This is a genomic window from SAR324 cluster bacterium, assembly GCA_015232315.1.
GTDB lineage: Bacteria > SAR324 > SAR324 > SAR324 > NAC60-12 > JADFZZ01.
This window is the reverse complement of the sequence record JADFZZ010000029.1, coordinates 1-57,671: the sequence shown is the minus strand read 5'-3', so window position 1 is coordinate 57,671 and position 57,671 is coordinate 1. Positions and strand designations below refer to the sequence as shown.

33 protein-coding genes and 1 tRNA gene (1 of these 34 running past the window's edge) are annotated in these 57,671 nt (G+C 44.8%); 18 read left to right on the top strand and 16 right to left on the bottom strand.

Features of this window, described 5'->3' with window-relative positions; genetic code table 11:
* Together HQM11_16570 and HQM11_16565 are read right to left on the bottom strand one after the other, a co-directional pair.
* On the bottom strand, window positions 1–1,164 hold the 5' portion of the coding sequence (locus HQM11_16570) for a hypothetical protein (GenBank protein MBF0352648.1). Its footprint begins 954 nt before the window's first position; only the first 1,164 of its 2,118 coding nucleotides appear in the window; it begins with the start codon at window positions 1,162–1,164; its stop codon lies beyond the left edge, outside the window.
* Between the two features lie 73 nt (window positions 1,165–1,237).
* The gene (locus HQM11_16565) at window positions 1,238–4,477 is read right to left on the bottom strand and encodes a type 2 lantipeptide synthetase LanM family protein (GenBank protein MBF0352647.1); all 3,240 of its coding nucleotides are present in this window, start codon (window positions 4,475–4,477) and stop codon (window positions 1,238–1,240) included.
* 1,052 nt (window positions 4,478–5,529) lie between these two features.
* Between HQM11_16565 and HQM11_16560 the strand changes: the two genes are divergently transcribed.
* Complete coding sequence (locus HQM11_16560) at window positions 5,530–5,736, top strand: hypothetical protein (protein ID MBF0352646.1); 207 nt, start codon at window positions 5,530–5,532, stop codon at window positions 5,734–5,736.
* Window positions 5,737–5,911: 175 nt separating this feature from the next.
* Window positions 5,912–9,409 carry a PAS domain S-box protein gene (locus tag HQM11_16555; protein MBF0352645.1) on the top strand — a complete coding sequence of 1,166 codons (3,498 nt, stop codon included), beginning with the start codon at window positions 5,912–5,914 and terminating at the stop codon, window positions 9,407–9,409.
* A 757-nt stretch (window positions 9,410–10,166) separates the two neighbouring features.
* Here the strand turns inward: HQM11_16555 and HQM11_16550 are convergent.
* Window positions 10,167–10,415: a hypothetical protein gene (locus tag HQM11_16550; protein MBF0352644.1), complete on the bottom strand. Its 249-nt coding sequence runs from the start codon at window positions 10,413–10,415 to the stop codon at window positions 10,167–10,169.
* Window positions 10,416–10,737: 322 nt separating this feature from the next.
* Between HQM11_16550 and HQM11_16545 the strand changes: the two genes are divergently transcribed.
* The 5 genes from HQM11_16545 to HQM11_16525 all read left to right on the top strand — a co-directional run bounded on the left by HQM11_16545 (window position 10,738) and on the right by HQM11_16525 (window position 17,348).
* On the top strand, window positions 10,738–11,019 hold the full coding sequence (locus HQM11_16545; GenBank protein ID MBF0352643.1) for a hypothetical protein: 282 nt from the start codon (window positions 10,738–10,740) through the stop codon (window positions 11,017–11,019).
* A 60-nt stretch (window positions 11,020–11,079) separates the two neighbouring features.
* Entirely contained in the window at window positions 11,080–13,953 is a 2,874-nt protein-coding gene (locus HQM11_16540; GenBank protein MBF0352642.1) for a PAS domain S-box protein, read from the top strand.
* Between the two features lie 295 nt (window positions 13,954–14,248).
* On the top strand, window positions 14,249–15,127 hold the full coding sequence (locus tag HQM11_16535) for an Rpn family recombination-promoting nuclease/putative transposase (GenBank protein MBF0352641.1): 879 nt from the start codon (window positions 14,249–14,251) through the stop codon (window positions 15,125–15,127).
* A gap of 165 nt (window positions 15,128–15,292) precedes the next feature.
* Window positions 15,293–16,960: a PAS domain-containing protein gene (locus tag HQM11_16530; GenBank protein ID MBF0352640.1), complete on the top strand. Its 1,668-nt coding sequence runs from the start codon at window positions 15,293–15,295 to the stop codon at window positions 16,958–16,960.
* 1 nt (window position 16,961) lies between these two features.
* Window positions 16,962–17,348, top strand: a complete 387-nt coding sequence (locus HQM11_16525) for a response regulator (protein MBF0352639.1) — start codon at window positions 16,962–16,964, stop codon at window positions 17,346–17,348.
* A 345-nt stretch (window positions 17,349–17,693) separates the two neighbouring features.
* On the opposite strand, the gene HQM11_16520 is transcribed toward HQM11_16525, so the two are convergent.
* Window positions 17,694–18,200: a hypothetical protein gene (locus HQM11_16520; protein ID MBF0352638.1), complete on the bottom strand. Its 507-nt coding sequence runs from the start codon at window positions 18,198–18,200 to the stop codon at window positions 17,694–17,696.
* 451 nt (window positions 18,201–18,651) lie between these two features.
* Between HQM11_16520 and HQM11_16515 the strand changes: the two genes are divergently transcribed.
* The gene (locus tag HQM11_16515; GenBank protein MBF0352637.1) at window positions 18,652–18,966 is read left to right on the top strand and encodes a hypothetical protein; all 315 of its coding nucleotides are present in this window, start codon (window positions 18,652–18,654) and stop codon (window positions 18,964–18,966) included.
* Window positions 18,967–19,005: 39 nt separating this feature from the next.
* On the opposite strand, the gene HQM11_16510 is transcribed toward HQM11_16515, so the two are convergent.
* Entirely contained in the window at window positions 19,006–20,016 is a 1,011-nt protein-coding gene (locus HQM11_16510) for a response regulator (GenBank protein ID MBF0352636.1), read from the bottom strand.
* Between the two features lie 519 nt (window positions 20,017–20,535).
* On the bottom strand, window positions 20,536–21,627 hold the full coding sequence (locus tag HQM11_16505; protein ID MBF0352635.1) for a PAS domain S-box protein: 1,092 nt from the start codon (window positions 21,625–21,627) through the stop codon (window positions 20,536–20,538).
* Between the two features lie 436 nt (window positions 21,628–22,063).
* Between HQM11_16505 and HQM11_16500 the strand changes: the two genes are divergently transcribed.
* The 3 genes from HQM11_16500 (at window position 22,064) to HQM11_16490 (ending at window position 26,850) form a co-directional block, all read left to right on the top strand.
* Entirely contained in the window at window positions 22,064–22,321 is a 258-nt protein-coding gene (locus HQM11_16500) for a hypothetical protein (protein ID MBF0352634.1), read from the top strand.
* A 622-nt stretch (window positions 22,322–22,943) separates the two neighbouring features.
* Window positions 22,944–25,979: a PAS domain-containing protein gene (locus HQM11_16495; protein MBF0352633.1), complete on the top strand. Its 3,036-nt coding sequence runs from the start codon at window positions 22,944–22,946 to the stop codon at window positions 25,977–25,979.
* Window positions 25,980–26,379: 400 nt separating this feature from the next.
* On the top strand, window positions 26,380–26,850 hold the full coding sequence (locus HQM11_16490) for a hypothetical protein (protein MBF0352632.1): 471 nt from the start codon (window positions 26,380–26,382) through the stop codon (window positions 26,848–26,850).
* A gap of 322 nt (window positions 26,851–27,172) precedes the next feature.
* On the opposite strand, the gene HQM11_16485 is transcribed toward HQM11_16490, so the two are convergent.
* The 4 genes from HQM11_16485 to HQM11_16470 form a co-directional block, all read right to left on the bottom strand.
* A complete protein-coding gene (locus tag HQM11_16485; protein MBF0352631.1) occupies window positions 27,173–28,405 on the bottom strand; it encodes an NADH:flavin oxidoreductase/NADH oxidase family protein in 1,233 nt (410 codons plus the stop codon).
* Between the two features lie 521 nt (window positions 28,406–28,926).
* A tRNA-Leu gene (locus HQM11_16480) sits at window positions 28,927–29,013 on the bottom strand.
* A 746-nt stretch (window positions 29,014–29,759) separates the two neighbouring features.
* The gene (locus tag HQM11_16475; protein MBF0352630.1) at window positions 29,760–33,035 is read right to left on the bottom strand and encodes a transglycosylase domain-containing protein; all 3,276 of its coding nucleotides are present in this window, start codon (window positions 33,033–33,035) and stop codon (window positions 29,760–29,762) included.
* A gap of 12 nt (window positions 33,036–33,047) precedes the next feature.
* The gene (locus HQM11_16470) at window positions 33,048–33,704 is read right to left on the bottom strand and encodes a metallophosphoesterase (GenBank protein ID MBF0352629.1); all 657 of its coding nucleotides are present in this window, start codon (window positions 33,702–33,704) and stop codon (window positions 33,048–33,050) included.
* Between the two features lie 242 nt (window positions 33,705–33,946).
* Between HQM11_16470 and HQM11_16465 the strand changes: the two genes are divergently transcribed.
* The 5 genes from HQM11_16465 (at window position 33,947) to HQM11_16445 (ending at window position 42,608) form a co-directional block, all read left to right on the top strand.
* A complete protein-coding gene (locus HQM11_16465) occupies window positions 33,947–34,714 on the top strand; it encodes a protein phosphatase CheZ (protein ID MBF0352628.1) in 768 nt (255 codons plus the stop codon).
* Between the two features lie 138 nt (window positions 34,715–34,852).
* Window positions 34,853–36,352 carry a lysine--tRNA ligase gene (gene lysS / locus HQM11_16460; GenBank protein MBF0352627.1) on the top strand — a complete coding sequence of 500 codons (1,500 nt, stop codon included), beginning with the start codon at window positions 34,853–34,855 and terminating at the stop codon, window positions 36,350–36,352.
* Window positions 36,353–36,429: 77 nt separating this feature from the next.
* Entirely contained in the window at window positions 36,430–37,245 is an 816-nt protein-coding gene (locus tag HQM11_16455) for a response regulator (GenBank protein MBF0352626.1), read from the top strand.
* Between the two features lie 196 nt (window positions 37,246–37,441).
* A complete protein-coding gene (locus tag HQM11_16450) occupies window positions 37,442–41,188 on the top strand; it encodes a response regulator (protein MBF0352625.1) in 3,747 nt (1,248 codons plus the stop codon).
* A 169-nt stretch (window positions 41,189–41,357) separates the two neighbouring features.
* On the top strand, window positions 41,358–42,608 hold the full coding sequence (locus tag HQM11_16445; GenBank protein MBF0352624.1) for a fused response regulator/phosphatase: 1,251 nt from the start codon (window positions 41,358–41,360) through the stop codon (window positions 42,606–42,608).
* Between the two features lie 88 nt (window positions 42,609–42,696).
* Here the strand turns inward: HQM11_16445 and HQM11_16440 are convergent, their stop codons facing one another.
* The 5 genes from HQM11_16440 to HQM11_16420 form a co-directional block, all read right to left on the bottom strand.
* On the bottom strand, window positions 42,697–45,090 hold the full coding sequence (locus HQM11_16440; protein ID MBF0352623.1) for a GGDEF domain-containing protein: 2,394 nt from the start codon (window positions 45,088–45,090) through the stop codon (window positions 42,697–42,699).
* Between the two features lie 2 nt (window positions 45,091–45,092).
* Complete coding sequence (locus HQM11_16435) at window positions 45,093–48,203, bottom strand: hypothetical protein (GenBank protein MBF0352622.1); 3,111 nt, start codon at window positions 48,201–48,203, stop codon at window positions 45,093–45,095.
* 46 nt (window positions 48,204–48,249) lie between these two features.
* Window positions 48,250–50,010: a PKD domain-containing protein gene (locus tag HQM11_16430; protein ID MBF0352621.1), complete on the bottom strand. Its 1,761-nt coding sequence runs from the start codon at window positions 50,008–50,010 to the stop codon at window positions 48,250–48,252.
* A gap of 462 nt (window positions 50,011–50,472) precedes the next feature.
* Window positions 50,473–52,434 carry a hypothetical protein gene (locus HQM11_16425; protein ID MBF0352620.1) on the bottom strand — a complete coding sequence of 654 codons (1,962 nt, stop codon included), beginning with the start codon at window positions 52,432–52,434 and terminating at the stop codon, window positions 50,473–50,475.
* A gap of 18 nt (window positions 52,435–52,452) precedes the next feature.
* Complete coding sequence (locus HQM11_16420; GenBank protein ID MBF0352619.1) at window positions 52,453–52,944, bottom strand: hypothetical protein; 492 nt, start codon at window positions 52,942–52,944, stop codon at window positions 52,453–52,455.
* Between the two features lie 159 nt (window positions 52,945–53,103).
* Here HQM11_16420 and HQM11_16415 point away from each other — a divergent pair, with 159 nt between their 5' ends.
* Both HQM11_16415 and HQM11_16410 read left to right on the top strand, forming a co-directional pair.
* Window positions 53,104–54,102, top strand: coding sequence for an RsmB/NOP family class I SAM-dependent RNA methyltransferase (locus HQM11_16415; GenBank protein ID MBF0352618.1), 999 nt, complete (start codon window positions 53,104–53,106; stop codon window positions 54,100–54,102).
* A gap of 168 nt (window positions 54,103–54,270) precedes the next feature.
* Window positions 54,271–55,128 carry a universal stress protein gene (locus tag HQM11_16410; GenBank protein MBF0352617.1) on the top strand — a complete coding sequence of 286 codons (858 nt, stop codon included), beginning with the start codon at window positions 54,271–54,273 and terminating at the stop codon, window positions 55,126–55,128.
* A gap of 68 nt (window positions 55,129–55,196) precedes the next feature.
* On the opposite strand, the gene HQM11_16405 is transcribed toward HQM11_16410, so the two are convergent.
* Window positions 55,197–57,437, bottom strand: coding sequence for an AAA family ATPase (locus HQM11_16405; GenBank protein MBF0352616.1), 2,241 nt, complete (start codon window positions 57,435–57,437; stop codon window positions 55,197–55,199).
* Between the last annotated feature and the right edge of the window lie 234 nt (window positions 57,438–57,671).

The window sequence follows — 57,671 nt, the reverse complement described above, 5'->3', positions numbered from 1 at the left end:
CCGTGTTTTTGTTTGAGGATGAATCTGTTTCAATTTGTTTTTCTCATTTTGCAGGGCAATATGGAGCCGCTTCCGTTTATTTTCCAAACTTTGGTATTCGTTTTCATTGGCCGTAACCTTGCCGTTTTCAAATTGTTTCAGTTGCTGAAGAACATCTGCCAACTGTTTTTTGAGTTGCAGACATTTCTGCTCCTTCAAGTATATTTCCTTTGCCTGTTTCTCAGGATTTTTTCCCAGAACGGTTTCTTCTTTCTTGCTCAAAGTGGTTTTTTTACGGAGTCGGACATGGATCGGTAACATGTCTTTTTTGGGGTGCCATAGATTGATCAGCACAATATCAAACTGATTAAAAAACTCTCCCTCCATTAAAAACCGGTTCATGTTTAATTTTTCATAGGAAATTCCCTTGGCAAGGTTTTCCCTGAAATATTCCTGATAATGGGTATTCAAATCGTTGATTCTGATGGCGGTCAGATATTTTTTATTGAAGCCCAACGTATCCAGTCCCTCAAGGGTGCGGTTTCCCTGATCGTCAATGATGAGAATTTTCATCAGGCGTTTCATGATATCTTCCAGGGAAAGTACCCCGGTCAAACGCTCAATGCTTTCAATCAGGATGTAACTCAGCGCATGGTGATAAGGCCTGTCGATCGCGTGAATTTTCTTGTCCAGAGAGAGAATCTGCTCATTGAGATGATCAATTTTCCAATGAATCTCTCTCAAATTCTGGAACTGATGGATCAGGGTTTTCATCCTTGGATTTTTATAGCTGGCTGTCAGGATTCTGGAGAGTTCGATGACACGTTTTTCCAGATCGGTCAGCACGTTTTGATCCCGTTTGAACGGATTTCTTCTGGCAGGTTCCGGCAGTCCCTTGATGTTGAGATCAGTCTGTTGTGGATTTTTATCGGAATGAGCCAGGTCGAACTGAACATGGTATTCCAGGGTGCTGGAGGAAACAGTTTCAGGTTCTGAAGTTTGCAATTCGATTTTCGGGCTGAGTTGGAGTTTCTGAAATCTTTCCTTGAGGGGCGTCTGAAACACTTTCAGCAAATCACTGGGAAGTTTTAGAAAAATTTTGGCTTCAAGCTCAATCGCCTCCAGATTCTGTTGATAAACAGAATTATTCTGTAATTTTTCTGACAACGCGTTTTTAAAGGACATATTCCCGTATCAAGAGGATCAAGATTTATGAATCGAAGTTCATGGGTGAGCAATTATCATGCCCTTCCCCGTGTTACTTCAGCATTAGAACTCTTGAAATATTTTCAGGCATACAGGCCTGAAGCAAAGCCATGCCGACTCCTGAAATGCCTATCATCAAATCTGGAATGATCCATTTGTCAAAAAAATTCTGAAGCCGCAGATAGCCCTCTTTTTCATAGAATGCCATCATGCTGGCAAGCGTCTGTTCGCCCTGATTTTTCCAGGAATCATTCGCCAACATTTTTCCGGCTTCCATCAATAAAATGATTCTGGAGGTATCGCCACAGCAAAGGTGATCGCAAGGTTGGCGCAAATAACGAATGGTGGTTGTGACCGCTGACCGTAGCTGGTTTTGAAGGCCCTCATGAGCTGGAAAGGCCTCAAGCATCCCCAAGCGTGCCAGACCGGCTCCGGGAGCACCGGCACACCAGCCTGTCATGAAATGTAATTGTCCCGGAGGCGCCTGAAGATTTGGCCAGTCCTGATAAGACTCTGAAAAATGTTGTTGTTCATAGGCCAAGCCACGCATGATGGAATTTTTTACAGTTTCTTCATGGGTCAACGCGTAATATCTGGACAAGGCATAGGCGATGCCTGAAGCCCCATGCGCCATTCCCAGCAGAGGTCTTGTGTTGATGGGAACAATCCATCCTGCCGTGTCGCCATCCCCGGTTTGTCGGGCAAGGATGTTTTTGACAAGGGACGCCATCAACATCCGCAAAGAAGGGGCTGGATGATGGTGATAGAGGTGTATCAAAGCCAGCAAGGTCCCTGACGAACCATTCAAAACATCCGGATCCTGCGTTTTCTCAATCATGGCTTCATTGATCAATTCACTCAACCGGAATGCCTGCCGGGTAAAATCCTGTTGCCCCGATAATCTTCCAGCCTCGGTCAGGGTGTATATGACAGACCCAAGTCCATTGAAACCGGAAAGCGGAATTTGTGAGGTACCGCCATGATCAATCGTCCATTGCAGGGCATGATTTCCGTAATTCAGTGCGGAAACCGCCAAATCCCTGAAGCGGTTTTCATTGGTGGCACGATACAGATTCATGAGAAACACCGCAATGCCCGAGGTTCCTGAATACAGCCAGGGAACCAGCCGTACATATTCCACATATCCTGTTGCCTGCGAAAGTCGTTGTAAGCCCAGCCAGCAATGGCCGCCCCGACTTTCCAGCGCCTGTGCTTCCAGCGCCTTGCCAATGCGGACGGCATAATCCAGAAATCTGGATTCAAGGGCTTTGTTTTCGGCACCGGGTCCGGTCATCACCGCGGGGGGAGGCGTTTCAGCCTGCAACGCAAGGGCAAACGATCCTTTCACGAGTTGTTTCTGCCAGTTCATGTCTTCTTCGCCGGCCTGTTTCAGGCGCTGACAGATTTGAGAAAAACACCCGCGGGTCAAGGCACCGGGAAACTGACGGCCTGAACCTGAAATCAAGCGCCGTTGAGATGCCACCGCATAATAAACCGGGATGTCCTGTTTCCATAAGCTTTGTTTCTCGTCATCCATTAACGAAACCCGATTCCCGAGAACTGGCGCGGTATGAGCCATCATTTCCAGGGCAATGTCATATTTGAGTCCTGATACCAGTTGATCGGGCGCACTGGCCCAGAACAGCAGGTCATAATAAATCTGGGTATCACGGTTCAACCAGCGGCTGGTCACATTTTTAAATTTGGAAAGTGGACTGCCAGATTTCAGCAGAAATTGTTTATGCTCTAAAATAAACCGGTATGCCTGCTCAAAACCATTTAATAATTCAGGAATATGCTCCTGAACAGAATGTGATTTCCCATTGAATGACGGACGGGATTCATTGCCTGATCCCGGAGAATAATCCCAGCCAAGACGCAGAGTGTCCTTACGCAGATCATACCATTTGGGACGTTTGAGTGGAGCCAATCGGCTTCCGGAACCATCAATGCCAGAATCCAGATACAGGGCACGGTCATAATCGCCGGCACGCCAGCGCGGAAGCATGGTAGTCGCGACCAGGGAAAAATCCAGCAACTGATAGCTGGAAGGCATCCAGGAGGAATGAGGCGGCATGACATGCATCCCCGGAGCACAAAGCCCTTCGAGGTCAATGGGTACAGGAAACTCACCGTGAGCGATAAAGTTCTGATGATGAAAATCAATCCCGCACAAGAAATAAAACAAGGCCAGATGGATTCCCTGTCGGGCATAATAATTGGCGACCTGAGTTTCTGAAACGCATTCCTGAGATTTCACAAATTCACACCAGCCATAATTTTTTCGTGCCAGCAATTTCAGTGTTTTCAACGCCGGAAGTTGATTGGCTTTGTTGATCCACTCCTCCAGTTGATAAAACGCCTCATCGGTTTTCATGGAGCGGGGCTTGTACACGATTCGGTTGTGTGTGCCGAAATCAATAAAACAAACAGTTTTTCCACCATTATGAGGATCAGAAAGCCCCATGATGATGTGTTTGATGCAAGGTGTTTTCGCTGAAAATTTAAAATGTTTAAGCACTGCTGAATAATCCGCTTTCCAGCGTGTGAGCAATTCCTCAAAATGATTCAGAAACAACAGCGTACTGGTGGCAAGCAGACGGGCCAGCACAGGATATTGTTCAAAAAGTTTTTTTTGCCCCTCCAGTTTTCCCAGAACCTGAGTCATGTAGTACTCATAGCGTGCTTCCGCGGTTTCGCCCCCGACTTTGAGTTGAGACTGCTGTCGTTTGATTTCGTAGGAAAACGTGCGTGATGCCAGACCGGACAAACGGAACAAAAGATAGCGCATGATCTGGTATCGTGCTTCCTCCGAGAGCCATTGATCCCAGTCAGGATGTTTCACAGCAATCCGGTTCCCGGCAACCTGGAGCCATGGAAAGAAGCACTCCGCAAAAACAGGCCGTTTGTCAGTGCCAAGCACTTTGATTTCTTCTTCTGAGTACTGATTCAGGCGTCCGACATCAAACAAACTTTTGTCAAAGTTGTCCTGATCTAACACATCTCCCAGTAATTCAAGCCATTCTGCCAGCGGAACCTCAGGGGACAGTGTGCGTATACCGAGTCGCTTCAAGGCGGTTTCATGAGTCAAGCCAAGCTGTTCAAGCCGAGCGTCAAACGCACCCTGAGGCGCTTCACCGAGCATGACCAGTTTTTGCCAGCGTTCCAGCAGCGCCTGGGCATCCTGATCAATCACAGGTTCCGTTTTGCAGGAGTCCGGAAGGTCTGCCCATTCAGTGGTCGAGAGGGTGCGTTGATAGATTTGCTGAAGCCAGATTTTGTCTTGATGCATGGATACCCTGTTTTCTTTATAATTTTAACGAGGCAGAGAGCGACCGGCGGGTCGCCCCAAAATGTATAGCATTTTATCTGTAGTGGCTCAGGGCACAATCAGACAAGATAAGAACAAACGGAAAAGCCATTACGGATAAAATGTTGTTGAATCTGAGCCGTGTATGGAGCGTAACCCGTGGTTCTAAGACCTATGGGTATTGTATAAAATGTGGAGGTTTGGAAAGCAAGGAGAAATGTAAGCGTTCAGCCGTCAGCTATCAGTTTTCAGGAATTCTCAAGGCCTGGAAGCCAAACGATATTTTCTGCTATTGAGTCATAAGGCTTCTGAGGCGCATAAACACTGAAAGCTGAACGCTTACGGAGAAATTGAGAAGGATTGAAGCACTGAGGGTAGGAATGACATCATTTGGCGTTTCATTGACCCACCTCCGGTGGGTGCGAAGCAGAGCTTCGCCTGGTGGATAACGTGCCCCACGGGACGTAGGGCACGAGCAAACTTCGACAACTTATTCTTTTGCAGTTCCTAGGCTGGGTAGAGCGTGAGCAAAACCCAGCGTGTTTTGTTGGATTTCACTTCGTTCTACCCAACCGACCCACCATGCCAAACCGAAAATTAAACAGCCCTGCAGACAGGACTCGTGGAATCACCTGTTTTTCCCCCGAAAAAAAATCCCCCCCAAATACCCCTGAAAAATCACGTATTTTTGCGAGTAGACATTCGTCGTCCATTTTTTCTATAATTCAAACATGTCCGTCACTCCACTTGAGCCCACTGAAAAGATGGCTCTTGTTCGCAACAAACCAGCAATGAATCAGGGGAAACATTATGATCAATAAGCTCATCAGATCATTCAGAAGGAAAAAACATAAAAATGAGGCGGTAATGCTCTTCAACGGTAAATTTTATTTGGCTCCCGACAGAAATTATAAAAAAAATTACGATGCCCATTATATTTTGAGAACAACACGGTCCCTGTCATCCCATTCCTGATGCCATGAGAGACGCGATTATGCATGAGCATTTATTCACCACATAAAACAAGGAGACCTATGAAAACATCAGGCAATTGCTTCAAAAACATTGTTTCCCGAGAATTACTGCAACGGGAAATTGTCAGATATCTGGAAAATGGCGGTTCTATTCAAATTCATCAACCACAAGGCCGACCACCCATGTGGGATCTGGAGGATGATTTATTTGAATTTCTGGATTTGATTGTTGTCCTCAAACCCAGATTCATAAAACAGACTTTATGATTATTGTATTGAATCAATAACGAAATACAAAAATTCATCTTGCGATACATGAGATGCATATTGTATTAAATAATTATCTGATAAAGCAGTATGCATCAGGATTGCCCACTAATCCCCATTTACATAAGTCAAGAGCATCCTGCTGTGCAAACACTCATGTTTTCGTGAGATTTCCATGTCAAAATTCCTGCTTTTGCCACTACTTCTGTGTACTTTTTTGTCATGGGTGATGACAACTGCGGCCTTGGCCCAGGATAATCTTCCGAAACGCATTGTGGTGGGAATCCAGAAAGATAGCCAAGCCTCCAGTATAACCATGGAAAACCTTGCCGATGATTTTTCAAAGGATCTGGTGAATGCTATAGCCCAGATCATGAATTTGACCGTGGAGTTTCAGGAGGGCACCTGGGAGGAGTTGCATGTGGCCCTCAATGAAAATAAAATTGATGCTATTCCATTTGTTGACGATTCTCTTAAAAGTAGCCTTCATTTTCCATTTTCAATATCCCATACAGTGATTTTTGAGGTTTTTTTCATTCGGGAAGGCCATCCCGAGTGCAGTTCGTTGAACGATTTAAAAGATAAACAGATCCTGATCCAGACAACAGATTCGCACCACCTGAAATTGATCAACAAAGATTTAATAAAGAATATACTGTTTACCAACAGCATTGATGAATCGTTGCAACGACTCTCCAGGGGTGAAGGGGATTGTGCCTTGGTGCCGCGATGGGCCGGATTGATCGCACTGAACAAATATCAATTGAGTAATCTTACTATCACGAGTCCTCACATCACCGCATACCATAAATCTTTCAGCGTCGTGGTCGCATGCTGCAAAATCCAGTTGCTGAACCTGTTTAATGAGGGCATTCATGATCTCCATGCCTCAGGTAAATATGATGACATTCATGACAAATGGTTTGGCGATCCCCAATATAGTGTCGATTTGAAGAAATGGATCCCGCTTGGTACCGGTGTCGTGTCAATCATTGTTGCGTTGTTTAGCGGAATCTTGTTGTGGAATCGAACACTTCAACATCAGGTGAAACGTCAGACACAGGCGTTGGCTGAGGAAATGAAGCAACGCCTGTTGTCGCAGGAAAACCTGCGTAAAAGTGAACAGCGAATCAACCATTTTTTTGAGCAACCCCTCATTGGAATGGGGATCACCTCCGCGGACACCAGATGGTTGACGGTCAATGACAAACTGTGTGACATCACAGGCTATTCCCGTGAAGAACTTCTGAAACTGTCATTGCCCCAATTGACATATCTTGATGACATGTATGCCGACCTACAACAATTCAACCGCGTTCAGGCCAGAGAAATTGACGGCTTTTCCCTGGAAAACCGTTTTTTGGTTAAAGATGAAAAAATCATCCATGTTCAAATCTCGGCCCAGTGTGCCCGCGATAGCCAGGGGAACATCGATTATTTTTTTGTATTGGTGGAAGACATCAACGAACGCAAACAATATGAATCGGCATTGTTAGAAAGTCAGTCTAAGCTGGAGTCCGAAAAAAAATTCCGGGAACTGTTTCAGTCCCACGATGCCATCATGGTGCTGACCGACCCGGAAAATGACGTCTTTGTAGATGCCAATTTGTCTGCGCAAAAATTCTATGGTTATACCCTTGATGAATTACATACCATGAAAATTCAGGACATCATCATCACTTCTGATGATGAACTTCAGTCTAACCGTAGCAAAGCTCTGACTGGAGAACAGAATCATTTCATTATTAGTCACCGACTGTCTAATGGTGAAATCAGAATAGTCGAGGTGCATGCCTCACCAATCATTGCGAATGGTAAACAATTATTGTTTTCAGTGATCCATGACATCACCGAACGCAGGCAAGCTGAAGTAACATTAAAAAATCATCATGATGAACTGGACGCACTTGTCACCGCCAGAACCACTGAACTTATGCGAGAAAAAGAAGCAGCAGAAAAGGCACTGAACACCAAAACTGAGTTTCTGGCCAACATGAGCCATGAGATACGCACACCATTGAATGGGGTGATCGGTATGATCAGTTTGCTGATGGATACCCGCATGAATCAGGAGCAACAGGAATTTGCCGAGATCATACACCACAGTGCTGAACATCTGTTATCTCTCATCAATAATATTCTCGATTTTTCCAAAATCGAATCGGGCACCATGATTCTGGAAAACGCTCCGTTTCAGATTAAGGAGTTGTTAGAAAGTACCATATTGTTGTTCAAGTCTGGCAAACAGGTAAAAAATCCGGATTCTATTGAGCCCGAAATCTCGGAATGGATACCATTTCTGTCAGGCGATGTGTCGCGCTGGAAACAGATTCTGGGTAATTTTCTGGGAAATACCCTGAAACTTCCGGAAAAAAAAGAAGAGACTGTTGATTTGTACTATGAACTTTCCCCCCGGGTTCCCCTGATATTGACCGGGGACGAGATGCGCCTGAAACAGATTATGATCAATCTGCTGGGCAATGCCCTTAAATTCACTGAACAGGGCGAAGTCGTGGTTTCTGTGGAATTGAATGAATTGTCAGAGATTGACGCACAGGGGCATGCCCAGGCCACACTGCTGTTCAGTGTCAAGGACACAGGGATTGGAATCGTGCCAGAAAAAATCTCACATATCTTCCAGGCCTTTTCACAGGAAGATACCTCCACATCCCGCAAATATGGTGGCTCAGGACTGGGACTCACGATCGCTCAAAAACTGGTGAAAAGGATGGGAGGGGAAATCTGCGTGGAAAGTGTTCCCGGGGAAGGCTCCACTTTTTATTTCACGGTATGTCTGACCGCCTTGACTCAGGCCACCAGTGATAAGTTTAAACCGGAAACCAAGACGGCTCCTGACAAGCATCTTGGGAAAAAGTTCCCCTTGAGAATCATGCTGGCCGAGGATAATCCGGTCAACATGAGACTGACTCTGACAATGTTGAAAAAACTGGGGTATAAGGCTGATGCTGTGACCAATGGCCTGGAAGTTCTGGAGTTGCTCAAACAGCGCACTTATGATCTCATTTTGATGGATGTGCAGATGCCTGAAATGGATGGTATGGAAGCCACACGCCGGATTCACGCGCTGTATTCCCCTGAAGAACGTCCCTGGATCATTGCCATAACTGCCAGTGCCCTGCCGGGAGACCGGGAAATTTTCATGGAAGCCGGGATGAATGATTACATAAGCAAGCCTCTCAATCTCAACAAATTCGTCCGTGTCCTGAATCACTTTCTTGAAATCAGACACGGTGAAAAAACGGAGTCCGCCGTTTTAGATCCTCCGGTTTCAGACGCCAGTGAAACCATCGCCCTCGATGCGGTGCTGGATATCCCTTTTCTGGAAGAACGCTGGGAAACTCCAGATACCGCGTTGTTTCAGGAGATGCTGGCAATGTTTGAGAAACAACTGGCGGAGACTCTCCCTGAATTTAAAAGATTCATCAAACTCAAACGTCGTAAAAAACTCAGGGAAACCGCCCATAAACTCAAAAGCACGACCCTTGTCATGGGTGCTGTTCAAATGTCTGATCTCCTGAACCAGTTGCAATATCTGGAAGATTCTGTGACACCCGATCCACTGCCCGCTCTGTTGGCACAACTCGAACAAAGCCGAATCAACACCATGCAGGCCTTGAGAGAATTCGGTGCGACGTTTCCTGACGCAGGCTAACGCTCTTCGGCGATGGAAGGAGTTGGAACTTCCATTATAAATAAACTCATACGGTATATTTTATAGTAATGGCATTTGCCACACGTGTCTGCGTTCATTATTTTATCACAACAAATGCTACATATTGAATCCTTTTCAAGTAGACATTGTTTCTTTCCTTTTATTGATTTACAGACTGAACATATTGACATATTTCAATATAGCTAAAATGTTTTATAAATATGATACCCTCATTCAGTGTTCTGTGATTTTCAGGGTCGATCATTTTTTCGGACATGGTACACAACCGGTGCGTTGAGGTGTTTCCCGATTTTGGTTTTGTAAGTACCCGATCAAAAGTTTTTTAACATTAATCTGGTTCCTGACGTCTCGTCGGGAACGGTTCCCGGTAGAGACGGGTTTCAAACCCGTCTCTACCGATGGTGCCCTTCCAATGCGCCACGGCAAGCCTCCGGAGGGGGGATCGGGAGGATTCCCCACCAGAGGTAGGGAACCAGAAAAAATGGTTAAAGATTTATGATCGGGTACTTACTGTAGGGGTAGCCCCATGTGTCTGCCCGGGAGCAGGGCCAATGTCGTCAACTTCATGACTTACCTGTAAGAAAATCCCCCTTTTCAAAGGGGATTGGGGGATTTAACCCTCAGAATTACATCCCCCTAACCCCCTTAAACCAAGGGGGAATTGGTTCACGTCCCATTCTGGATGCTTAAGTTGACGACATTGGGAGCATGGCAAACACACAGGTTCGGCCCTGAACTAAATGAGCCTTGTCTCAATTGAGAAATAGGACTTCAATGGATGCTGGTTGTTCCGAAATATTCTTTTAGGCCAGTGTTCATAGTCTCTGACAAAACTTTCCAACCATCCTTCGCTATTATTCTGCGGCATATTGCACTTATGAAACATCACAGTGACATACCGTTCCAGATCATGAATAAAAGTTTCTAATTCATCATCACTCCTGAATATCTCACAATTCACGGTCCAAAATTTTACTTCCTTCATGAATCCTCCTAAAAAACGTTCAAAAAATAACAATGAAAGGTGTCGCGCCACAGTTTGAGTTATAATGATTTCAATTTTTAAAATCTACTCGTAAAATTACGTGTTTTTCACACATAATCGTTCAATGATTATTGCAATGGAATAGAGGTTCCAAAAACCCCGTAAGACTACGGGGTTTTCCATTCTCACATTTATACGAACAATTTAATTCAATAATCAGGTAGTTTATCGAGTATACACAGATCAGAAAAAGATTTATTATTCATGATGAGTCGGGTTGGTTCCCCTCAATGTCTAATGATGCATGATACAGGAGGTTTTTATGACATCCGCTGAATTTCGAAGCTTTGTAATTGATAAACAGTGCAATATTTTCCAGGCCATCAAACATAAGCAGAAAATGATTCATGCGATTCAACGCCAGGAAGGAAATTTTCCCTGCTACGCCACTAAAATCGCAGGCAGTTGTCAGCAATCAGGATGTTGCTGGCGTGCAGGCTGTGTGCAGGATTTTGTGATCAGTGAGGGTTTTCCCCGGGATGGTGGCCAGGCAGAGGATGTGCTTTCTGTGATTCCCGAATTTTCTTTATCGGCCACCGTCTGAATCTGGCAAAACAAAGACGATGGCCCATGAATTACTCAAAAAAACCATAACAAGGAACTTATGTCACAACTCCGGGATATCAAATTTCTGCTGATGACAATTCTGTGGTCGGGGCACATCCCCGTGTCATCCGCGGCTGAATACCCGCCTCAGGACATGGTGGGCGCTGAGTCCTTGTTTTTCGCAAATAAGTTTGGCAATTATGCAACGGAAACGCTGGATTGGGTACCGTTGTCCCAATTTGCCTTTGTGGTGTTGCTGGTCGGCTTGCTGGCCTGGGTCATGGTTCTTCGCTACAGATTGAAGCAACGAACGCGGGCACTGACCGGAGAACGTGAGCAACACCTGCGGACACATCAAAACCTGAAAAAGAGTGAGCAGAGATGCCACCATTTTTTTGAGCAACCGTTGGTGGGGATGGGAGTCCTCATTCCCGGAAACGGCTGGCTGATGGTCAATGACAAACTTTGTGATCTGTTGGGCTATTCCCGTGAAGAACTCCTGCAAAAAACATGGGCTGAACTGAGCTATTCCGAGGATCTGGAAGTGGAGCTTCAACAATTCAACCGAATTCTGGCCAAAGAAAGCGAGGGCTTCTCCCGTGAAAAATTGTTCCTGCACAAAGAGGGTCAAATCATCCATGCGCTCATAACCATTCAGTGTTCCTGGGACCTTGAGCGGAAAAATGATTTTTTTTATGTGGTGGCGCAGGATGTCACCGAACATAAACGGTATAAAACAGCCTTGTTTGAGAGTGAGGCCCTGCTGGAATCTGAAAAAATATTCCGGACCATGTTCAATTCCCATCAATCCATCATGCTGCTCATTGAACCGGAAAGCGGCCGGATTATTGACGCCAATTTGTCCGCAGAAAAATTCTATGGTTACACGATCACGATGTTACGCGCCATGAATATTAAGGATATCAATGTGATGTCTGCTGAAACCGATCACTCCGAACAATTGAAGTCACTGTTTGAGGAACAAGATCCGTTCGTTTTTTCGCACAGACTGGCTGGTGGTGACATCCGGACCGTTGAGGTGCATTCCTCCCCGATCATGGCCAGTGAACAAAAACTGCTGTTTTTTGTGATTCATGACATCACACAACGAAAACAGGCGGAACAGGAGTTGAACAATTTTCAGGAACACCTGGAAGCACTGGTAAAACTCCGAACTGAAGAACTCCAGCGGGAAAAAGAAATCGCAGAGCAGGCCTTGAGGGCCAAAGCGGAGTTTCTGGCAAACATGAGCCATGAAATTCGCACACCGATGAATGGTGTGATTGGCACGACCAGTTTGCTGATGGAAACCGCGATGAGTGAGGAACAGCAGGAATTTGCCCAGATCATACAACTCAGCGGCGAACATCTGTTGACGCTGATCAATAACATCCTTGATTTTTCAAAAATTGAATCGGGCAACATGGTTTTGGAAAACGCACCGTTCCAGATTCAGGAATTGATAGAAAGTTCCTTTCTGTTATTGAACTCCAGAGAGTCAAAACGACTGGGACCACAGGGTAAATTTTTACCCGAGACGCAACTGGTTCTGAAAGAAGAGGTGCCCCGAATGAAACAGTTTCTGGACAATCTTTTATACAACACTTTAAGACTGAACGGAAAAAAGACGGAAGAAAAACGTATTGAACTGCGTAGTCATATTTCTCCGTTGGTGCCTAATATTTTGTCAGGGGATATGACACGCCTGAGACAAATTCTGGTCAATCTTCTGAGCAATGCCCTTAAATTCACCAAACAGGGCGAAATCACTGTTTCTGTGGAATTGAACGAGTTATCCCCGCTTGAAACTCCAGGGCAAGCCCAGGCAAAACTCCTGTTCAACGTCAAGGATACAGGAATTGGAATAGATCCGGATAAAACCACACAGATTTTCCAGGCCTTTTCACAGGCTGACACAACCACCACCCGCAAATATGGTGGCACAGGACTGGGCCTGACCATTTCCAAAAAACTGGTGGAAATGATGCAGGGAAAAATCTGGGTAGACAGTGTGCCGGGAGAAGGTTCCACCTTCAGTTTTACCGTCTGTTTGCTCGCATTGACCTCTGCCTCAATTCACATGTTCACCCCCAAATCCAGCAAGCTTGTGAAAGATGTCCTGAAAGCAGAAACAGGCCCCCTGAAAATCCTGCTGGCAGAAGATAATCCCGTGAATCATAAATTGACCCTGGTGATGCTGCAAAAACTGGGGTACGAGGCTGATTCCGCCATCAACGGACGGGAAGTCCTCAAATGTCTCAAACAAAAAAACTATGACCTCATTTTGATGGATATACAGATGCCGGAAATGGATGGCCTGGAGGCCACACGCAGGATTACTGCTGCCTATGCGCCTGATGAACGCCCCTGGATCATTGCCATGACGGCCAATGCCCTCAACGGAGATAAAGAAAAATGCCTGCTCGCCGGCATGAACGATTACCTCAGCAAACCTGTCACCCTCCATAATTTTGTGACCGCCATGAATCGATATCACATAAACCGACATGCGGAATCACCAAACCCCGTGGAAAAAATTATTCCCTGTTCAGAGCCAGACACAACGCAGATTCAACAAAATTTGCTGGATATTGTTTTATTGAAAGAACTCCTGAACAATGCCGGACAACAGGCTTTTCAAAAGATGCTGATTTTATTTAAACAACAGATGACAGACGCCATCCATGAGTTTTCAGGTTTTATAAACAGCGAAAACCGTGAGGAACTCAGGACTCTTGCGCATAAACTCAAAGGCTCAACACTTTGCATAGGAACCCTTCAATTGAGCGATCTGTTTCAGCAGTTGCAATACCTGCCTGATTCTGCCAACCCTGACCCCTTGCCTGAACTGTTGCTTGAGTTGCGACAATGTTATGACAGGACACTGCACGCCTTAGAAGAATTTGAGGCAACAATGAATGCTGTTGCCTGATCCCTCCTGAAGCCCAATGTCATCAACTTAAGCATCCAGAATGGTACGGTGAACCAATTCCCCCTTGGTTTAAGGGGGTTAGGGGGATGTAATTCTGAGGGTTAAATCCCCCAACCCCCTTTGAAAAGGGGGATTTTCTCACAGGTAATTCCTTAAGTTTACGACATTGTCCTGAAGCCCCGATCGAGCATGTTTTTCTTGAAGTTCCAGCGTCATTAAGAGCTTGTTTTGTCCCTGAAAAATTGAGACAGTGAAGGACATTTTTCGTTGAGTTCACCTGAGACAGGTTCCTGTTATGAAGCACTTTATCAACCCGTTGATCGATTGTGTGTTTAAGGCTATTCTGGGAGATCCGGAACACAAGGGAATTCTTCTGCATTTTCTCAACAGCATCCTGAAACTGGAGAATCCCATCCTCGAGGTTGAAATACTGAATCCCTACAACGCCAAAGAATTTCTCAGCGATAAACTCACGGTGGTGGATGTCAAGGCTCAGGATTCGCAGGGCCGTCTCTATCAGATTGAAGTCCAATTGACACTGGATCGTTGTCTGGGTGAGAGAATGCTCTATAACTGGAGCGTCCTTTATAAAAAACAGATTGACGAAGGGGAAAATTACAATCAACTTTGTCCGGTGATCGCCATCTGGTTACTGGATGGAATATTTTTTTCTGAGTCCCCTGCCGTGCATCATCATTTTCAGGTGTATGACGCTGAACACCGATTCAAACTGAGTGAGCATTGTTCCATTCATGTGCTGGAGTTACCCAAATGGAAAAAACCGGAAGACCGTCCCCTTGATCCTGAAAACGCCTGGCTCTATTTTTTTGAGGAAGCCCAGCATTGGAAAGAACTTCCAGAAGAACTACAAACAATAAACGCATTAGAGGAAGCTATGAATGTTTTGAAACGGTTCGCTGAAAAAGACGCTGATTACTGGCTGTATGAAGCCCGACTCGAAGGTTTGCGCCTGCAACGCTACAGGGAGTCGGAAATGAAACGTATGGAACAGGAAAAAGTCCGTATGGAACAGGATCAACTCCGTATGGAACAGGAAAGAAATCAACTGTCCGTGGCCTTAGAGCAGGCACTTCAACAAAAAGAAGACGCTCAAAAAAGAGAAGAACGCCTCATGGAACTTCTCAAAAAGGCAGGCATTGATCCCGCACAATAAGGAATAGTACCTCCACCTCCGGTGGCTTGCCAAGGCGCAGTGGAAGGGCACCAGAGGTGCATTATGGAACGGTTCCCGACGAGACGTCAGGAACCAGATTAATGTTAAAAAACTTTTGATTGAGTGCTTATAGAAATGTAATTTGATCACTCAACGTTAAGGTCTATGCCGCCAAATAAAAAAATACCGATCCCACCCGGCGATAAGTCCGGATCCCGCAAAAAAAGCACAACGCCCCGGAGCAAAAAGGGTTCCGTCGCCGAATTGCGTGTGCTTGAGCTGGAAAAAGAATTAAAAATCACCCGGCAGTCCCTGCAGGAGACCATTGAGGAACTTGCGCTCCACAACGACGAACTCAGGACAACCAATGAGGAATTGATCATGCGCACTCAGGAACTGTCGCTATCACAGGATTTAATCAACTCGGTCAACACGACCCTTCAAGAGCAGATTGCCAAACTGAATCAGGCCAACAACGATCTCGACAATCAACTGAGCAGTACCAACATCGGAACCCTCTTTCTGGATTCCCAATTACGCATCCGGCGCTTCACCCCCACCTTAACCCGCATCATGCATCTCATGCCGGGCGATGTGGGCCGTCCCCTCCATGATTTTTCCAACCAGCTCATACCCGATTCATTGGTTAAAGATACCATGCATGTTTTGAGTACAGGTAAAACACTGGAACAAGAGATCTCACTCCTTGAGGGGGTCCAGCATCTCCTGAGGATCATCCCCTACCGAAATTATGCTGGTGTCTCTGATGGACTGGTGTTGACCTTTGTGGATATAACTCAAGTCAAGGAAACCGAAATCGCACTGCAAAAGAGTGAGAACCGCCAAGCCGCTCTGCTGAACGCTATTCCTGATCTGATATGCCGCATTGGTGCCAATGGTGCCCTTCAGGATTTTAAGTCCAGAATGAAGACTGTAAGAAAGATACACACCGGACAAATCATGAGCGATTGGGGAACATGGTCTGATCTTGCGGCCGATCTTTCCCGTGAGATTCTTAAACAGAGTCATGAGGCCGCGCAAATCGCCTTAAGCACCGGAGAAATTCAAGTTCTGGAATATCAGATCAAGTTGAATAACAAGACCTTCTATCGTGAATCACGAATCGCTCCGGGAATTGATGGTGAATATTTTTTAATCATCCGCGATATAACCGGGCGCAAACGATCGGAAATGCAGATCCAGGAAAGTTTACAGGAAAAAGAGGTGCTGTTGCAGGAAATCCATCATCGGGTAAAAAACAATCTGCAGATCATTTCCTCAATGCTCAACTTGCAATCCGGATTTATCCTCGATGAAAAATATCGCCAGATGTTCAGGGAAAGTCAGGACCGGGTCAATTCCATCGCGCTGATCCATGAAAAGCTCTATCAATCGAGTGACCTGACACGAATCGATTTTGGTCAGTATGTAGAAAATCTGGTGTCGCATTTAATCCAGTCCTATGAAATTTCGGTGGCACTCAAGGTGGAGGTCTATGGTATTTCGCTGGAGATGAGTCAGGCCATTCTTTGCGGATTGATTGTCAATGAGCTTGTGACCAATTCGTTGAAATACGCGTTTCCGCCCCCAGAACAAACAAATTGCAGGATCAAGATCACTCTCACTCCACAAAAAAATGATACGTATGTCCTTCTTGTGGCTGACAATGGGGTGGGGTTTCCTGACATTCTGGATATAAGCACTCTGGAGACACTGGGTCTGCAGATCGTTGGGGCCTTGTCGGGCCAACTCAAAGGCAGGCTTGAATGGAATCTGGACGAGGGCGTTACCGCGAAAATCACCTTCAATCCACATCACGAATCAGGAGTTTGACATGGCTGTTCGCATTATGATTGTGGAAGATGAGGCACTCATCGCCATGGATCTGAAAAATCAGTTGCGGCAATTGGGTTATAAGGTTGAACCGGTGATGAGTTCCGGCGAGGAGGCTCTAAAAAACATCAAAAAAAATCCGCCTGATTTGCTGTTGTCAGATATTTCCTTGTCGACCGGCATGGATGGAATCGAACTCATGAAACAAATCCGGAAATTCTCGGATCTTCCCATTTTGTTTTTAACCGCTCACACCCGGGAATATATTAACAACAAATGCGGCAAAAACATTGCGGATGGCTGTTTATTCAAACCCTTGCGACGGGGACTGTTAGGCCAGACCATTGAAGAGATTTTTTCCAATAGGGAAAAAAAGGTTAAAGGTTAAAGGTTAAAGGTTGACAAAGGTTAAAGGTTAAAGGTTAAAGGTTAAAGGTTGACAAAGGTTAAAGGTTAAAGGTTAAAGGTTAAAGGTTAAAGGTTGACAAAGGTTAAAGGTTGACAAAGGTTAAAGGTTGACAAAGGTTAAAGGTTGACAAAGGTTAAAGGTTAAAGGTTAAAGGTTGAAAAAGATTAAGGGCTGTACTTTCCCCTTTGTCCTTTTCCCTTTTCCCTTTGACCTTTGACCTTTGACCTTTGACCTTTCCCCTTTTCCCTTTCCCCTTTTCCCTTTTCCCTTTTCCCTTTTCCCTTTTCCCTTTCCCCTTTCCCCTTTAACCTTTGTCCTTAAAAATCAGTTGATGATGACAGAATGGACAATCAGGGTGGCGCCAACGATTTGTCCATATTCATTGGTCATGGGCATAACCCAGCCTTCCACATTATGCCGGACGTGGGCATGATTCAATATCAGCACAGAGGGTTTCAGGGGAATCACCTTGTTCTGCCTGATTGATTCTGTTACCGGAAGCGGAATCAGGGATCCTGCCTGTTTGTCCACCATGGTGAATATTTCCCTGATATTCCGGCACAAAGCTTTTTCTCTTCTGCAGGCAAACAGTTTTTCCGCGGACGGACTCATGAACGTCACCTTTTCCAGAATATCCACGGTAATGATCGCGTCTTGTATGTGATCCAGAATTGTTGCGAGCCAGGGAAACAGTTGATTATTCGAATCCCCCATGGGTGGAAATACGGAAAGACTGGTCAATCGTGAAACATTGGACCGTTTGTTCTTGTGGACATCCTCCATTAAATTCATGTTTCTCACCACATTTTCACGAATATTTTCAAGTAGCATAATCCCCCTTTTTCTCAGAAATTAATAAAATACATCACCTTCCCCATCACATGTTCAGGTACGTTCAATGGATTAAACCATCATGAGTAAAAACTCATGTTCGGTGTGATTAACAATTAAGTGATTTATGAGTTTTTATCTACTCGGAAAACTACGTGTTTAAACTGGAAAATTCATGCTTCCTGCTAAAAAAAGGGGAATAAACCGGTAGTTTTACGAGGTGTTTTATCTGCTGGTTTTTTTGTATAATAACTCACGTCATGCCTTACGGTTGTTTACACTGACACATTGCCACTTCGCAGATCTGTAGAGACGCGCAATTCGGGTTTTGTCCCGTAGGGGGAGACCTGTGTGTCTGCACGGCTTCAGGGCGAACACACAGGTTCGATCCAACAATTTGTGACTGAAAACAGAATCAACACCATATTTGAATTTCAACAACAGAGGGAGTATGGACATAATCAGCCAGCTTGATTCGCAACTTGATCATGAAACCCGAAAAGTCATTAAAAGTATGGATGACATCTCCAGTCCTGATGTGACCCGACTCAGAATCCACTTCAACAATGGACTGAATATCTTTGTGCTTGGTCGTCAGATTCAGGAATCACCAAGAAAATTGTTCACCATCGCGGTGCATGATGACAATGGAAGACTGGTGAAAGGGATGTTAGAGTCCGGAGATGAACCTTTTATGGGAAGATGTGATACAGAAACATTGATCGAGTGTATTAAAAAAATCAGTCTTCGAACAACGATTGGGTAAGGAACGGCAAAAGAATGAATTGTAACTGTAAACTAAAATTCAGTTTTTTTGAAAGGTGCCGTGGATTTTATGGAGGATTGCCACCTGGACTAAGGCGACCACATCATGAACACCAAGGGTCTTCATCATATTTTGACGATGAAATTCCACAGTCCGGGGACTGATAAACAGCATCGAACCAATTTCCTTGGTCGAGTAGCCACGGGCAATGTAGGTCAGGATCTCTTTCTGACGTTTCGTCAGGGAATGTATCAGGGACTGCCGGGGATCCTCAGCGTCAGAGGCAATAGTGTGACGGTTAGAACGGTCACGGATCGTAATCACATTCCCCTTGATGCCCCCCTGTTCATCCTTGAGAAGAGTCACATGCAGATCGATAGGAAACATTTTTTTTTGTTTGCTGATGATCTGAATTTGATCACGATTCACCCCATTTTCAGGCGCTTCCCCGAGTAATTCATTGATAAGATTGAACGTGTCGACAGCAAATCCATTTTCCTCGAAATTCAGAACTTTCTGGCACGAAAGTCCCAGTGCTTTTTTTGCGCTCCAGCCTGTCAATCGTTCGGCACTGGGGTTGAAATAAGTGATAGAACCTGCTGTATCTGTTGTGATGACGCCATCTTGAAATTTTTCAAGAATAGACTCCAGCCATTGCTCACGACGTTTCAATTTTTTTTCATTTTGATGCTTGTAAAGCGCAACTTCCAGCGTGATTTTCAGATCCTCCAGGCAGACAGGTTTTAGCAGATAGCCATTGGGAAGGGTGGTTTTTGCGCGATCCAGGGTTTTAGAATCCACATGGGACGTCAAAAAAACCACAGGAATCTCATATTCAGCAATTTTTCTGGCGGCCTCAATACCATCAATTTTTCCGTTGAGCTGAATATCCATCAAAACCAGATCAGGATGATGGTGCTCACAACTTTTGATAGCCTGTTCGCCGGATGCCACAATTTCGTCAACCACATACCCCAATTGCTGAATCTGCTGGGCAATGACGGTTCCAATCGCGAATTCATCTTCTACTACCAGAATTTTGACACTCACTGAATATTCCTTTGTTTAGTTTTGTCCTGTAGGGGCAGTCCCGTGTGTCTGCCCCCTTGAACCAGCTTAACTTAACAGCCCCGGACATAACCCAATGTCGTCAACTTAAGCATTTTGAATGGTCCTGTGTCTCCATTCCCCCTTGGTTCAAGGGGGTTAGGGGGATGTAATTCCGGGCGTTAAATCCCTCATGCCCCCTTTGAAAAGGGGGACTTCCCGACGACGAATTCCTTAAGTTGACGACATTGGGACATAACCCGGAGCTACCATTTTCAAAATGATCATTTCAGTTCTTCTTCGTACCTGCACGTGAAGCCTTCACTACCCAATGTCGTCAACTTAAGCATTTTGAATGGTCCTGTGTCTCCATTCCCCCTTGGTTCAAGGGGGTTAGGGGGATGTCATTCTGAGCGTTAAATCCCCTGGCCCCCTTTGAAAAGGGGGACTTCCCGACGACGAATTCCTTAAGTTGACGACATTGGGACATAACCCGGAGCTACCATTTTCAAAATGATCATTTCAGTTGTTCTTCGTACCTGCACGTGAAGTCTTCACCGACAAGGGAAACTTCAGATGAAACGTTGTTCCCGCGTTACGTTCCAAAGTGATCTTTCCACGCAATTGAAGGGTTAAGCCATAGATCAACCTGAACCCCAGCGATGCGGCGGTTGATGGCTCAACATCTTCAGGAAGTCCCCGGCCATTGTCTTTGAGGGTCATATGGCACTTGCCACGAACGGATGTCAAGGCGATCCTTATTTCGCCGGCCTGATAAGGCTCAAACGCATGATTCATCGCATTGGTGATCAGTTCATTGAGCAACAGCATCAGGGGCACTCCCTCATCCATGGAAAACCATATCTTGCGGGCATCCATTTCCAGCGTTATGTTGATCAGATGTCGTGCCTGAGTTTTCTGAAACGGTTCGGTCAGTTTCCGGATCAAATCACTGGCCAGCAGGACGGTTTTTCCAGACCTCTGTGAAAGTTGCTCATGAACCAGCGCAATGGCATACACCCGTTCTTTAGTCTGTGTCAGCAACGATATCAATTGATTCTCTGACTGGTTGGACATCTGTAAATCAAGAAGGCTGATGATCAATGCCAGATTGTTTTTGGCCCTGTGCCGCATTTGACTCAACCGTTCGTCATGTCCCACCACACATTGCTGATACAAGGCTTCAACATGGCGCAGATGGGAGACATCCCGGATCAGGCTGACAACCAGCAATTCATCTTCCAGTTTCAGGGGCAACAGATTGATTTCCACAGGAATTTCATGTCCATCCCTGTGGAGACCGCAAAGGTGTGCCTGTCTCATTTTCCGCGCCTCAGGTTTGTTGAAATAGCCTGACACGTGCTTCAGGTGATTTTTTCTGAAATGCTGTGGAATCAAACAGTCCAGGGGTTGACCTGTTATTTCCAGACAGGGATACCCGAACAATGTTTCAATTTGCGGGTTGGCCCAGAGAATCAAACCCTGCTGGTTCACAACCACAATGGCGTCTTGTACAACGTTCAGCAATTCCTTGTAAGGAATGGCTTGAGTCCAATGCTGATGCGGCAACTTCAGGTTGTCATTAGTATTGACAGGCGGTGGATCAGAAGACATAGGCTTTTAACATGTGTGGTTCATAGTGAAAGTCTGGCATGGTTCAGAACAGGGTAACAGTAGTGCCAGGGCCTGTCAGAGTGCTCAACTTATCAGTTTTGAACGTAGGGCACGAGCAAACTTTCACAACTTATTCTTTTACCGTTCCTATCGAATATCGACCAAAGAATGACGAATCATGAAGTGCTCTGAAAGTGCCTGTGTTTCTCATATTTTAGACACGGAACAGAGCATACACAAACGGGAACTAAAAAACACCTAGTAAAAATACCTGTTTTATTCGAGTTCAACATGATCGGGCACATATTCCACCCAATAAACACGTAGTTCTTCGAGTAGACAGACACAGGGAATGTTTTTATAATAAGTGTAAGTCTGAGGCTATCACTCACTGTCTGACTTTTCAGGGAAATTACTCATCTTGGGAGAAACGAGTATGGAAACGCTAAAATTTTGGACCATCAACTGTCAATTGATTGATGAAGATGATGAATTTGAATTATTTGTACACGACATTGAACGGTATATGAAAACCAGGGTCAACGATTGCCTGTTGCCACAGCAGGAGGGTGAACAATGGTTGCAGGAATTTGTGAAAGGGTATGAACAATGGCCAGAGAGGTGTTTTCACATGAATCGTTATCCCTTGCATTTATATTTCAAGATTGTGTCAAGAATGACTATGGCGGCATGATGGTGCCTCAAGGCTTCTGCCACAACAGGTCGAGAAAAACCGAGAGAGTGGGCTTCATTCCCACTATTGAACCTTTCCTGTCATGAAGACATCAGGATGATTTCTTCTTATTGACAGGAAACCACCAGCAACAGCTCCCCCTGTTTGCTGGTTAGCACCAGTGATAGCCCCCCTGTCGCTGGTGCCATCATTTTCCCCACATAGATTTCCTCACTTTTAATTGAATTGTGCAATAACCTGTTATGGGATACGCCTTAATAAGGTTTTGAAAATATATTTGTTAATCAAGCCACAGAGTCACTGAGACTTTTTGAAAAAATGGAAAAATTTGTGGAGAAAAAGGCACCTTTCAAAAAGACTGAATTTTAGTTTACAGTTTGCCCTTCAATGTCATACCTGCGAAGGCTGGTATCCAGTCCGTTGCCCGGGAGATGGACTGGATTCCCGCCTGCGCGGGAACGACAGCAAAGTGTCAACTACTTTTGAAAGGTGCCGAAAAAAAGCTCATTTTTTTACCCATTTTGATTGAATAAACGCCTCTGTGTCCCTGCGCCTCTGCGGCAAAAACAAAAGGTTAACAAAGAAAAATCAGGGGTGGATTTTAACAACCAGGATACCGCATATGCCACGGAAAAAAACAACACCACAAAAAATTGAGCCGGAAATAAGCAAAACCGCTTCCGGAAATAAGCAGTCGCCCCTCCCTGTCGATGACGCAAGCATTCCCGATCCAGTAATTTCGCCTGAAGAGAACGATTTTTTTGTGGTGGGTATCGGGGCTTCGGCAGGTGGACTGGCGGCGCTGGAACAATTTTTTCTGAATTTGTCCACGGGGAATAATGTCGCGGTTGTTGTCGTTTCACACCTGGACCCCTCTCATGTCAGTATCCTGCCTGCATTGATTCAGAAATCCACAAAGCTGAAAGTGTTTCAAATCGAAGACGGCATGGCTCTTCAGGCCGATTGTGTCTATGTGATACCTGCCAATAAAGAGGTTGTGGTCATGAACAGAATACTGCTGTTGAACACGCCCACCTCAGAGCATGGGCCAAGAATGTCCATTGACACTTTTTTTGATTCGCTGGCACAGGACCAGAAAGAAAAAGCGATCGGCATCATTTTATCGGGAATGGGAACCGATGGAACCCTGGGGTTGAAAGCCATCAAGGCCGAGTTGGGATTGACCATGGCGCAGGATCCAACAACAGCGCAAAGCAACAGTATGCCTCAAAGTGCCATCAATACCAATTTGATCGATTTTGTGCTCCCGCCTGAACAAATGCCCGCAACTTTGATCCTGTATACCAAAAAACCTTACAGGAAAATCCTGAACTCCGGCAAAGCAATTTCCGGGGACGTTCCGGTTGCCCTGCAAAAAATTTATCGTCTCCTCCGTTCCCATGTCGGTCACGATTTTTCCAATTATAAAGAAAATACGATCTGTCGCAGAATCGAACGCAGGATGCATGTCCATCATCTGGATACTATTGATCAATATGTAAGTTTTCTTCAGCAAAAACCGCCTGAAATCCGGCTTCTGTTCACGGAATTGTTGATTGGGGTGACACATTTTTTCAGAGATCCGGAAGCGTTTCAAATTCTTGAACAGAATTTACGCTCATGCCTGCAAGCCAAAACAGATGATGCGAGTGTGCGCATCTGGGTTCCCGGATGTTCCACCGGCGAAGAAGCCTATTCCATCGCCATCATGGTGCGTGAGTGCATGGAACAGATTTCCAGGCATTTCCCTGTGCAGATTTTCGCGACAGACATTGACGAAGATGCCATCAACCAGGCCCGAACCGGCGTTTATCCGCAGGGGATTGAAAATGATGTGGCACCGGCCATTCTGAAACGTTTTTTCACCCGGGATGACAATGGCTATCGCATCAAGAAAGACATTCGGGAAATGGTGGTGTTTGCCACGCAAAACGTGATCAAGGATCCGCCGTTCACCAAACTGGATCTGCTCAGTTGCAGAAATATGCTGATTTATTTCAATTCAGACTTACAAAAAAAATTGATGCCGGTCTTTCATTACAGTCTGAAACCTGAAGGACTGCTCTTTCTGGGGTCGTCAGAAAGCATCGGGGGGTTTACTGAATTATTTTCAGCGATTGATCGAAAATGGAAACTGCATCAGCGTAAAGACGCGATCATGCCGGGGATTCATTCCTCCCTGGAATTTCCGCTACAGACCTTGTCGCCTGACGCGGTTGCTCCGCAACAGGCACAACCCAACCCCCAGAGTCTCGCCCGGATCATTGAAAAAATATTGCTGGATGAATATGCGCTCCCAAGCCTTGTTATCAACGAAAAAGGAATGATTGTCTATGTGCATGGCGATACCGCCCGATACCTGTCACTGCCCTCGGGTGAAGCCAAAACCAACAACGTTTTTGAAATGGCACGGGACCGGCTCAAACTGGAGTTGCCCGCGGCTGTTCACAAAGCCCTCAACCAGAAAAGCAAAACCATTGTTTCAGGATTATCGATAAACAATGGTGTGGATTCACAGACCAGTTCCAGTGCTTTCAATTTAATCATCCAACCTCTCACAATGCCGGGTTCGATCAATGGATTGCTACTGATATCCTTTCAGCAGATCGCTTCTCCCGACGCTCTTCAAGGTCCAAGGTCAAAAGCACGTTCCAGGAAAAAAAGCATAAAAAGTATCGACTTGCTGGAACAGGATTTACAATACACCCGGGAAACCCTGCAATCAACCATCGAAGAGATGGAAACAGCCAACGAAGAACTCAAGTCCTCCAATGAAGAAATGCAATCCACCAATGAAGAGTTGCAAAGCACCAATGAGGAACTGGAAACCGCCAAAGAAGAGCAAAACTCGCTCAATGAAGAACTGGTGACAGTCAACACCGAACTGCAAAGCAAAATTGAAGAACTTTCCAAAGCGGCCAATGACATGAAAAATCTGCTTGACGGAACCGAGATTCCAACGGTGTTTCTGGACACACATCTCAATATCAACCGGTTCACCACCCATGCGACCAGGATCATCAACCTCATTCCAACAGACGCGGGACGTCCGCTGAGTGATATCGCCAATAAATTTTTATATGAAAATATGGTTCAGGATGCAAAGCAGGTTCTGGACAATCTGATTCCACGCAAAGTTGAGATCGAAACCCGGGATGGGCAATGGTACATCATGAAAATCATCCCCTACCGTACCCTGGAAAACGTCATTGAGGGGGTGGTGATGACGTTCAGTCAAATTACGGAACAAAAGAAACTCAACGAAAAACTTCAGCGGCACATTCAGCAGCATGAAGTGGTAGAAAATGCCCTGAAGATCAGTGACGACCGCTACAAATTAATTGCGACCCTGTCCAATGAAGGGATTTTCCAGTTGGATCCTGCCGGAACCATCGTGTTTACCAACAAACGCTTCGCGGAAATATTCGGCGACCCCCTGAAATCTTTTGTGGGCCTGAACGGGCTGGAACTGACAGGAATCGAATCAACGCTTCAGGAAAAAATTCTGCAACTTCAGGATGGGCAACATTTTGAGGGAGAAAGCGAGGGAATCCATGACTCCGGACATACCATCAAATTATTTTTCAGGACCGGCCCCATTTATGACAAAACCAAAGTGGTGGGGATCATTGGCACGATCCAAACCTTCACGGACTGAAAATTATCCTGCTGTAAATAATTTGGTGATGAAATCCTGTGGCCCGCCACGATTTCATCACCAGCAATTATGTGTGAAATGATTACCAGCGCAGATCTAACACGAATTTTCCTTCCAACTCGAAACAACACATCCCCAGAAATCGAAAAAGCGGTCTATTTTTTTAAAAAAGCAAAAAGCCGATAATCCATGGAGTAAATTCTCCTTTTTGGGAACGCACCCATCCCGTCTTCTGCCATTCAGGAGCGACGAGAATCGTTAAGTTTACTCCCGACAATCAGGATTATCCCGAAAGGGTTATCGTTGGAGCATATCTTGTCGGTGTTAGCATGAAATTCAACAGCAGATCCCAACTTTCAAAGACGAACCATTTGATGGCAGTCCGCATGGTTTCCCACAAATGGCGCTTACTGCCAAACTTCTTTCGGCAGGCTTGGTAGGTCAGGTCGGTCAACTCAAAAATCTGGTGAAAATAGAAGGCCAACAGTGTAAAAAGATACACGTTGAAGCAGAGATTGGCTTTACCGTGGCCGTAGTTATGCTCAAGACAATAGCCCTGATTCTTGAGTGTATTGAAACACTCATTTTCAATCTTCCACCGTTTTCTGGCGCCTTCAACCAGGACTTCAATGTTGTCCGCATTCACGGAAAGATCGGTGACCCAACTGCATTGGAAATTAATTTTTTCTTTTCCCTTTTTGTCTATCGAGATGATTCTGTTTGGGTTTTCATGAGTTCTCCTGTCTTTCGGGTTATCGGGAGAACATATCTTCATTCACTTCGTGAGTCCATCTTGAAAAAATACACCGAAAAAAATATTCGATCCTCTCGGCTTATACAGCAATACCGTATAAAAAAAGTTCACCCATAATTACTGCCAAACAATTTATCCGAATCCCAAAGAGAGCGATGGAGTCATGCTCTTTGATGATTTTTAGGGGTTAGTCACTATTGGGCCACTTTGTCATCTCGAATGCATGCGAGAGATCTTAACATGCTGGTCTGCAAAGATTTCTCACCTACGGTTCGAAATGACATACAGTTCATTTGCCAAAAATGTGACCAACCCCTTAAAACAGGTTTTCCTGAAATCATGGCGAAACGTTCGTAGTTCCTCCTTCAAGCAGCTTTTCAGCAGGGTTTTCCGCCTAAAGGCTGGACTACAAACCTGATGTCATTCACGGGTATTGACCTCAAGCGCGGCGTCTGCGCAAATTTTTCAGGTTGACAGAAAACAGAACCTGAGCCGCGGCCATCCAGGGATTCATGTAGGGGTCAGGTTTTTTACCCTTGCCCAGGAGTTCCAGTTGCCGTTCGTACCAGGTCAGATTCAGCATGAGCGCAGTATCCAGCAGTTTAACCCCTGTAGAGATTTTTTCCTGCACCAGACTCTGAAAGTCATGTCCCATCATAATGCGGTTGGGAAAATCCGGATCAATCGCCAGTGGTCGCGCTGTGCCAATGATATCGGTTGCGCCTGATTCTACAGCGTCAATCATGCCTTTCGCTGTTCGAAATCCACCGGTAACCGCGATAGGAACCTTGGTGCGTTTCCGTACTTCTTCCGCGAAGACCAAAAAATAGGCTTCACGCTGACGGGTACTTTCGGCTGTTTTTCTGGCACCATTCATCATGGCCGGAGCTTCATAATTTCCACCTGAAATTTCAACCAGATCAATGCCGTCATCCGCAATAGTCTGAATCACTGTGAGAGATTCTTCTTCAGTGAATCCCCCGCGCTGAAAATCGGCTGAATTCACCTTAAGACTCACAGGAAAATCAGTACCGACCTGCTCACGCATGGCGAGATAAACTTCTCTTAAAAAACGCATTCTGTTTTCCAGAGAACCACCCCATTCATCGGTGCGCTGATTGTGATGCGGAGAAAGAAACTGGCTCACCAGATAACCATGCGCACCATGAATCTGCACACCGGTAAAACCGGCCTTTCTGGCGATTCCAGCGGTTCTGCCATAACGTTGAATGGTCTCAAGAATTTCTTCCTGAGTCATGGCCCTTGGTTTATTGAACATTGGTAATTTCAGGGGAACAGCCGAGGGCGCGACGGGTTCCTTGCACAAAAACCCCGGGATCTGTTTTCCGGGATGATTGATCTGCATCCAAAGATGATTGCCCTTTGACGTACCGGCTTTGGCCCATTGCTTCAGTGCCTCCAGATCTTTTTCGTTTTCAACCACAACATTGCCCGGTTCACCAAGATACCGGGCGTCAATCATCACATTGCCTGTGATCAGAATTTCCGTTCCACCCTCAGACCACGTCTGATACAGACGGTTCAACAAGGGACCAGGCCCTAAATCGGTTGTTCCAAGAGCCTCACTCATGGCTGATTTCAAAAAACGGTTTCTGACTTTTGCTCCACAAGGCAGACTCAGTTCCTGTTTCAATGAATCACTATTCAACATAACTTCCTTTCAAAAACGCAATGAATCACTCACATTAAAATACTATTTTTTGTTCATTGTCAAAAACTCATCATCGAGACCGTAATGGATGACTTGGATATGGGTATATGTTGGCGGATCATATTTCCAGTTGAATCATTGGGCGAAAAAACTGAAAAACCACAGTCTAAAGACGGAGGGTTCGGATAAAGGGGTGCATTCCAATAGTGTGATTTTCTGTTTTTTCGACAAAAAATCACCCAATATACAGGGATTTAAAGAAGATTTATGCTGCATTTGACTACAATTTATGGCTTTAGAACACAATTCCATCTACATGTCACACTATTGGAATGCACCCAGAGCAACTGAAACTTGCCGGTTGTTATCCTGAAAGGGTTTTTAAGTGAATTGCTTTTGAAGCAAAAAAAGAGGCTCAGGTCAGGAAGTGAAATAGACGGTTGGACACTTATATGGACACCTGGGGTTTTAATGCTGTAAAGCATTCACACCATAAAGCCCGCTATCCCTGAATATTGTGATGGTGCCGAAGAGAAGACTCGAACTTCCACATCCTTGCGAATACTAGAACCTGAATCTAGCGCGTCTACCAATTCCGCCACTTCGGCACATTTTATTTTGAAATGATCAGCGTCATTTATAGGAGGAAAATTAAAAAATCAACATAAAATCTTACTCTATGAATTTTTATTCGACCATCATTTATGTGGCGTGCGGCGAACACAGGATCAACCATGACTAATGGCAAGAATGACAGACAGTTATGTCCTCGAGTGTTGTGTTTTGGATATATGATTGAAATAATGCACTTTATTAAACAAAACACTGAAATCACGAGTTCAGTCATTTCAATAGTTTACGATTATTGATCCGATCACATCAGAGCTTTTCAGGCCAGTAGATACTGAAAACACAACACTCGAGTCAATACGTTACAGGATAATGTTCAACGTCCAGTTAAAATATGTTTTATTGATAATTTCCCAGATAGGCGGCCCCAAAAGTCGATGGTTCTCCCACAGCACCGTCGCTAAAGTATAATGATTTACTCGTACCCGAATTCTGACGAACGAAAACCCCAATTTTTTGTCCTGCTAACAATCTCGCGTTACAACTGATTGAAAATTTCAAATCAGTATCTCCTGTTGAAGTACCCCTTGTCTGCCAGCATAAATATGACAGGGATGTGGATCCATCTGAAGCATATCTGTCAATGGTAACTTCAAATCTCCATCCTGCGGATAATCCACCACCAAAATGCAATGTTGAAAACAAATTAAAGTTCAATGCTGTGTTTTTTGTCAGAACCATCAACAATATGTCAAGGGAAAAGCTATGCTGAAATACCCTCTCATCATTGCCCCTTCAACCACATCATCTCTTTCAACCCTCGAATCACCCGTTCTGATTTATCGTTGACAGGCAAGTGTACTTTCCCCTGGGGGATTCCCTCTGATGGTGCTGTTGGCATTCCATTGATCATGGATACGGTTTGAGGAATCTTCAGGGCATAATCCACCGGAATCAATCGGGTTTCCATTGATGAACCCTGAAATTGCTGAAGCAGACGTTGCTGGTAATCAGGCGTCTGTATGATTTTTCTGGCCATGCGTGCCCAGATGGGGAGTGCGCCGGAAGAACCTGACAAACGATAATTTGAAGTCAATGTGTCCACTAAACGGTCAAATCCGGCATAGGCCGCAATCACATATCCGCCTTTAAGCACAGCGTTGCCATTTTGTATCACCGGTAATATGCCGACATAGGTGGAGTTGGTAAAATTATTGGCAGTTCCGGTTTTACCAAAGGCCGGAATTCTCAAGCGTTTTGGACCATTTGCAGAAGGAATTTCAGTGATCAAAAACTTTCTTGCCCCACGACCAGTGCCATATTCCACCACGGATCTCATAATTTCGTGCAAGGCATTCAGGGTGGGTTGTTCCACGACATTGACCCGTTCGGGTTCTTCCTGAAACAGGACATTTCCGAATTTATCTTCAATTCTTTCAATGATTTTCCATTGATTTTTTTTGGTTTGGCCTGGCAAAAGATTCATGTCCCCTGTCGCATAGCTCTGAAACAACAACGCAAGATCTGCCAGAGTCACCTCATTGGAACCAAGCGGAAAGGACAGGATCGGTTTCAATTCACTGCTGACGCCCAACAGTTCAGCCACCTTGATCAGGGTTTGCAGACTCAGGGCAATCCGGAAATCATGATGCCAGAATAACCTGTCTTGGGAATACGCTGGTAATTTCAACACTTCTTCCATGCGCTGGTTCATGAGATCGTTGATCACTTGCAGAATGTTGACAGAAATTTTTCCTTCAAGTCGAATGTTGGAATGTTCAAACATCCGCAATAACTGCTCATGAGTCCAAAACTGCCGGTACAGTCTCAGTTTATCCACAGTGAGCGGAATCCATTGGTGATCAAGGGACTCAGGCTTCTCAGCATAAGCCAGGGGGGGCACCTCTTCCGGACTTGCGTCTTCAGGATTCACATACCAACCTTCGAGCATTGTCTCCGCAATCAACGGCAATGTTTCAGAATTATTTTCACGCAACGATGTTCTGATTGTCACAAGGTGTTTGCGGCAATTCACAAGCAACGGCTTGAATCTCAGATAATTATGCCGCAACAAAATTTGTTCCTGCTGGGCGCGTTCGGTTTTCTTTTGTTCCAGTCGTTTATCAACGGATTGCCACCCTGTGCCATAAACCAGTTTTCTCAATTGAAGATTTTCTTCTTCGGAAAGCTGAAATTCAGTCAGAATCTTCTGCAACGCATTCAAAAACATCTGTTCTGAAAGATATCTGCGGGTGTCGATGATGCCATGTTTGTCACGAAGTCGGGCATAATAATCATTTTTTGCTTCGTCAGACCGGATCGACATATCTGTGAAATCCATCAATTGAGCAAATTGATCCTCATCGAGATATTGAAGCAGATTTTCCAGAAGATAGATGCTGGCAAGATTTTCTGATTTTGCGCCGGCCCAGACCATGCTGGTGATATTGGACGCAGGCTGATGGTCAGGTCTTGGAAAATAATATTGCCGGTGCCATTGATAGGGCCTTGGCATATTGGAAATCGGTTCCAGTGGATCCCACCCCAGTTCCAGGGCAACCAGATACAGCAGAATTTTGAAAGTTGAACCCGGTTGCCTGCGGGCCTGAAGGACTCTGTTGAAGCCTTTATTGGAAAAGCCACCAACCATCACCCGCACCTTGCCTTCCTGCAGAACCAGCAATCCCCCATCCAGTTTAGGTTGTTGTTCTATTCCTCCCAGTCTTGTGCCATCAGAATCCCGCTTAAACACTGAAACCAGAACAGGATCCCCCTGACGCAGTAGCTTGAACGCTTTTCGGTAATGGTAGCCATTCACTGAAGCAGGAGCACTGTGTGTGACATTCGCAACAAATTCACGTAAGAGCGAATCTTTGACCACCACTGTTTCTGAACCTGCGGTGATCCGGATTTCCGGTGGGTTTTTGAGATCAAGCGATTGAATGGTACCCGTATAAAATTCTCCGGACAACAAGCGTGTCTTGGGTTCCACCGGATTGGATTCCGGTTTTTTGTAGGGAGAAAACCGGTATTCCAGTCCTGAGAGATGCCGTTTCATTTCAAACTCGCCGGCCGCCTGCAATACAGGATCAACCGTGGTGGTGATCCGCAGTTCAGAGCGGGTGATGTCACTGATGCCCTGTTCTTCAAGAATTGTTTTGAAGGGTTCGGTTTCCAACCGGTTTTTGACAGTGCTCAATAAATGATTTTGCTGAAACCTGAAGGTTCCCTGACGAAATGGCACTGGGTTGGCAGACGCTTCCTTGAATTGTAGAGGTGTGATGGACCCCATTTCCAGCATATTTCCCAGAACATAGTTTCTCCGTTCTGTCGCTTTAGCAATGATCCGTTTTTGTTTTTCCGGGTCGTTGGTCAGAAATGGATTGTAATTGTTCGGGCCTTTCACTGAACCGGCGATGAAGCTGACTTCAGACAAATTCAGTTCGGGCACGGACTTGTCAAAATAATAGCGGGCGGCAATGGATAATCCCTGGCCGGTGCCATGCACATAAAACAGGTTGGTATAGAATTCGAGAATCTGGTCCTTGGAATAACGCAGTTCCAGTCTGAATGCGTCAATCGTCTCGCTGATTTTCGCCAGCCAGCGTTTCCAGCGGTCTCTGGATTTATGTTCAAACAACAGCTCGGAAGTCTGCTGTGTCAAGGTGCTGGCTCCCTGAACCACTCTTCCGGCAAGAATATTCCTGAACATCGCCCGGGCTATCCCGGATAAGGATACGCCGACATGCTCATAAAATTCCTTATCTTCACTGGCAACAATGGCTTTGAGAAACAGGGGGGGAATCAAATCACCCGTATCAGAACTGGTTTCAATGGGACTTTGCAGGACCAGATACTGTCGATGGGCTTTTTCAAAAAAGGTTCCGATTCGGGTCTGCTGATCGTTGAAATACACAGAGGTTTCTGTGAGCAGGGAATGTCTGATTTTCTCCCGGTCCAGTTGTTCGGCAGGTGCCACAAAAACCATATAGACCAGCCAGATTGAAAAGATCAGGGCCATGAACTGGCAGGCCAGCAGAAAAAAAAAGAGGCGTTTCACTGTGTTATCCTGTCAGTAGCGAACATATTTTTTTAAGGCGTTCACCTGAATGATTTTACGTTCAGGCAAAATCAGGGCAGACAGACGGTTTCCATAAACACAGCCTGAATCCAGACCGATGGTACGTTCCCTCAATTCAAGCCCCCGTTTGGCCCAGTGCCCGTAAATGACGGTGGAGACACCCCGGTAAAGCCTGAACCATGGGGGATGATCAGGATGATCCAGACAGTCACCAGCGCCGTCCCAGGTGCGGATATTCATCAGAATGTTGGGCTTTGTTTCTGCAGGAGCTTGTCCGGGAACCAGACCGGCATGAACCACCAGATATTTTTGCCATTCAAGCCAGAGTGGCCATTTTCTGATCCAGTTGGTCCAGTCTTCCAGATCAGGCCCCATATCCCGTCTCAGTGTTTCAAATCCTGAGTCAGAAAACTTTCCCTGGTCCAGAAACAGCAAAAATCCATATTCATGGTTCCCCATCACCACCTGCGCATTTTCTTTTCGTACAAATTCAAGAACTTTCAGCGACTCGGGTCCCCGATTGACAAGATCCCCCACAAAAATCAATTGATCCTGTTCCTGACTGTAGCCGACCTTTTTCAGGAGCATCATCAATTCTTGATAGCATCCGTGGACATCACCCACACAAATTGTTCGTCTGGCATCCATAGTGAGGCATTCAAAAAATTATCAGTGGTTCTATTGATCTCCCGATTGTTTTGGAGTAACAACATGATCATAGCGGATGGCCCAATGATAAAATCACGGAGCCCCCCAATTGAAAGTGTACGTCATAATGAAAGCTTGCTGTTTTTCCAAGACAATACCTGTATCATCAATTTTGTTCTAAACATTGTCGTCTCATAACAGTTACATAAAAGCAAAAAACAGGAACTCTACTCAAAGGCGCCATGGAACAGGAAACACAATTTATCGAATCACTGTATAATGTGCTTGAAGGCATTCCTCCTGATAGTGAATCATTTCAGATCACGCAGGAACTCATACACCAGTTGCAATCTTTTTTCCATATCATGAGAGAATCTGATCCACAGAATATCGGAATGATTTTTGATTCCTTCAACACCACAGAGCCGTTATTCCAGGAACTTGGAAAACTGTTGAGAGAGTTTCATGAACAATGGAAAACCATCGACAAGGATCTGCCTAAACGAATCGGCGAACTTGCGAATCATGACATGGAAGATGCCACATCACGGTTGTTGCATATTGTTTCCATGACAGAAAACGCCGCCAACAAAACCATGGATTTATCCGAAGAAGTCATGAACAAGCTTGCGGATCGTTCCAGCCAATATCAGGCGGCACAAGAACATTTAGACGCCTTGATTTCCCAAAACGCTGATTCCGGGCACCTTCAATTCTTCCAGAACATGCTGCGGCAGTTTCAGGAAGAAGATGACACCATGCAACAGCAATTGACCGACATTCTGGTTGCTCAGGATTATCAGGACCTGACAGGGCAGGTCATCAACAAAATTGTTAAACTACTGAATTCGCTGGAAAATGAAATGGTAGAATTGGTCAAAACATTCGGACAGATTTATTCGAACAGACAGAACTCTCAGGAAGAACTTCAGGGGCCCTTGCAGGAAGATTCTGTCAACCGACAATCCCAGGACAATGTGGATGATTTGCTGGCTTCGCTGGGATTTTAATTCAGGTGTCACGTCACTGTGCTTTTGTGTCATCGTTGCATGACTACTAAAAAGTTGTACCTTGCCCTGTTTTTGAATACAGTTCCGCACATTGTCCCCTCACACTTTTGAACTCCAGAAATTGAATGAAGAGAACGTATGGATGATTTGCATGATCAAACCCAGATTCGTCTGGAAAAACTCGGAAAAATCAAAGAACTCGGTATCAACCCCTACCCTTGGCAATTTCAATGCACCCATTCGATTGATAGCATTCGACACAATGCGACCGAATTGCTTGAAAAGCAGGAAATCCTGGCAATTGCCGGTCGGTTGATGGCTGTCAGAGGCAAGGGAAAAGCTATTTTTGCCAACATTCAGGAATCTCATCAGCGATTACAGTTCTATGTTAAAATGGATGAATTGGGCGCTGATATGTTTGATCTGTTCAATCTTTGTGACATCGGCGACTTTTTGGGGCTTCGAGGCACGTTGATGCTGACTAAAACCGGAGAACTGACCCTGCGTGTTCAACATCTGGAACTGCTTTCCAAAGCCATACGCCCCCTGCCTGTTCCCAAAGTGAAAGAACAGGATGGACAAACCATCGTATTTGATCAGGTACGTGACAAGGAATTTCGCTATCGACAACGCTATGTGGATCTAACCCTCAACGCCGAGGTAGCCAAAGTCTTCCGTCAGCGTTCTCAGATCATTCAGACGATCCGGCAATATCTTCTGGAAAACGACTTTCTGGAAGTGGAAACCCCTACCCTGCAATCCATTTATGGTGGTGCCAACGCGACGCCCTTCAAGACACACCACAACGCCCTCGGCATTGATTTTTTCATGCGAATCTCCAATGAACTCTATCTGAAACGACTGGTTGTCGGCGGCTTTGAACGCGTGTTTGAGTTTGTGAAAAATTTCCGAAATGAAGGCATCGACCGCACCCATAATCCTGAATTCACCGCTCTGGAATTTTATCAGGCCTATGCCGACTATCAGGATATGATGGTCCATTGTGAAACCCTGTGGGAACAATGCGCTCTTTCTTTGCATGGAACCACTGAGTTTGAATCTCAGGGACATAAAATTGATGTCAAGGCTCCGTGGAAACGGATTACGATGCTGGAAGGCATTGAGCAAATTGCGGGCATTCCGTTTTCCGGAATGAGTGATGATGAAATCAAAAATCTCCTGTTACAGAATCAATGGGCACTGAATGGTGAATATTCTCGCGGGATGGCGATGCAGGTTGTGTTTGAAGAAGCCTGTGAAGCGAAACTCATTCAACCGGTGTTTGTGGTTGATTATCCTGAAGAAAGCAGCCCTCTCTGCAAAAAACATCGTACCAAACCCGGTATGATTGAACGGTTTGAAGCCTACATGTGCGGTTGGGAAATTGCCAATGCCTATTCTGAACTCAATGATCCGGTCGCGCAACGTCGCCTGCTCGAACAACAGGTGGAGCGCGGACGAGCCGGGGAGCAGGAAACCCATCCTTATGATGAAGATTTTGTCCGGTCGATGGAATATGGCATGCCACCGATGGGAGGCATTGGTTTTGGCATTGACCGCATGGTGATGCTGTTGACCAATCAAGCCAACATCAGGGATGTCATTTTGTTTCCCACCATGCGACCTGAACATTCATAACCCCGAAGAGATGATTTGTGAAAGAACAATTCAATAGGCCCCATTCATACCATAGCGATCATGATTCCAGTGAAGATATGATACCAACAATTCTATTGGTTGATGATGATGAGGATCAAAAAGTTCTTTTATTAAAACTGTTAGAAGAGTTTCATTTAATCATTGAGACTGCGGCATCGGGCAAAGAAGCGGTGTCGAAAGCTCGACATAAGGAGTATGCTTTAATCGTTATGGATGTTCAAATGCCTGGAATTTCAGGAATCAAGGCGACAGAGTTGATCCGCTATTTGGGTTCTTCAAAGAATTCTTCGATCATCCTGGTTACAGGCAAAGCTTTTGATTCAATCCATACACAGCAAGCTTACTATTCAGGGGCTCTGGATTATCTGCAGAAGCCTCTGGATCCCATTATTTTTAAACAAAAAATTTTCAATTTTATTCAATATTTCAAACAAAAAATATTGCTTCAGGAGCAAAAGAATCAATTTGAAGAGAAAGCGTCGGAGTTATCGAAACTCAATCAGCAACTAACCCTGGAGATTCAACAACGTAACCTGATCGAGCAGCAATGGACGATTTACAATGATACTCTCAAAAAACAACTGGATCAGTTGTTTACAGAATTCTCAAATATCCAATCGAACAATCCTTCACAACAAAAGGCACTTGAAGAAGCGCTACAACAATTCAAACAGAAAATTCTGCATCCCCCCCAAATCAATGTAGAAAGTGAACGGCAACTGACAAAATTATTCAACATGACATCCAGAAATGAGAACTTATCTTCAAAAAATTTCGATTTGATCCAGCGCATGCAAGAATTGGTTTTGGAAAATAGTGCTCTTAAAGATCAATTGTTCCTCTTGATGAAAAGAATCACCTCAAATTCATAAATCATCTGTTTCTCCATAGGACTCAACAGTTAATAACACACGAAACTCAAGCCAGCAGTCTTCGCACCTAAAGGCTTTGAGCAAAGAGCGGTTTTTGCATTGCGTTTCTCGCTGACAAATTCCATTGAATGAATTCATGGTCATAGCAGTCCAGTGATGTCTCTCAAGAAACCTTGTTTATATTCTGAAAGTCCCCATGAGCATCTCCCGTAAAATATCTCTCATCTATAGTTTTTTTCTGATTCATATTGTCCTCACCATTATTCTGGCATGGTTCAGCATGGACACCTTGTCCACCATCAGAGCCTATATTGGCGGAGAGGGCTTATGGGCCAAAGCCCAGAAATCGGCGGTTTATTCGTTGATCAAGTACAACATGAGTCATGCGCAACACGATTATGAGGATTTCAGACGTTTTCTGGCGATTCCACTTGGAGATAAAACAGCCCGCATTGAACTGGAAAAGGAAAATCCTGATTTTGAAGTTGCCCGGAAAGGCTTTCTGGAAGGTCTCAATCACCCGGATGAAGTGGATGATATGATGATTTTATTTCGTCGTTTCAGAAATTTCCATCATATCAACAAGGCAATACAGGTCTGGACTGAGGGCGATGTTTATATTGATGAACTGGATCAGCTTGGTGAGAAACTTCATTCCACATTTGCTCAGGAAAACCACCTTGAAGAATCTGAAGCAAATAAAAAATATCATGCTTCTATTATGACCAGAACTGAAGAGATTGATGACATTTTATTCGAATTGGAAAATCAATTTTCCTACACTTTAGGAGAAGCCTCCAGGTGGGCCAAAAATTTATTGATGAACGTTCTGTTCTGGGGAACCGGGATTTCTGGAATGCTGGGCTTCTTCCTGGCATGGAACTTCTCTAAAAAAATTAAAGAAAATCTGGAAACCGCGGTAAAAACAGCACAGCAGGTTGCGCAAGGTGATTTCAATATCAGGATTCAATCAGAAAGCCGGGACGAAACCGGTCAACTGCTCAACGCCATGCAGGAAATGGTGGATCGCCTGCGTGAAATGACCAATATTGCCATCGCGGTGACTCAGGGCAACTATGAATCTTCTGTTCGTGTCCGGAGTGATAAGGATCTCCTGGGCATGGCTCTGAATAAAATGCTCAACAATCTGCATACCCTGAGTGAAGAAAACCAGAAACAACACTGGCTCGATCAAGGACGAGCTGAATTGTATGAGGCAATGAGAGCTGGTCATACATCAGAAATACTGGCCCAGGATATGATTGATTTTCTGGTGCCAAGCATTGGAGGACAAATCGGTGCGGTTTATCTCAACCATCAGGATGTGATGCGACTGACCGCCAGTTATGGTTATCCCTGTGAAATCATGAAACAATCTTTCATGTTGGGTGAAGGACTTGTCGGACAGGTCGCAAAAACCCAAAAAACTCTTCAGATTGATGAAATTCCTGCGGATTATGTCCGTATTGAATCAGGACTGGGTAATATGGTGCCTGGATCTATTGTTTTAATTCCGTTTGTCTATGAACGACAAACCGTGGCCGTAATGGAAATTTGCTTCTCCCGACAACCCCATGAAGACAGACTCAAATTGCTGGATCTGGTCAGTCACCATATAGCCATAAAATTCATTGCCGCGGAAACCCGGTCAAAGATGATGAAATTGCTGGAAGAGACACAACATCAGGCGGAAGTTCTGCAGGCCCAGCAGGAAGAACTTCAGGTTTCCAATGAAGAACTGGAATCTCAGACAAGAGCACTCACGCGTTCAGAGCAATCGTTGAATGAACGTCAGCTCCAACTCAGGGCCATCAATGAGGAACTGGCAAGAAAAACCCTGGTGCTGGAAACCAGTCAAAAGGAAATCCAGTTAAAAAACGAAGCGCTCAAAAAATCCAGTGCGGAACTGGAAGAAAAAGCAAAAGCGCTGGAACTCAGCAATCAGTTTAAGTCTGAATTTCTGGCCAACATGTCCCATGAACTGCGAAGTCCCCTCAACAGCCTGCTGATTCTCGCTGAAATCCTGTCCAAAAACAAAGAGGGAAACCTGACACAAAAACAGGTTGAATTTGCCCGAACCATTTTGCACTCCGGCAAAGGGCTGTTGCATCTCATCAATGATATTCTGGATCTTTCCAAAGTTGAAGCCGGTAAACTTGAATTGTGCCATGAAGACATGCGTTTCGAAGCTTTATTGGCTTCCATGAAACACGAATTCCAGTCGATCGCGGATAATAAGGGCTTGTTGTTAAGCATGGAGCTGGATCAGCAACTTCCCCGGACAATGCAAACTGATAAACTGCGGATAGAACAGATTTTGAGGAACTTTCTGTCAAATGCCATCAAGTTCACTCAAGAAGGCGAGATCACACTGCGTATTGCGCCTCTCCAGAGTTTTTCGGAACAGATTCATACCAGCCTTTTGAATCCGGTTGTGTTTGCCGTGAAGGACACTGGTATTGGAATCCCTGCGGAAAAGCAGGAAGCCGTGTTTGAAGCTTTTCGGCAGGCAGATGGCAGTACCAGTCGAAAATATGGAGGAACAGGCCTTGGGCTAACCATTGCAAGAAAACTGGCCCATCTGCTAGGTGGCGAAATCACCCTGATCAGCAATGAAGGAAAAGGCAGTATGTTCGCGTTACTCATGCCATTGAACGCTACACCACTGCCCGAAAAAAGAGTTGATTTTACGGAAATACAACAGGACCACAAACTGTATTCGCCGGCATGGCAAAATCTCCCGCTCAATAGTTATGATGACCGGGACAATATTGGCGAACAGGATCGGATCCTGTTGGTGATTGAGGATGATGCCAGTTTTTCGAATATTGTCAGGGATAAGGCCCATGAGCAGAATTTTAAGGTCATCTGTGCTTATGATGGCAAGAGCGGCTTAGAACTGGCCCGGAAATTTCAACCGGACTCCATCATTCTCGATATCATGTTGCCCAAACAGGATGGGTGGTCCGTTCTTGAAGAATTGAAAACCAAACCTGAAACCCGGCGGATTCCGGTGCATTTCATCTCCGTGATCGAAGACAGTGTCAGGGCCGTCAACGCCGGTGCGGTAGGACTGTTTACAAAACCAATCAGTGAGGACAATCTGCTCCAGGTTTTTGAACGTCTGGATGGACTAATCGCCAAATCGATCAAACGCGTACTGGTGGTTGAAAAAAAACCTCTATTTGCCCCCTATTTGAAAGTACTGTTGCGCAGGAAAGATGTCATAGCGCATGTTCAGGGCCATGAGGATGACATCCTGGCAGAGCTTGAATCCGGAGAATATGATTGTATGTTGCTGAACGTCAGTGATCTTGATATTTCAGTGGTTGAACTCCTGAAAGACATCAACCTGAATTCCATGATCAATCTGCCATTGCTCATTATTCATACAACGGAAAATTTTTCTGAAACTGAAGAGGAACAACTGGAACATCATTTCAACGGGATTGTCATCAAGGAGGCCAGGTCTGTTGATGAACTTCTGCAGGAAATCATGGTATTTCTTCAGCGGGTTAACCAGGATATTGATGGACCAAAACGACTTTTCATTTCAAGGGCATGGGAAAAAGAAATTCCTGAAGGCCTGAAGATTCTGCTGGTTGATGATGATGCGTCCGGAGCCTTTGCCCTGTCGCAACTGCTGGAAGAAAAAAAAATGGAAATCATCATGGCGTTTGATGGAAAAGAAGCCCTGGCCAAGCTGGAAAACGATATTCCGGATTTGATCCTGATGGATATCATGATGCCGGAAATGAATGGCTATGACACCATCCGGGAAATTAGAACCCGGGAAAAATTCAACGCGGTACCCATTATTGCGTTGACAGCGCATGCCATGCAGGGTGATCGTGAAAAATGTCTGGAGTGCGGTGCCAATGAATATTTATCCAAACCATTGCAACCGCAGACGTTGTTCAACCTGATTAAAAAACTCATCTGAATTTATTAGTAAGCGTTCAGCCGTCAGTTATCAGTTTTCAGAAATTCTCAAGGCCTGGAAGCCAAACGATATTTTCTGCTATTGAGTTATAATGTTTCTGAAGCGCATAAACACTGAAAGCTGAATACTGAAAGCTGAACGCTTACATTTATTATTACACAGGAATCGAATGGATATCCCTATTCCAAAAATTCTGATGGTTGATGACAGAACTGAAAATCTGTTGGCTCTGGAAAGTCTACTGGATGAGTTTGACATTGAGATCATCAAGGCAACCTCAGGTCCGGAAGCACTGAAACAGTCCTATCGCCATGATTTTGCCCTGATCCTGCTGGATGTCCAAATGCCCGGAATGGATGGCTATGAGACTGCTACCATGTTGAGAGCCATTGAAAAAACAAGGTATGTGCCCATCATTTTTGTGACGGCAATCAGCCATACGGAAGAGCACCTGTTCAAGGGCTATGAATCCGGTGCGGTGGATTATCTGTTCAAACCCATTGCCTCTGAAGTGCTGAAATCGAAGGTAAAAGTATTCATACACCTGGATCAGCAAAACAAAAAACTGCTGGCCCAGACAGTCCTGCTGAAAGAAAAAAACCGTCAACTTCAACAAGAACGCGACATGCGTGCGGACGCTGAAGAACAAGTCAGAAAAGCACTCTCGATCATTGAGGAACAACAGAAAATATTTCTGGAAGAACTCCGGGATGCCAAGGATATCCAAAATTTCTTTCTTCCAGCAGAATTACCTCTCATCGACAAGGTGACGATTGCCTCCAGATATATATCGGCAGAATTGATTGGGGGCGATTTATTTGATGTGACTGGATTATCTCCCACGAAAGCAGGCTTGATGATTGCTGACGTTACAGGGCATGGAATCCCCGCGGCATTGTTGTCTTCCATCGTGTCGTATATTTTCAAACACAATGTCCGTAACACAGCATCTCCGGGAACCGTACTGCGAAACATCAGCCGTTCTCTGCGTAACTATCTCCCGAAAAATAAATTTGCCACGCTGTTTTATGGAATTTTTGATTCAGAAACTCGTGTTCTGACTTATCTGAATGCCGGTCATCCCCCGCCCATAGTGATACGAAATCAAAGCCATAAACTTGTCACACTTGAAGCAACAATTACGCCGTTGGGAATGCCATTCACCGATAGTTCAGATTTTGATGAGTTGAAGATACAGCTTTATCCCGGAGATAAACTGCTCATGTACACGGATGCCATCATTGATGTCATGGATGAAAACGCTATTTCATTAGGAATGGCAGGCCTGAAACAATTCATTAAAGAGCATTCGCAGCTAAATCTCGAGGTTATGATGGACAATCTTTATCAATATGGATTGCGATATTCCAGGCAGGAAAAATATGAGGATGATTTTACGATGTTAGCTCTGGAGTTGTGATTTTATTTCATGAAAAGAGGCACCTTTCATCCCATAGAGACGGGTTTCAAACCCGTCTCTAGCGTTCGGGGGACCGATTCGCACAGGGTCATGCCGGTACAGGCGCGCATGAAGTCTGATTACGACCATGAACCTTGGAATATGTTAACGCCTGCTCAGCATATTTGATCAACTCCTCAGCAGTCAGTTTTGTCGAACATACATCAGGATAGGAGGCTACACCACAACTGCTGGTGACTTTGATGACCTGATCATTGTGTTTGAATTCATGGGATTCAATATCCTGACGGATCCGCTCACTGATTTTGTATCCCATCTTCGTATCAATTTTATGCATTGCAAACATGAATTTTTCCCCCCAGAATCGTGCAACGAGATCATGATCTCTTGAATTCTTTTTGAGAATTTTTCCGACCTCCTTCAACACCAGATCGCCGCCCTCCAGGCTATAGGTTTCATTGATGCTTTTGAAAAAATCCACATCGAAAAAAATCAGACATAGCTGTGATTTTTCTTTTTTTGCGATCTCCACAAATTCTTTCAATCCCTTGGTGAAAGATGTCCGGTTTTTGAGTCCTGTGAGTTCGTCATTTTCTTTTTTGTCAAATAGGGCCTTATCCAGACTGATTCTGGCAAAGAAACTCTTAAACATTTCCTGAATGGGATCAATCGTCAAACCCATGCCCACCATGATCAGGACTTTGACAAAAGTGATGTCATCTGCCAGTTCATCAATATACACTTCTGTCTGCGTATCAAAATAGCCAAAAACCACCATGACCACAATTGCCACCAAGCCATCGGCGATTTTGTCTGTTTTTCCTGACCCCCGTAACAAGCCGGCAATAAGCAATAGAAATAGCAGAACTCCGACCTGAGAGGCTGAAAACCACCAGGTTTCATACCAGGGTGGAAGAACCTCGAAAGAAAACGAGGCCCGTTGACTGAGGGAACCATCGGGTCTCAAGGCTCTGACATGGAAGGTGTAGTTACGCCAGGTCAGGTTGGTGTATTCACGAAAGGTCCGATCAGAAGGCTTGGACCATTTATTATCCATGCCTTTCAAATAAGTCTGATACCGAATGTGAGCGGAGTTCACTAAATCGTTGGAACCGAAACTGAACCGCAAACCATTCTGATTAAAGGGCAGGACACGAAAATTCAGGTCTGATTCAAGAAATGAAGGTAGTCCACCGATTTCCTGAAAAAAAGTTCCACCGAAAATCCGAGAGTCATCGTCAATAATTTCCACGCTTCGAATCAATGAGGCAAACAGAAATTGATTTGATGTAGCAACTCTTTCTTCATTTGCAGGAATGACTTCTTCCTCTGCCGCTTCCTCTTCTTCCGCGTTAGCTGAAGTATCGTCGACTTCTTCGGTTTCGCTATCAACGGGTTCTTCAACGACCACAGGTTGAAGAATGCTGGTTTTAAGCACAATTTGAACAATCCCATCGCTGGTAGCTATCCAGATATTCCCCAGATTGTCCTTATGCAAACCATAAATATCATTGCTGGGAAAGCCATTGGATTTATTGATTCGCTGGATGAGGTGTCCCTCTTCATTTAAAACAACAAGTCCCTGCTTGATAGTGCCCAACACAAACCGATGTTCACTCAACTGCATTCCACTGCTTAAAAAATGTCCCTCTGAAAAGAATTTGTTCTCGTCCAGAAGTTCGCTGAACCTTTGACGACCATTCTTATCCGACTCTGCGGAAACTTTTGTATCATAAATCAATAAACCCTTGCTCAGTGTGAAAATCAGAATTTTATCCTCTTTAAATGGCAGCATCTGATGACCACGAAAGAAGTTTGCGTTTGGCACAGGTATCAATTGATCCTGTTCAATACGTGAAAATCCTGTTTCACTATCAATCACATACAAATCCTTGCCGGTATAAATGGAGCCATAAAAATGATCTCCGGAGGAAATGAGTCTGAACATTTCATCGGCCCAGATAAAAATGGTGGTTTCAGACAAAAACAGCACCTCATTTTCAGTTTCCATGATTTTAATCACAGGATCTTCCAGCGTCATGGCTGACTCCGGGAATTTAGACCTCAAGGAAACATAGTGCATCATCCCGTCAGCATCCGGGGCCAAATAACCGATTTCTCCATATGAGCCCACATAAATCCTGCCGGTTTTATCGGTCAACAGACTGGTCACACCCATTTTTTCAGGCAGTGAAATGAGGCGCCAGTTCAGACTGTCATATTCCAGAAGTCCTTCGGTGTTTCCCACATAGATCATTCCTCGATGGTCCTGGGTAACGGCCCAGTTATGGTGTCCGGCATGATACATCTCCTGAGTGAAAACCCGTATTTCAAACGGCGGCAGTTCTTCCTTTGCCTGGACGGAGGATGCCATGATAACCGCAAAGAGGCTAAGGGTTGTTACCATTAGATAATGAATGAACACCGATGAATGACGATGGATACCAGTGTTCTGACTGCTGGAAATTAATGGATAAGTCATGGTCACTCCACAATATAGGTGAGGGTTTTTAAACTTTGGTTATTCACCCAGTCGGAGGTAAAGGCTTTCAGCACGATTTTCCCTTTTTTGCGGAAATGAGAGATTGAACGGCGATACAGAGTCTGTTCGTCTTCATTGATTTGATAATAAATATCCTTGATGCCACTGTGTTGATCTTTTGCTTCAATATAAACAAAAGTGTCAGAAGAAATCGTTTGTTCGCCCTTGGCATTTTTTTGAGGTTCCCTGCTGAAACTGAAAGTTATTTCCGGCGGCGTGTTGTCCACAAAAAACTCAGTTTTATGGGGTGATTCCCGATTATTGACCTGATCAATCGCATAATATTCCAGAACGTAGTTGTTGGTCTGGGGAATCAGAATGGGGGAAGAATAACGTGTATAAGGCTGCTGATTGAGACGATACAGGATCTGTTTTACGCCAGCGCCCTTGTCTGAGGACATTAATGGAAAACGGGTTTTTCCATTCACATAGACAATATCCTTGTAGTGGTATTGATCGCCTTCGATGCGATGCGATGATTCCGGTGCGGTTAAATCCATGTAAAAACTGGCTGAGATATTGGGCGTTTGATTGTCCACAATATCAGCGCTGAAATAAGTAATGGTGTGACGACCTTCTTCTTCAGGCAATCTGAAGGCTTTGAGGTAAGGCGCAAAGGGGTCCTTATTCACCTGATACTGTAGTGTTTTCAACTCATTGTTTTGTTCATGTGCCGAAATACGAAACGAGGTGCTTGAGGCAATATATGTTTTTCCCTGATTTTCATGTTGTTCTCCTGAAACGGTGAATTTGATTTCAGGAGGAGTATGATCCAGCGAAAAACTGAATTTTTTGGTTTTTTCAGTATTCCCCACGGGATCTTCCGCATAATAGACCAACGTGTGAGGCCCTTCCTTCAACTCTCTTAAGGACTTTCCGGTGAAAGGATGGTGATAGGATTTTACAGGTTCTTCGTCAAACTGATAGAAAATGTTTTTGACGCCTGAAACTCCGTCACTGGAAGTCAGTGTGATCATGGAATGTTCCGACAATACACTTCCGTAAAACGGTGCCCCAATGGTATGAGTGGTCTTTGGCGGTGCCAGATCAATGGTGAACTCATGACTGGTCACTGCTTCAATGTTGCCCACATTGTCCACAGAAAAATAGCGGACAAGGTATGATTTTTCGTTAAAGAATTTCTGGACAGGATCCGTGTAGGGAATAAAATCGGAACCATCGATGGAATACATTGTTTTGAAAACCCCCGAATAAATGCCATCACCGCCATCTTTTGCCAGCAATTTGAGAACCAGTCCCGGACCGTAAAACACCGTTTGATTGTTTTTCCAGAAATTTGCTGTTCCAAAAATGGATTGTGTCACCGGGGGGATTGCATCAATTTGAATCGGAAAAATTTCTTTCAGACCGGCAATGTCAATTTTCAGATTATTTTTACCGCCGCTTTTAAAAAACAGCGGTGTGGGGTTGTCTCCGGCGGTGGTGTCGATGCGATGCGAAACAGCCTTGGGGTCGTCTGAATCTGAAATGCGGATAAAAAACTCAAGATCCGCGGCTCCGATCAAGCCCTGTTTTTCATCAAAAAACCATTTTTTGGGATACAGGGAGCTTTGATCGGACGTGGTGGCCACAACACGGCGGTTAGACTGATTGTCCACCACAATGGAGAGGGTTTTGGCAGGTTCCAGATTATTGACATAATCCATCGCGTAATATGATATTTTCCAGGAACCTTCTTTGGCAAATTTTATGCGTTTTTCGTAAATCTGGCAGTCCGCCGGATCAAAGCAATACCAGATTTCCTTCACATTGGATTCCATATCCGTGGAGGTGAATTCAATTTCGGTATCTGTGGTGATGATCACCGTATCCCCATTCCAGAATGACGGACCATGAATATTATATTCGGTCACTGGCGGTTCCTGATCCACATAAACTTTCCACTGTCCTTCCACCAGATTTTGAACCTGATCCCTCACGACATAATTAATTCGATGCATCCCGGGTTCCGTAATCAGGAATGGTTCCTTGTAGAGCATGGGTTCCCTGTCATCCAGAGTCAGCAGGATCTCTCCCACCTGTGCCTGATCATCGCTGGTATCCACTCTCAATTCCGAGATTGAAGAAATATAAAATACATAGGGTGTGAGATATTTTGCTCCATTCACCCCGAGTGCGACCGTTGGCGCAGTCGCATCATAATAAAACCGTGTTTTTTGAGCAACTTCCTGATTTTTTACGTAATCCACCGCATAAAACATCAATTGGTGAAAGCCCTTATCCAGATCGGTAACGGAAACAGGATCCTTGTATTTTTGAAGTTTTCCCTGATCAATCTGATACCAGATTTCCGCCACACCGGAGAGTGTGTCATCACTGACAAAGGTGATCGTTCCCAGGGGAGAAATGATATTGTCCTTGAACACCCCCTGGAATTCCAGACGGGTGGTGGGCGGAGTGAGATCCGTCTGAAACGTGAGCGATTTGACGGCTTCAGCATTACCCACATGATCGACAGAATAATATTGCATGACAAATAAGGTTTCCACGTTGAAATCCAACGCTATCTCGTTGAAGGGTTTGAACGGATTTCCATTCAGGGATAGCATGGTGACAGCGGAACCTGAGATTGAATCCAGGGGGACAAATTGAAATTCAAGCGCTTTGCCCGCATATAATTGTTTTCGTTGACGGGAAACCGTGGTGTTTTGAAATGAGGGTGATGTTTCCGGCGGGGTTCCATCGGCATAAATATGCCAGGCTGTCTGTGTCGCCATGTTCTGGAGCACATTGAGGCCTTCTTTGAATTGTACCGTTGGAGCGGCTTTTACCGCAGGCTGTTCCGCTTTTGCTTCAGGGGTACCTGCCGACGATTCTGTACCAGACAGAAACATATGAACCGGCATGGTCTGGGGGAAATATGTTTTTCCTTCCGGACTGACATATACTTGTTTTGCATGCTGAAGAGGAGGAACCGTTTCCGCGGAATGAACAGGAACAATCCCCCATATCAAGCACAGAAACATCCAGCCAATCGGGATGAATGTTTTTTTAAAGGTGTTTTCAAATATTTTTCCGGGACAATCTTTCATGATTTCCAACCACTCACACGTTCCATCTGAAGAGTTCGCGGTTTTATTAACGTTCTTCAATCAAAAATACAGTTGTTTGACTGGAAAGATTTCCAACGTTGTCAGTGGCTTCTGTTGTAACAGTATATCGTCCCGGTTCACTGAAAAACATGGTTTCCTTGTATTCTTTCATGGGTGCCCCGTTCAGTGAATAACGTACCTGCTTCAAGCCAGCGGAGTTATCCAGCGCACTGAGGAATAAAGTCGTGAAAACAGGATAAATCCGGATCATGCCGGCTTTGTCATCCTTCACTTCACGGACGGGTTCAATACTGAAAACTTCAATGATTCTCGGCGGAGTTTTATCGACAATGAGCAGAATGGGTGAAAACATTTCGCGGTTGTTCACCTGATCTGTTCCCCAATAGCGAAACAGATACTGGCCTTCATTCGCCACCCTGATTTTAGCGTTGTATTGCTGAACCGGATCACTGGCAATCTGGTATTCCACTTTCTGCACACCGGACAGATCATCTTCAGAAAACAATGAGATCGCTGTTTGATCCGTGATCCAGAGAACGCCCCCGCCTTGAGAATGGTTGGGGCCATCAATTTTGTGGCTTGTTTTTGTCGGAACTAAATCCATCAACAGTTTAATGGTGGTGGAAGGTGTCAGGTTGTTCAACCGGTCGTAAGCCTGATACTCGACAATGAACTCACCCGTTCTGATGGGGGCTGTGAAGGGTTTGACATATTTGTTGAAATCACCGCTATCCAGTTTGTATTCGATGAGCCTGGGACCAATCTGATTGTCTTCAGCAGTCAATTGAATCCTGGTTCGGGGTGACACATATTCCTTGCCGTCTTTTTTATACAAGTCACCAATGAATGTGTGTGCCACCACAGAAGGAATCCTGTCAAGATAGAAGGTATACTGCTTTACAATTTCAACGTTGCTGACCTGATCCACCGCATAATAACTCAAAGTGTGGGTGCCATCGTCAAGACCTGAAACCTTGACGCCAACCTTGGGATTATACAGGGTGTAGTCCTTCTGGTTTTCAAATTTGAAAAAAATGTTCTGCACGCCCGCAAGCTCATCCTGACTGGCAAGCCAGATCACCGACTGGGTGGAGAGTGTGTTTTCAATGAAATTGGTTTTGACAGTGTGTGAGGACGTTGGGGGGGTGAGGTCCACAATAAAATTTATACTGACAGGCTCGGCCGCATAACCAACGTTATCCACCGCGTAAAACCGCAAATTGTATTCTTTTTCCTTATTGAAAGCCAATACGGTCTGGTAAGGAATAAATTCCAGGCCATCCACTGAGGTATAAGTCTGTCTGACACCTGACAGGTCGTCATTGGACAAAACCTCGGTTGTCAGTCCTTTGCCGTAATAAGTAGTCGTTTCTGTGGAAAATCTCGGAGCCTCCAGAAAGTTGGCTTTCGAAATGGGAGGGGCACCATCTGCCACAAAGCGGAACATGGTTTCATCTTTCGTCAGAAAATTCACCCAGCGTACAAATTGCCTTCCGGGAATTTCCATTTTGATTCCCTTATCCAATAAATCTTTTTCCTCTTCATCGCTTTTTTTATAAATCTTGCCCAACAAAAAACTTGGAGCGTCATCCCGTGGAGATGTGGCAAGACGGATCCAGACATTCTTTTCCATTGGCCAGAAAAGATTGTTGCTTTCGCTCACATAGACCTGTTTTTCATGAACCAGCGGAGGTGCCATCTTTGCTGGCGGTTGGGCCTGTGCCTGTGAAAAACCAATCACCATCACGAGTGTCATAAGGCTGAAATAATAGAAAATCTGCTTCATAAGCTCCTTTATTGATGTTTCTTATGCATGATCAAAAAATAACTTAGAAAACTTTGATGCGTGATCCTTCCTGATGCGAAAGCCTGCACTGGTAGCGTCGGGTTACGTCCCGACGTTCTCCGCAAGGGCAGTGAGACGTAACCCACTGCTACCGATTTGATCCGTGGGCAAGAGAATAATGCCAGAAAGGTTCTATGTTATTTTTTCAACGTTCCCTATATGGAACGGTTCCCACTGAGATGTCCACATCTGTTAAGTTAAGCACTGTGAAGGCACTGGCACCAATTCCCCCTTGGTTTAAGGGGGTTAGGGGGATGTTATTCTGAGCTTTAAATCCCCCATGCCCCCTTTGAAAAGGGGGATTTTCTCGCAGGTAATTTCTTAACTTAACAGCCTTGACTGAGATGTCAGGTACCAGCTTAATGTTAATAAACTTTTGATCGGGTGCTTATAGGTGTCTGATCAAGTAGTGTTCAAGGCCAGCACAATCATTTTATCATCCCGGACAAAATAAAATTCCTGATCTTTATCAGGTACAAGGGATATGCCAAAATGACGTTCATGGGAAAACATATGGGCACTGATCCTGACACCGAGGCATACTTCGTTGCGTTTTTGAGCGGCGGCAATGCACTCCGCAAAACGGTACTTAACCGGGAAGCGTTTAAAGTACAGTGAGATAGGCTTGATATAAATTTCATTTCCTTCTGCGGAAAACAACTCGTTGTAAGCCTGATTGATCCGATAATCCTGGGATACCTGAGTGAGAATTTTTGAAATAAACTGATCTGGAATAAAAAAGTCGCGCACTCCGGAGCCATAGATCAATTCCGCGTTTCGGGAATCCATGACTTCCGTGATCAACTGTGTATGGATTTTAGTGTTCAGACGTTTTTCAAAATCTCTGAAATAATTCCTTAGTTCCAGCAGACTGGCAATCGTTCCCGCATCCATTTCTTCAGTGTCATCATCCGTTTCTTCGGTCACCAGAATAACGTTGTCATAATTTTCAGGACGATATTTTTCGAGAACACCTTTTTCATGGATATCATCTTCAAACAATGTGATGGACAGATACGGATAACGTTTACGGATCTGTTGAATCTGTCTGTTCATGGAGTCTGTGGCATGAGACACAATGACATCGATTCTGGAACCATCAATCACATAGGTCGCGTATTCATCAATCAACCGTTGAACTTTTCGACTCCAACCGACAATCAATTCAGAATCCACTTTTTCACGGACCACACTGCCGGAATATTCAAATTCACGGGGTGTGACCACAGGTTTGTCATGATAATGGATAGCCGAGCGACTTTCAGCGATCACAATCAACTGATCATTTTCCTTAAGCACATATTCCAGCGGAGGATTCCACAGGTTTTGGCCATTTTCCAGCATGACCCCCAGGGGCATGGTTCGTTTGTAATGCCAGATGATTTCGCTATAAGTCCTCCCCAGAGCTTTGGGAGGGACAGGAATAAAATACAGTTCATCGCCTTCGTAACCTACCAGATCAGAGTAAACAAACGCCAAACCGGGATTCCGCGAGGTTTGTACCAGAATTTTTGCCATGATATAGTCAGCTTGCAGGGCAATGACCTTGCCTGGAATAATTCCCAGGCCCAGATCACGGTTTTTGTCAGAAAAGAATTCACAGACCACCATGGGTGACTTTTCCTCGCCGACCACAGTCGCGATGGAGAGAATACTTTTCAAAACACGAGCATCCCCGATGAGCTGTTTTTTACGAGGATCTGAGGGTTTTGCCTGATTCAGTACGATCACGGATTTACATTGCTTGACGCCCATTTTTCTTAATGCGAGCAGACTGGATGTATTGCCGTTACGGGTGACAATCCGTGACGATTTCAGATCAGACACGTTGTCCCTGAAAAAATCATCCATCTCTTCTTTGTCTTTTTCTGCGAGAATCACAATGGCGAGTCCTTTTTCATCCTCATTGGCAAGGGTCAGTTCCTTAACGATTTCCAGAATACGGTTATTGAATCCCAGAATGATGGTGTGACCTCGCTCCAACACCTGACTTTTGCCTTTACGCAACATGGCGATCCGGTCATTGAATTCTGTGGTGATGAACGCCACCAAACTCGAAAAGAACACCATTCCCACAAACACAGTGACCGCTCCCAGAATCTTTTGGAGCAAAACAGAGTCGTCTTCATTTTCCAGGGCACCGGGATCTGTCATCATCAGAAATACCCGCCAGATCTGTTCGTTGATATCACTCAAGACTTCATCCGGAACAAAGTAAGTGGCTGACCAGCGGATGGTGAGCATCATGAAATACATGATACAGAACAGGAACAGCAGCGATATGAAAATGGACAAACCACCTTTGGCCATGAAGTTGTCCATTTTGTATTGAAATTTCTCTTTGATTTTAAGTTTTTCTTTCACGGGATGTCCTCTATGAGATCAGTTATCCTCAGACAGTGAGTACCAGACAGTTTTTTCACCATCACTCACCTGAATGTGTTGGGGAAAATCGACATTTTTTTCTTTGGGGTCAAACTGGCAGTTTGAAATGGTATAACGTTTACCCAGAGTATTCTGTTCAATAAATTTCTGGAGTTTTTCCTGCTCCTGTTTTGCGTATTGCCACCCCTGTTTGTAATCTGCGTATAAATCGTCATTCTGCTTGAACACAGACGAAATTCCCTTTTTGAAATCCTCATACCCTTTTTTCAAGGCATGAATCTTGGCATCCATCTGCTCTCTGGTATACAAATGCGAAACTTCAGTATCATGAGATGGTGCTTTTTTTGAAGTTTTTTCATTTCTGAATGGCCGCTCTGAGGTGCGTCTGCCGTTTGCGATAACATCTAACGGAAAGGCTTTAGGATAGTTGGGGACTTGTGCTGTTTCAGAAGGTTGTTTATCCTCGGGAGTCTCATTGTCTTTAGTCATGATAATCTCAGATGCAGGTATTGCTGAAAGTGTATAAGTTGCTTTCTGGCTGTATTCAATTGCTACCATCTACAAATTTCCAACCTCTGTCATGATTAGAGGTGTGAAACCGGAATTGTTGTTAATCTTGTTCCAATTTCTATAATAAAAGTCAAATTTATGAATCCATCTTTTCTTTCACAGGAACAGTCCTTGTTACAGAACGCATTTCCTCAACAATTTCTGGAACGGATGGAACGCCTTATTCCTGAAACACATCGGCTTGAAACAATCAACGCCCTCACCCAACCCCTGCACACAGGATTCAGGATCAATCCTTTGAAAACAAAGGTTCAGGAGGTTCTTGGAGAACTACAGAAATTGGATATTCAGGTTGAACCTGTGGAATGGAACCCTGAAGCTTTTCTGGCAAAACCGGAGGACCGCGAAAAACTCCTGCAATCCCAAAGTTGGTCCAGCGGAAAAATCTATGTCCAGAATCTATCGAGTATGGTGCCTCCCCTCGTCCTGGCACCAGAACCCGATTCAAGGATTCTTGATCTGACGGCGGCTCCCGGAGGGAAAACATTGCAACTGGCAGGAATGATCCAAAACAGGGGAGAAATTTGGGCTGTAGAAAAATCAAAAGATCGTTTTTTTCGACTTAGATCCAACGTGGAACAACAGGGTGCCACCTGTGTGAAATGTTACCTGGGTGATGGAGAAGTCTGGTGGAAAAAGAACTCGGAGGCCTTTGATTATGTCCTGCTGGATGCGCCCTGCTCCACGGAAGCACAATTGCATATCAGTGATCCTGAAGCCTGCGGTCAATGGAACCTGAAAAAAAGCAAAACACTCATGTCCACCCAGAAAAGTCTGATGTTTTCTGCCATTCAATGTCTGAAACCCGGAGGAAGCCTCGTTTACAGCACCTGTTCGCTGGCTCCTGAAGAAAATGAACTGGTGCTCGACAGAATGCTCCATGTTTTTGACACAGCACTGGAAATCACACCTGTATCCCTCAATATCCCCAACCAATGTCCGGGACTCACACACTGGCCTCGCAAACCACTGAATCCCATGCTGGAAAACGCGGTTCGAATTTTACCAACCCGCAGGATGGAAGGTTTTTTTATAAGCAGGATTCTCAAGATCAAATCCACACTTCAGGCAACATAAGGAAAGTCCTCATCAAACAACTGAAATCACGATGAGAAAATAAATCATCACAACCTCCTGATAAACCAAATCAACATGAATATTGTCTTTCAAATTTTTGGTATCATTGCTAAATTTTGAGGTAGATCAATTTTCAGAATAATCTATATCCAAAATAAAGGAGGATTTATGGAAAAATTGATTCTTGTACCAATCGATAATTCTGATATCAGCACAGATGTTGTGTTGGTAGCTGATCAAATGGCAAAATCTCTTAACGCCGAAATAGACTTTCTGCATATAGCCAAATCCAGCAAACAAGTGGTCAAAAGTAGAGAATTGCTCGAGAAATTTCTTGCGGCAAAAAAAATCCAGGCTCCATACCACGCTCTTGTGAAAACTGGAAAATCCTATGCTGAAATTGTTACTCATGCCCGCGAAACCAAACCTGATATGGTCATGATGGGTGCTCACTCGCATTCATTGCTGGGTCGTCTGTTGTTAGGCAGTAATACGGATTATGTATTGCACCACAACACCTGTCCTGTTTACATTTACAAAAAGACTGACAAAGTTCCGGAAAATAGAATCATTGTCCCTATTGATTACCAGCATGTGAATTTGAGAGTGATTGAAATGGCAAATGACTGGGCAAAACGGGATGGTTCAGAATTGGTATTTTTGCATGTCGATGAATCACCAGAATATCCGGGTGATTTTTATGCCATGGAAACAGGCTTTTATCACAATGGCGATGAGGCCGTTGTGGAGGATGAAGATGAATCAACACGAAGAGAAAATTATGCTGTTCTGCAAAAACGTCTTGAAGACTATGTGCATGAAGCAAAGATTTCATCCACATTTCTGGCAAAAATAAAGTTTGGAACCCCATATTTAAAAATCCTGGAGTTACAGAAAGAAATGCATGCAAAACTGATCATGTTGGCCGCGCATTCACAAAATTTCGCTGAAAGATTGTTGATGGGTGGAAATACGGATTATGTGGTGCATCATGCGACCTGTTCAGTGATTGTCTATCGAAACTAGCATTTAAGTCTTGAACAGCTCTGCCTTCCAGAGCTGTTCTTATCCGCTCCGCCTCACCTGAAAATGCCTCAATTTTTTATTGCCTGAAAAAAGAGGATGGTACTTTGCCAGTTTACTTTTTTTCCAGTGAGATGCTTTTCAAATATCTTTCTGAACTGTTCAACCGCTGATAAGTCAAACATTCGCAGGAGGGCGTCCCTGTAAGTTGGCGATTCCGGATTACTGCCGGATTCAAACCAGTGCTCTAACCGTTTGCTTGAGATATACAAAGGAGTTGTGAACTTTTCAACATGAAGTTTGTAATGTTTGAGCGGCAAATTTGACAGAAGGGTCCCCATTGAATCAGGATTCCATTGAAATTTTGGATCAGGGTGGTTGGTATAAAGCCATTCTTCTGCTTCGTGGACACTTGATGACAAACTTTGTGGAATGGATTCCGGAGGTAATAATTCAGACAATCGTTGCCCCAAGGATGGTACTGATTCAGCAAACAAAAGACTTCCCTCAGGATTCAGCAATTCAAGTAAATGTTCAATACTTTGGCTTTTGTTGAGTATTTTCTGAAAAAAATTTTTACCGGTGATGACGTCAAATAAAACATTCGGCAACGATTTCTTGATTTTATCGGGAAATTCTTCAACCGACATGACCAGCAAGGTCAATTCATGCCAGAATTTTTGACGTTCAAACATGGTGTTCAATATCTGTTTTTCCTGTTCAAACTGAACAGTCGCAAACAGTGATCCTTCATGGGTCCTTTGGAAAATTTCCCTGAGAAACAGACCATCGCCGGCATTGACATTGAGACATAGTGCCTGTGGCAAGTCCGGAAACCAATCGAACAGTCTGTTTTTAATGGCAAGCAGACTTTCTGAAGAATGATTGAATGTCCGCTCCGTCCAGTAATCCTGTGAAGTTGCCTGTTCTGATTGATTCATGTTTTCCAGAAACGCGGCAATCTGCAATTCACGCTGATGGTTGACATTCTGACTCAGAGTCGCTTCAAAGCCGAGGGTTCCCGGTTGATAAAACAACCGGCCCTGAAGGGAGCCTGGCAGGTATTGTTGAGCGACCCAGTGATCCTGGTAAGCATGTGGATAAAGATAATTTTTGCCATGCCCCAAACCTTCCTGATCCCGTGATCCATCCTTGAGATGGTTGGGAACCTCCTGACGCGATTCACGAGACACAACTCCCAGTGCGTCAAAAAAAGCCATGGTGGAATTGCTTTTGGGTGCGGTCGCCAGATATAAACAGGCCTGAGACAGATGAAATCGGCCTTCGGGCATGCCTACACAATCAAAGGCCTGCAAGGCGCTGACGATAACTGACAGCGCCTTCGGATCGGCCAAACCAACATCTTCACTGGCAAAAATAAGCATACGTCTGAAAATAAAGCGCGGATCTTCTCCGGCGTAAACCATCTTTGCCATCCAGTACAGTGACGCATCAGGATCAGAACCACGCATGGATTTGATGAATGCGGAGATCGTGTCAAAATGGGCGTCGCCATCCTTGTCATACAACACGGCTCTTTGCTGAATGGATTCTTCGGCAACACCAAGATCAATGTGGATGACACCCTCCACAGGTGGGGTGGTGACCACCGCCAATTCAAGGGCGTTCAAGGCCACGCGTGCGTCACCATTGGAGATATTTGCCAGATGATTCAGCGCGTTATCTTCAATTTGAATGCTTTTTTGTCCAAAGCCACGTTCCTTGTCTTGTATGGCCTGAATCAGAATTGCCCGCAAATCCTCAGCGGTGAGGGATTCGAGTTGAAAAATGCGGGATCTGCTGACCAGGGCCTTGTTCACTTCAAAATATGGATTCTCCGTGGTTGCGCCAATCAGAATAATGATCCCGTTTTCCACATGGGGCAACAACGCGTCCTGTTGTGCCTTATTGAACCGATGTACTTCATCAATGAATAAAATGGTCCGTTGCTGGTATTGTTTTCTGATAGTCTGGGCCTGTTCAATGCTGTCACGAATTTCCTTGATGCCAGCAAGCACCGCGTTGATGGCGATAAACCGGGATTTAGTGGTATTGGCAATGATGCGTGCGAGTGTGGTTTTACCTGTTCCCGGAGGTCCGAAAAAGATCAGGCTGGAAATTTGATCGGCCTGAATAGCTCGTCTCAATAGCCGTCCCGGCGCAAGAATCCGTGACTGCCCGACGAATTCTTCCAGTGTCCGGGGGCGCATTCGGTCGGCAAGCGGTGCGGCTTGTTTCATGGATTGATCAGAAGAATAATCAAAGAGGTCCACAACAGATTTCCCGGGTAATGATTGAAGAGTATTTTGCATTGTTCAACGTTTCGTCAACTTGATATGGGTAAAATTAAATGTCAACAGAACCTCGTCAAAATGACAGGTCAGAACAAACTTTGCTGATCCTTGATCATGAGAGTGACAAAGTTTCCACCTGTGCAGGTGTATTTTACGCAACCAGTTTAAACTCAAGGACATGATGCTTAAACCAGGTTGGATATTCCTGATTCTTTTTTAAGGCCGTCACCGAAGCCAAGGCCACACTCCCTG

Bases quoted from the DNA above. Each gene is read 5' to 3' on its own strand.
- HQM11_16565 (MBF0352647.1), bottom strand. From the start codon at position 4,477: ATGCATCAAGACAAAATCTGGCTTCAGCAAATCTATCAACGCACCCTC.
- HQM11_16560 (MBF0352646.1), top strand. From the start codon at position 5,530: ATGAAAACATCAGGCAATTGCTTCAAAAACATTGTTTCCCGAGAATTA.
- HQM11_16555 (MBF0352645.1), top strand. From the start codon at position 5,912: ATGTCAAAATTCCTGCTTTTGCCACTACTTCTGTGTACTTTTTTGTCA.
- HQM11_16550 (MBF0352644.1), bottom strand. From the start codon at position 10,415: ATGAAGGAAGTAAAATTTTGGACCGTGAATTGTGAGATATTCAGGAGT.
- HQM11_16545 (MBF0352643.1), top strand. From the start codon at position 10,738: ATGACATCCGCTGAATTTCGAAGCTTTGTAATTGATAAACAGTGCAAT.
- HQM11_16540 (MBF0352642.1), top strand. From the start codon at position 11,080: ATGTCACAACTCCGGGATATCAAATTTCTGCTGATGACAATTCTGTGG.
- HQM11_16535 (MBF0352641.1), top strand. From the start codon at position 14,249: ATGAAGCACTTTATCAACCCGTTGATCGATTGTGTGTTTAAGGCTATT.
- HQM11_16530 (MBF0352640.1), top strand. From the start codon at position 15,293: ATGCCGCCAAATAAAAAAATACCGATCCCACCCGGCGATAAGTCCGGA.
- HQM11_16525 (MBF0352639.1), top strand. From the start codon at position 16,962: ATGGCTGTTCGCATTATGATTGTGGAAGATGAGGCACTCATCGCCATG.
- HQM11_16520 (MBF0352638.1), bottom strand. From the start codon at position 18,200: ATGCTACTTGAAAATATTCGTGAAAATGTGGTGAGAAACATGAATTTA.
- HQM11_16515 (MBF0352637.1), top strand. From the start codon at position 18,652: ATGGACATAATCAGCCAGCTTGATTCGCAACTTGATCATGAAACCCGA.
- HQM11_16505 (MBF0352635.1), bottom strand. From the start codon at position 21,627: ATGTCTTCTGATCCACCGCCTGTCAATACTAATGACAACCTGAAGTTG.
- HQM11_16500 (MBF0352634.1), top strand. From the start codon at position 22,064: ATGGAAACGCTAAAATTTTGGACCATCAACTGTCAATTGATTGATGAA.
- HQM11_16495 (MBF0352633.1), top strand. From the start codon at position 22,944: ATGCCACGGAAAAAAACAACACCACAAAAAATTGAGCCGGAAATAAGC.
- HQM11_16490 (MBF0352632.1), top strand. From the start codon at position 26,380: ATGGCGCTTACTGCCAAACTTCTTTCGGCAGGCTTGGTAGGTCAGGTC.
- HQM11_16485 (MBF0352631.1), bottom strand. From the start codon at position 28,405: ATGTTGAATAGTGATTCATTGAAACAGGAACTGAGTCTGCCTTGTGGA.
- HQM11_16470 (MBF0352629.1), bottom strand. From the start codon at position 33,704: ATGGATGCCAGACGAACAATTTGTGTGGGTGATGTCCACGGATGCTAT.
- HQM11_16465 (MBF0352628.1), top strand. From the start codon at position 33,947: ATGGAACAGGAAACACAATTTATCGAATCACTGTATAATGTGCTTGAA.
- lysS (MBF0352627.1), top strand. From the start codon at position 34,853: ATGGATGATTTGCATGATCAAACCCAGATTCGTCTGGAAAAACTCGGA.
- HQM11_16455 (MBF0352626.1), top strand. From the start codon at position 36,430: ATGATACCAACAATTCTATTGGTTGATGATGATGAGGATCAAAAAGTT.
- HQM11_16450 (MBF0352625.1), top strand. From the start codon at position 37,442: ATGAGCATCTCCCGTAAAATATCTCTCATCTATAGTTTTTTTCTGATT.
- HQM11_16445 (MBF0352624.1), top strand. From the start codon at position 41,358: ATGGATATCCCTATTCCAAAAATTCTGATGGTTGATGACAGAACTGAA.
- HQM11_16440 (MBF0352623.1), bottom strand. From the start codon at position 45,090: ATGACTTATCCATTAATTTCCAGCAGTCAGAACACTGGTATCCATCGT.
- HQM11_16435 (MBF0352622.1), bottom strand. From the start codon at position 48,203: ATGAAAGATTGTCCCGGAAAAATATTTGAAAACACCTTTAAAAAAACA.
- HQM11_16430 (MBF0352621.1), bottom strand. From the start codon at position 50,010: ATGAAGCAGATTTTCTATTATTTCAGCCTTATGACACTCGTGATGGTG.
- HQM11_16420 (MBF0352619.1), bottom strand. From the start codon at position 52,944: ATGACTAAAGACAATGAGACTCCCGAGGATAAACAACCTTCTGAAACA.
- HQM11_16415 (MBF0352618.1), top strand. From the start codon at position 53,104: ATGAATCCATCTTTTCTTTCACAGGAACAGTCCTTGTTACAGAACGCA.
- HQM11_16410 (MBF0352617.1), top strand. From the start codon at position 54,271: ATGGAAAAATTGATTCTTGTACCAATCGATAATTCTGATATCAGCACA.
- HQM11_16405 (MBF0352616.1), bottom strand. From the start codon at position 57,437: ATGCAAAATACTCTTCAATCATTACCCGGGAAATCTGTTGTGGACCTC.